Source organism: Streptomyces sp. NPDC056503, from assembly GCF_042794995.1.
Lineage (GTDB): Bacteria > Actinomycetota > Actinomycetes > Streptomycetales > Streptomycetaceae > Streptomyces.
On record NZ_JBHTST010000040.1, the window covers coordinates 1 to 55217 of the forward strand.

The following is a 55217-nucleotide window of genomic DNA, read 5'->3' on the forward strand; positions in this document are numbered from 1 at the left end:
GCTGCTCGGGGTCGAGCATCGTGTCGTTGTGGCCGTCGGAGGACTCCAGCTCGACCGACAGGCAGTGCGCGACGACCTCGTCGCCCGGGTTCCAGGCGTTGACGCCGGGGCCGGTGCGCAGCACGACGCCCGCGAGGTCGGAGCCGATGACGTGGTACGGCAGGTCATGGCGCCTGGTCAGCTCGGAGAGACGGCCGTAGCGCTCCAGGAAGCCGAAGGTCGAGACGGGCTCGAAGATCGAGGTCCAGACCGAGTTGTAGTTCACGGAGCTCGCCATGACGGCGACGAGCGCCTCGCCCGGGCCGAGCTCGGGGATCGGCACCTGGTCGAGGTGGAGCGACTTGCGGGGGTCCTTGTCGCGGCTGGCGACGCCGGCGAACATCTCCGCCTCGTCCTTGTGGACGGTGACGGCCCGGTACGACTCGGGGAGCTTGATGTTCGCGAAGTCGGCGGACGTGGCGTCCTGCGACTGGATCGCGTCCAGGATTTCCTTCACGGTGTGCCTCCGGCGGAGAGCGTCCGGGGAGCGGACGCCTGAGGGTTACGTCGGGGAGTGCTGCTGCTGTGGAGGTGTGCCGTCGGTTCGGCTCGGTACTGCTGTGGCGGCGCCGGGTGGGGCGCGAGGGTGCCTGTGACGCAGGCGTCCGGGCGCACGGCCGTAGGGCTGTGGGGACAGCCGGAACACGAGCTTTCTCGGTGCTCCGGCCACCCGGACAACATCAACGTATGGCACGCCGTGTCACGTGACAAGGCACTGCGTGCCAACAATTTCACTCAGATGAAAAAAGGTGTTCACGAATGAGCGATGATCGATCGAATGCCGCTCTGAGCTGGGGGAACACGACGAGGGCCGCCCCCGGGAAACCGGGGGCGGCCCTCGTGTCGGACCTTCGAAGGTGCGGGAGAAGCGGGCCTCAGCCCTTCGTGAGTGCCTGCTGGATGGTGCGCATGACCTCGTCCAGCGGAGCGTCGGTACGCGCCACGGCGACCACCACGTCACCCGAGGCGGAGACCTGCGCGACCGGCGCCTCCTGCGGGGTCGGGGCGGGCTGCTGAGAGGAGGAGGGGGCCGGACGACCCGCGCCTATGCCCGAGCCGAAGGTCTCCCGCACGATCGCGAAGGCGTGGTCGAGCTGGGACTCCACGTCCCCCTGGCCGCCGGCCCGCAGCCAGCGCCGCAGCACGTGGTTGTGGGCGGTGACCACCGCCGAGGCCGCCACCTCGGCGAGCAGCGGGTCGTCGTTGCCGTCGTGGTGGTCCCGCTCGTCGAAGTGGCCCAGCAGATAGCGGGTGAAGAGCCGCTCGTAGCGGGCCACCGAGGCGATCTCGCGCTCCCGCAGCGTCGGCACCTCGCGGGTCAGGCGGTAGCGGGCCACGGAGATCGCGGGGGAGCCCGCGTACATCTTCATGACCTCCTTGATGCCCCGGCACACCGTGTCGAGCGGGTGCTCGTGCGGCGGGGCCGCGTTCAGCACCGCCTCCGCGCGCACCAGCGTGTCGTCGTGGTCCGGGAAGATCGCCTCCTCCTTGGACCGGAAGTGGCGGAAGAAGGTCCGCCGGGCCACCCCGGCCGCGGCCGCGATCTCGTCGACCGTGGTGGCCTCGTACCCCTTCGTCGCGAAGAGCTCCATCGCGGCGGCCGCCAGCTCCCGCCGCATCTTGAGCCGCTGCGCGGCGGCACGGGTCCCCGCCGCGCTCTCCTGAGCGTCGGGCGAAGAGGTGGCACGGGGTGTCTTCACGGCCTTGGGCATGACCCGAACGTACTGCATCCGTGCAGGAAGACGCGCCTGCGGGGGCGGACCGCCGGAGGGCTCAAGGAGCCCGCCCCACCCCCGTCGCGGCTCGGTGGGCTCAGCGCCGGGCATATTCGCGGAAGCCGCGCCCCGTCTTACGGCCCAGGCAGCCGGCCGCCACCAGGTGCTCCAGGAGCGGCGCCGGGGCCAGGCCCGGGTCGCGGAACTCGCGGTGCAGCACCTTCTCGATCGCCAGCGACACGTCCAGGCCGACCACGTCGAGCAGCTCGAACGGACCCATCGGGTACCCGCCGCCCAGCTTCATCGCCGTGTCGATGTCGTCCAGCGTCGCGTAGTGCTCCTGGACCATCTTGACCGCGTTGTTCAGGTACGGGAAGAGCAGCGCGTTCACGATGAAGCCGGCCCGGTCGCCGCAGTCCACACCGTGCTTCCGGATCTTCGCGGTGACCTCGCGGACGGTGGTGTGCACGTCGTCGGCGGTCAGGACGGTGCGGACGATCTCGACCAGCTTCATGGCCGGCGCCGGGTTGAAGAAGTGCATGCCGATGACGTCCTGCGGGCGCGAGGTGGCGCGGGCGCAGGCCACGACCGGCAGCGAGGAGGTCGTGGTGGCGAGCACCGCGCCCGGCTTGCAGATCTTGTCCAGCCGGCCGAACAGCTCCTGCTTGATCGCCAGGTCCTCGGCGACCGCCTCGACCGCCAGGTCGACCTCGGCGAAGGCGTCGAGGGAACCGGCCGGAGCGATCCGGGCCAGCGTCTCCTCGCGGGCCTCGCCGGTCATCCGGCCCTTCTCCACCGAGCGGGCCAGCGACTTGGCGATGTACGCCTTGGCCGCGTCCGCCTTCTCCTGCGAGCGGGCGGCGAGGACGACGTCGTACCCGGCCTTGGCGAAGACCTCGGCGATGCCGGAGGCCATCGTGCCCGAGCCGGCCACGCCCACCGAGCGGACCTCGCGGCCCGCGCCGCCGGTGCCCGAGGCCGCCGGGGTCAGCGTGTCGGCGACCTTCTCGGCCGAGCCCGGCGCCGCGTACGTGTAGAAGCCGCGGCCCGCCTTGCGGCCGGTGAGGCCGGCCTCGGAGAGCTGCTTCAGGATCGGCGCGGGGGCGTGCAGCCGGTCGTGGGACGCCTGGTACATCGCGTCGAGGACGGTACGGGCGGTGTCGACGCCCACCAGGTCGAGCAGCTCCAGCGGGCCCATCGGCAGACCGCAGCCCAGCTTCATGGCGGCGTCGATGTCCTCGCGGGAGGCGTAGCGGGCCTCGTACATCGCGGCGGCCTGGTTGAGGTAGCCGAAGAGCAGCCCGTCCGCGATGAAACCGGCCCGGTCGCCGACGGCCACCGGCTCCTTGCCGAGGTCCTCGGCGAGCCGGGTGACCGCGTCCACCGCGCGGGGGTCGGTCAGCACCGAGGAGACCACCTCGACCAGCTTCATCGCCTGGACCGGCGCGAAGAAGTGCAGGCCGAGGACGCGCTCCGGGTGGGCGGAGTCGGCGGCGAGCCGGGTCACCGAGAGGGCGTTGGTGCCGGTGGCGAGGATGGCGTCCGGCCGGACGATCCCGTCGAGCGTCCGGAAGACCTCCTGCTTGGCCTCGTAGGTCTCCGGGACCACCTCGATGACGAGGTCGGCCGCGGCGGCGGCCTGGAGGTCCGAGTAGACGCGGAAGCGCGCCAGCGCGTCCTGCCGCTCGTCCTCGGTGATGCGCTCACGGGCCACGGCACGGGCGGTGGACGCCTCCAGGGCGGCGACTGCACGGGCGGCCGCGGACTCGCTGACGTCGATGCCGACGACCTCACGGCCGGCCCGGACGAGGACGTCGGCTATGCCGGTGCCCATGGTGCCGAGACCGACGACGGCGATGGTGGAGAGAGGGGTGTCCATCAGGGGACTCCTGAGAGGAAGAGTGACGACTGAAGGGCGGTGCGCGCGCGGAGGGAAAGGGCGCGGGAAATACCGGGAACGCGGCCGGCTGCACGGAGGCAGCGCCGCGGTGTACGGGGATGCGGCCCCGGTGCACACGGCGGCGAGGGCCTTGAGGAGAAAAAGGGAGGACGCGGGCTCTGTCCCTGAGCCACGTCGCGAACTGCCGAACCGACCAGCGCTCACCACGGCTGCGTCACCAGGCCGTGGCGAGAAGTGCGGGGGTTCCCCGCTCACTTGAGATTAACCGGCGAGTAACGAGCACGCCAGTCCTGGGAAGTCGGGAAAATGTGATGTGGATCGCGGATAGCCTCGGATTCATGGAAATCGCCGAGGACAACTCCGAGGTCGACTCGGAGGATCCCGAATTCTGCTCGATGATCGATCGATTGCGGGACGAGATCGAGAACGAAGAGGGAAGCCTTCCCGACGCATTCGGAGAACTCGCCCGCACCACCGACCCCGAGGAACTCCGGCGGCTGCTCACCGCACCGGGACAGCCGCTCTGGGCCCGGGAGATCGCCGCCTACCGGCTCGGCGTGGCCGGCGACCCGCGCGCCTTCGAGGCCCTCGTCCTCCTCCTCAACCACCGGGACCCCGAGCGGTGCGTCACCGCCGCCCACGCCCTCGTCCGGCTCGGCGACCCGCGCACCGCCCGGGCCGCCGCCGCCCTCGCCACCAACGAACTCCGGGCCGCCTACGCGCTGCTCCCGGTCCGGCTCCTCGCCGACCTGCGCGCCCCCGAGTCCGCCCCGGCCCTCGTCACCGTCCTGGAACGACGGCTGGCGGCCGGAGACCCCCACTGGCGGGTCGGCCTCGCCTGCGTCGAGGGCCTCGGCGCCCTCGGCGACCCGCTGGCCAGGGACGTCCTCGAAGCCGCCCTCCCGCACCCCCGCCTGGGCCGTGCCGCCGAACGCTCCCTGACCCTCCTCGGCGACCCGGCCGTCTGACCGGCCCGTCCCCCGGACGACGCGGCTGGACCGGGGGACGGGGGGACGGGGGCGCGGGTGTCGCGAGTGAGCGAGCGGGACCACGGATCAGCGCACGTGGCCGAGCAGCCCGTGGAGGGTGGTCCCGGCGGGTCGCACGGGGGCGGACGCCTTCCGGCCGGCGGCCTTCTCGCCGGCGCTCGCCTTCTTCGTGTCGCTCGCCTTCTCGCCGCCGGCCTCCGCCTTCGGCTTCGCGGCCGGTTCGGGCTCGGGCGCCGCCGCCGCGGCGCAGACCGCGTCGACCTCCGACGCGCCCTCGGCGCGGGGCACGGTGCCGGTGGCGAGGTAGGTGCTCAGGTGCTTGTCGAGGCAGTCGTTGCCGGCCAGGGTCACGCCGTGGTTCCCGCCGCCCTGCTCGACGACCAGGCTGGAGCCGCGCAGCATCCGGTGCAGGGCGAGCCCGCCCTCGTACGGGGTGGCGGCGTCGTCCGTGGCCTGGAGGACGAGGACCGGCGGCAGCTGGTCGTTGCCGACGTCCGGCGGGGTGAGCGGCTCCACCGGCCAGAAGGCGCACGGAGCGTTGTACCAGGCGTTGTTCCAGGTGGAGAAGGGCGCCTTGGCGTGGACCTCCCAGTTGTCCTTGCGCCAGACGTTCCAGTCCTTGGGCCAGGCGGCGTCCCGGCACTGGACGGCGGTGTAGACGGAGTAGCCGTTGTCGGCGGCGGAGTCGGCCTCGCCGTACCGCTCGTAGGCGGCCGTCAGCGGGGCCGGGTCCCGCTTGTTCACGTACGCGGAGAAGGCGCTCGCGAGCCTCGGCCAGTAGCCGTCGTAGTAGCCGCCGGGCAGGAAGGTGTCCTCCAGCTCGCCGGGGCCGACCTTGCCGCCGGCCGGCGAGTCGCCCAGCTCCTCGCGCATCCGGTACCAGGCGGCCTCGACGGCCGCCGGGTCGGTGCCCAGACCGTAGGCGGAGTCGTGCTTGGCCACCCAGGCCATGAAGTCCTTGTGGCGGGTGTCGAAGGCGTAGTCCTGCGCGATGTTGTCCTCGTACCAGACGCCGTTGGGGTTGACCACGGAGTCCAGCGCCATCCGCCGCACCCGCTCCGGATACAGCCGGGCGTAGACGGCGCCCAGGTAGGTGCCGTACGAGTAGCCGAGGTAGTTGATCCGCTCGGCGCCGAGCGCCCTGCGGATCAGGTCGAGGTCGCGGGCGGTGGAGACGGTGTCGATGTGCGGGAGCACGTCCGCGTACTTCTTGCCGCAGGCGGCGGCGAAGGCCTGCGCGCGCTCCAGGGCGGTCCGCTCGGCCTCGGCCCCGCGCGGCACCGAGTCGGGGCGCACCGGGTCGAAGTGGCCGGGCCGGCAGTCGAGCGCGGGCTCGCTCTTGCCGACGCCGCGCGGGTCGAAGCCGATGACGTCGTACTGGGCGGCGACCTTCGCGGGCAGCGAGGCGGCGACGTAGCCGGCCATGCCGCGGCCGCTGCCGCCCGGGCCGCCGGGGTTGACCAGGAGCGGGCCCTGGGAGGTCTTCGCGGTGTGCGGGATCCGGGTCAGCGCGAGCGAGATGTTCCGGCCGGCCGGGTCGTCGTGGTCGAGCGGCACCTTGAGGGTGGCGCACTGGAGCTCGGGGTACGCCGTGGTGGCGCAGTCGGTCCAGGCGAGCGGGGGGAGGGGGCGGGGGACCGGTTCACCGGTGCCCGCGGCGGACGCGGGCAGGACGGTGACCGTCCCGGCGACCAGCGCCCCAGCGGCGATCAGCATTCCTGCGCGGGTGGTCATGGAGCGTGAAGTGCCCCGCGGGGCGCGGGACACGACCTGTTGTGCCCGTGAACGACCCGAACGGAGGGGGCGTTGACGGCGTGTCAGGTGACTCTCCGGCGTGTCTGCGGGCTCGGGGGAGGCTGAGCTGCTCCGGGCCGCTGGCGGCAGTCGACGTCGGTGCCCAGGGCGATGGGGGCGCCCTGCCGGCGGCGGGAGGCGAGCCGACGGGTGGTGACCGCGTCCGTGCCGAAGAGGGCGGTGTCGGCGGGCCCGGAGGGGGTCTCGCCCGGAGGGCCCGGCGCAGGGACGCCCCCTCGATCGGTTTCGTTCGTGCGCTCGACTCCCGTGGCGACCGGAATAGAACACCTGTTCTCTTGGTCGTCGCAACCCGGATTTCGCGCCCCGCGAGGCTCGTGGTTCGCTTGGCCCACACCCCCCGAAGAACCATGAGCTGGAGGAAATGCGATGGCGCAGGTCGAGGCCACGACGGAACGGATCATCGCGGCGGACGCGGAGACCGTGTTCGACACGCTGGCCGACTACAGCGGCGCGCGCGCGAAGCTGCTGCCCGAGCACTTCAGCGAGTACGAGGTGCGCGAGGGCGGTGACGGCGAGGGCACGCTCGTCCACTGGAAGCTCCAGGCCACCAGCAAGCGCGTCCGCGACTGCCTCCTGGAGGTCAGCGAGCCCACCGACGGGCAGCTCGTCGAGAAGGACCGCAACTCCTCCATGGTCACCACCTGGACCGTGACCCCGGCCGGCGAGGGCAGCTCCCGCGCCGTCGTCACCTCCGTCTGGAACGGCGCCGGCGGCATCGGCGGCTTCTTCGAGCGGACCTTCGCCCCCAAGGGCCTCGCCCGGATCTACGACGCGGTCCTCGCCAACCTGGCGGCCGAGACCGAGAAGTAACGCCCGGGGCGTTCACCGGTTCGAGTGGATTCCCCGTCGCCCCCGTACCGGCGCCCGAAGCGCCGAGGGGGCGCGGGGAGTTCCGCAAACGCGCTGATGAGCGCCGCAAGTGCCCCCTCGCGCCCCGCCGTTCACGCCCGTCGACCCTCCGTCGGCCCACCTCCCGCCCGTCACGCCCGACTTGCTCCCGCTTCGCGCCCGATGCGAAGAATGGCCCGTCCCCGAGGGCGCCTCCGAGCCGAGGCCGCCTCCGCGCCGGGGCGACGCCATGACGAGGGGAGCCGTACGTGGGTGCGATCACGCTGGTGAAGGACGCCGGGGAAGCCGCCGCGCTCCCCGAGGACGGACCGCCCGGCGGGCCCCCGCCGCCGGCCCCGGACGAGACCCCGACCGACCCCCGGCGCGTCCGGCTCGTCTTCTTCGGCCTGATGCTCGCGCTGCTCCTCGCCGCGCTGGAGCAGATGATCGTCGCCACCGCGCTGCCGAAGATCGTCGGCGAACTCCAGGGCCTGGACCGGATGTCCTGGGCGATCACCGCCTATCTGCTGACCTCCACCATCGGCCTGCCCGTCTACGGAAAGCTCGGCGACCTCCTCGGCCGCAAGAGCGTCTTCCTCTTCGCCATCGTCGTCTTCGTCGTCGGCTCGGGACTCGCCGGCTGGTCCCGCAGCATGGACGAGCTCATCGCCTTCCGCGCCCTCCAGGGCGCCGGTGCCGGCGGCCTCATGATCGGCGTCCAGGCGATCATCGCCGACATCGTCCCGCCCCGCGAACGCGGCCGCTACATGGGCCTGATCGGCGCCGCCTTCGGCCTCGCCTCGGTCGCCGGACCGCTCCTCGGCGGCTTCTTCACCGACCACGTCTCCTGGCGCTGGTGCTTCTACTTCAACGTGCCCTTCGGGCTCGTCACCCTCGCCGTCGTCGCCACCGTCCTCAAGCTGCCCAAGCCGAAGGCCCGCGCCCGCTTCGACGTCCTCGGCACCCTGCTCCTCGCCGCCGCCTCCACCTGCCTGGTCCTGCTGACCAGTTGGGGCGGCACCGAGTACGACTGGGACGACCGGGTCATCATCGGCCTCGGCTGCGGCGCCGCCGGAACTGTCCTGCTCTTCCTCGTCGTCGAGCACTTCGCGCCCGAACCCCTCATCCCGCTGCGGCTGTTCCGCGACTCCGTCTTCACCGTCACCGCGCTCGTCGGCGCCGTCGTCGGCATCGCCCTCTTCGGCGCGGCCAGTTACCTGCCGAGCTTCCTCCAGATGGTCGAGGGCGCCACCGCCACCGAGTCCGGGCTCCTGATGCTCCCGCTCATGGGCGGGATCGTCGTCGCCTCCGTCGTCTCGGGCCAGCTCATCAGCCGCACCGGCCGCTACAAGGTCTACCCGGTGCTCGGCTCCGCCCTCGCCGTCCTCGGCATGGCGCTGCTCTCCCGGATGGACACCGGCACGCCCCGGCTCACCCACAGCCTCTGGCAGGCCGTCCTGGGCACCGGCATCGGCCTGATCATGCCGGTCCTCATCCTCGCCGTGCAGAACTCCGTCCGGCCCGCCGACCTCGGCACCGCCACCAGCGCCCACAACTACTTCCGCCAGATCGGCGGCAGCGTCGGCGCCGCGGTCTTCGGCACCGTCTTCGCCGCCCGCCTCGACTCCGCCCTCGCCGACCGGCTGCCCGCCGTCCAGGGCGCGGGCGGCCAGGGCGCGGGCGCCGCCCTGCCGCCCGCCGAGGCGATCACCCCGCAGACGGTGCACGCGCTGCCACCCGCCCTGCGTGACCTCTACGTCCAGGCGTACGCGGACGCCATGCCACGGATCTTCCTCTACCTCGTGCCGGTCCTCGTGCTCGGCCTCGTCCTCGCCTTCTTCCTCAAGGAGCAACCGCTGGTGTCCCACCACACCCCCGCCACCGAGGCCACCGACACCCCCTACGACACCGCCGCCCAGGCCGTGCCGCACGCCCGGCACGCGGCCCCCGCCCCGGCGCCCGCAGGCCCCCACCGCAGCGGGGTGCCGGTCTGCGGCACCGTCCAGCACCACGACGGCAGCCGCGTCCCGCGCGCCGCGCTCACCCTCATCGACGTCGGCGGGCGCCAGATCGGCCGCGGCGCCAGCGGCGAGGACGGCCGGTACGCGCTCAGCGTGCCGGGCGGCGGCTCGTACGTGCTGATCGCCGCCGCGGGCGGCCACCAGCCGCAGGCCGTCTCCGTGACCGTGGGCGACCGGCCGGTCGACCTCGACGTCGTCCTCGGCGGGGCCGGCCGCCTCGCCGGCAGCGTCGTCACCGCCGACGGAACCCCCGTCCGGGACGCCGCCGTCACCCTCACCGACGTACGCGGCGAGGTCGTCGCCTCCACCCGCAGCGGACGCGAGGGCGGGTACGTGATCACCGAGCTGGTCGCCGGCGAGTACACCCTCGCGGCCAGCGCCCCCGCCTTCCGGCCCGCCGCCGTCCCGGTCAGCGTCCAGTCCTCCCGCGAGACCCGCCAGGACATCGAGCTGGCGGGCGGCGCGGTGCTCCGGGGCACGGTCAGGGCCGGCGGCGGGAGGCCCGTCGAGGACGCCCGGGTGACCCTGCTCGACGCGGCCGGGAACGTCGTCGACACCCTCACCACCGGCCCCGACGGCACCTTCCGCTTCGTCGACCTGTCCTCCGGCGAGTACACGGTCATCGCCGCCGGATACCCGCCCGTCGCCACCGTCCTCCAGGTGGCCGGCGGAGGCCGCACCGAACGCGACCTCCAGCTCGGCCACGAGGACTGAGGCGGCCCCTCAGGGGGCGGTCGGCGCGGCCTTGCGCAGGGCGGCGATGCAGCTGCCGATCGCCTCCTGGAGGGCTTCGAGGCGCTGGAGCATGTCCTCCTCGTAGATCTCCTCCTCCATCACCTCGTCGAGGGTCAGCTCCTCGAAGACCTTCGTGGCCTTCTGGAGGGAGCTGTAGAAGCGGGTCCTGCGCTCCTGCACCCGCAGCGCCGGGTCCTCCTCGACCGCCCTCGCGACGAGCCCCCTCACCGACTCGTACGCCTCGCCGGCCCACTCGCCGGCCTCCTCCGAGTCGTCCAGCCCGTCGATCAGCGACAGATGCCGCTCGGCCTCCGCGCGCACCTCGGCGGGCGCCTCGACGGTCTGCCCGGCGGGGGTCCTGACCTGCCCGTTCTCGACGATCTGACGGACGTAGCCGATCCGGTCGGCGACCTTCGCCTCGCTCGCCACCGCCTTCTTCAGGTCGTCCGTGCGGGCGATGGCCCGCGCCATCTCCGTCTGGAGCGCCGGGTCCTCCTTCATCCGGTCGAGCAGCGCCCCGCGCGCCGCCTCGGCCGTCCCCGGGTCGGCGAGGATCGCGGCCCGCAGCGCCGTCGGGTTCTCCGCCACCTCCAGGGCCTTCGTCGGCCGGATGCCCTCCGCCTCCGCCGCCGCGCTGATCGCCTGGCCCCGCACGGAGGACGCGCTGTTGCGGGAGGTGTAGTACGACAGCCAGACGTCCGCGTCCGGCAGCTCGATGTCGGCGCCCGGCTCCAGGACCTCGAACTGCGGCACCAGACCGTCGTCCGCCGCCATGTCCCACGCCTTGTAGTGGCGCATCACGCGCTCCGCCGAGCACCCGGCGAGCGCCGCGAACGCGCGCGCCGACACCTTCCGCGCCGCCGTGCCCTCGGCCGGCTGCCCGCCGGGCCGCACGCTGCGGGCCACCTTCAGGGCGAAGGTCCAGCCGCCGGTCCTGGCGTAGACCCCGAAGTCCCGGGCGTCCCGGACGACGACCGGGTCGTGGTCGGCGGGGTCGGTGGAGACGGACGCGTCCTCCTCGACGTCCTCCTCCACGTCCTCCTCCACGGCCTCCCCTTCGGCGGTCCCCCCTGCGGGGATCTCCTCCTCGGCCTTCTCCCCGGAGGCCCCGGACCCGGGGGCGTCCTGGGGCTCCGCTGCCTGCGGGACCCAGAAGCCCTCCTCCGCCTCGGGAGCGGGAGAGGAGGCGGGGGTGGTGTCGGACGGATCGAGCGCGATGGTCACCGAGAACACTCCGGTCGGTCGGGCGGGACAACTGCGGCCGACAGCCTATACGTACCCCTTGGAGATGTTTGGGCCGATTCAGGAGTCGGATCGTCCGAGAACGGGACGGCGCCGGGGAAGGCCGCCGGGCGGGATGCTTCCATGATCCACGGAATCGGGCACCGCCCCGCCCGGTGAGCGCGCGGCCCGCGCCGCCGAGGCGCCGCGCCGCACGCCCGGGACCGACCCGCGGACCTTCGCCGAACCGCCCTGACGTGCCGGTACCTCCCTTCCGGCGACACCATTGGTCCACTCCAACGACGGTTATCCACAGGGGTGGTACGGCCGCCGGACGGCGCGTACGGTGCCAGTCATGAAGATCCTCATCAGCGCCGACATGGAGGGCGCCACCGGCGTCACCTGGCCCGCCGACGTGCTGCCCGGCACGCCCCAGTGGGAGCGCTGCCGGCCGATGTTCACCTCGGACGTGAACGCGGCGGCGCTCGGCTTCCTCGACGGCGGCGCCGACGAGGTGCTGGTGAACGAGGCGCACTGGACGATGCGGAACCTGCTCCTGGAGCAGCTCGACGACCGGGTCCAGATGCTCACCGGCCGCCACAAGTCGCTCTCCATGGTCGAGGGCGTCCAGCACGGGGACGTCGACGGGATCGCCTTCGTCGGCTATCACACCGGCGCCGGCGCCGAGGGCGTCCTCGCCCACACCTACCTCGCCAACTCGATCACCGGCGTCTGGCTGAACGGCCTGCGCGCGAGCGAGGGGGTGCTCAACGCGCACGTGGTCGCGGAGTACGGCGTCCCCGTCGTCCTCGTCACCGGCGACGACCTGACCTGCGAGGACGCCCTGGGCTACGCCCCCGAGGCGCTCAAGGTCGCCGTCAAGGACCACGTCTCGCGGTACGCGGCGGTGTGCCGGACGCCGGCCCGCACCGCCGCCGACATCCGGGCCGCCGCCCGCGAGGCGGCCGCCCTCGCCGTCCGCCACGAGCCGGTGAACGCCGGGCCGCACACCGTCCAGGTCGAGTTCGACGCCGAGCACCTGGGCGCCGCCGCCACGGTGGTTCCCGGCGTGGCGCGGAGCGGCGAGCGGCGCGTCGCGTACACCAGCGCGACGATGTACGAGGCGATCCGCACGTTCAAAGCGGTCACGACGATCGTCTCGGCCGCCGTGGAGGAGCAGTATGGCTAGCAGCACGCCCCGCGCAGGTACGCCCCGCGCAGGTATGTCCCGCACAGGCACGTCCCCCGAAGGCGCGGCCCCGGTGGGCCCGTCCCCCTCGGGACCGGACGGGAAGGCGCTCGACGAGGTCGTCGCCTTCACCTCCGACCTGATCCGCATCGACACCACCAACCGCGGCGGCGGTGACTGCCGCGAGCGCCCCGCCGCCGAGTACGTCGCCGAGCGGCTCGCCGACGCCGGGATCGAACCGACCCTGCTGGAGCGCACCCCCGGCCGGACCAACATGGTCGCCCGCATCCCCGGCACCGACCCCACCGCCCCCGCCCTCCTCGTCCACGGCCACCTCGACGTCGTCCCGGCCGACCCGGCCGAGTGGACCGTCCACCCCTTCTCCGGGGAGGTCCGCGACGACGTCGTCTGGGGCCGGGGCGCCGTCGACATGAAGAACATGGACGCGATGGTCCTCGCCGTCGCCCGCTCGTGGGCCCGCCAGGGCGTCCGCCCGCGCCGCGACATCGTCCTCGCCTACACCGCCGACGAGGAGGACAGCGCCGAGGACGGCTCCGGCTTCCTCGCCGACCGGCACGCCGCCCTCTTCGAGGGCTGCACCGAGGGCATCAGCGAGTCCGGCGCCTTCAGCTTCCACCCCCACCCCGGCATGACGCTCTACCCCATCGGGGCCGGCGAGCGGGGCACCGCCTGGCTCAAGCTCACCGCCCGCGGCCGGGCCGGCCACGGCTCCAAGGTCAACGAGGCCAACGCGGTCACCCGCCTCGCCGCGGCCGTCGCCCGCATCGGCGCCCACGGCTGGCCCGTCCGGCTCACCGCCACCGTCCGCGCCGCCCTCACCGAGCTCGCCGCGCTGCACGGCATCGACGTCGACACGGAGGACCCCGAGCTCGACGTGCCGCTCCTCCTCGACAAGCTCGGGCCGGCCGCCGCCCTCGTCGAGGCCACCGTCCGCAACAGCGCCAACCCGACGATGCTCCAGGCCGGGTACAAGTGCAACGTCATCCCCGGCCAGGCCGTCGCCTACGTCGACGGACGGATGCTGCCCGGCACCGAGGACGAGTTCGCGGCCACCATGGACCGGCTCACCGGACCGGACGTCGCCTGGGAGTTCCACCACCGCGAGGTGCCCCTCGAAGCACCCGTCGACTCCCCGACCTTCGCCAAGCTGAGGGCCGCCGTCGAACGCTTCGACCCGGACGGGCGGGCCGTGCCCTTCACCATGTCCGGCGGCACCGACGCCAAGCAGTTCTCCCGGCTCGGCATCACCGGCTACGGCTTCTCTCCGCTGAAGCTGCCCCCGGGCCTGGACTACGGCGCGCTCTTCCACGGCGTCGACGAACGCGTCCCCGTCGACGCCCTGCACTTCGGCGTGCGGGTGCTCGACCACTACCTGAAGACCGCGTAGGACCGAACAGGAACCCCGGGGGGATCGAGAATGCAGAACACGGCCGCCTACGGCAGCTGGCCGTCGCCCGTCACCGCCGCGCTCGCGGCGGCCAACGACGGACGGCCCGATCACCTGTCCACCGTCGGCGACGAGGTGTGGTGGACCGCTCCGCGCCCCACCGAAGGCGGCCGCCGGACGCTCGTCCGGCGGCGCGCCGACGGCACCGAGGAGACCCTGCTGCCCCCGCCGTGGAACGTCCGGAGCCGGGTCATCGAGTACGGCGGCCGCCCCTGGGCCGCCGCCGAACGGCCCTCCGGCGGACCCCTCGTCGTCTTCTGCCACTTCCCCGACCAGCGGCTGTACGCCTACGAGCCCGACGCCCGGCCCGGGGCCGAGCCCCGGCCGCTCACCCCCGTCTCCGGCGTCGGCGGCGGACTGCGCTGGTCCGACCCGGTGCTGAGGACCGGGCACGGCGAGGTCTGGTGCGTCCTGGAGGAATTCACCGGCCCGGCGCCCACCGACGTCCGCCGCGTCCTCGCCGCCGTCCCGCTCGACGGCTCCGCCGCCGACGACCGGGCCGCCGTCCGCGAACTCTCCGACGGGCGCCACCGGTTCGTCACCGGCCCCCGGATCTCGCCCGACGGGCGGCGGGCCGTCTGGCTCGGCTGGGACCACCCCCGGATGCCCTGGGACGGCACCGAGGCCGTCCTCGCCGAGATCACCGCCGACGGCACCCTCAAGGACGCCAGGACCGTCGCCGGCGGACCGGAGGAATCGGTGCCGCAGGCCGACTGGGACGCGGCCGGCCGCCTCCTCCTCAGCAGCGACCGCACCGGCTGGTGGAACCTCTACCGGGCCGAGGTCGCCGCCGACGGCACCCTCGGACCCGTCGCCGCGCTCTGCCCCCGCGAGGAGGAGTTCGCCGGACCCCTCTGGCAGACCGGACTCACCTGGTTCAAGGCCCTGGAGACCGGGCCGATCGCGGTCCTCCACGGCCGCGGCGACGCCGTCCTCGGCATCCTCGACCCCGACACCGGCGCCCTCGTCGACGTCCCCGGCCCCTGGACCGTCTGGAGCTCCACCCTCACCGTCCACGGCACCCGCGTCCTCGGCGTCGCCGCCGGACCCCACCGCCGCCACGAGATCGTCGAACTCGACACCCGCACCGGACGCACCCGGGTCGTCGGCTCCCCGCACACCGACCCCGTCGACCCCGCCCACTACCCCGAGCCCGCCGTCCGCACCTTCACCGGACCCGGCGGCCGTGACATCCACGCCCACGTCCACCCGCCCCGCAACCCGGCCGCCACCGGCCCCGCCGGGGAACTCCCGCCCTACGTCATCCGCGCCCACGGCGGCCCCACCGGCCACTCCGCCCTCGTCCTCGACCTGGAGATCGCCTACTTCACCTCCCGCGGCATCGGCGTCGCCGAGGTCAACTACGGCGGTTCCACCGGCTACGGCCGCGCCTACCGCGAGCGGCTCCGCGGCGAGTGGGGCGTCGTCGACGTCGAGGACTGCGCCGCCGTCGCCACCGCCCTCGCCGCCGAGGGCACCGCCGACCCCGCCCGCCTCGCCATCCGCGGCGGCAGCGCCGGCGGCTGGACCAGCGCCGCCTCCCTCGTCCGCACCGACGTCTACGCCTGCGGCACGATCATCTACCCCGTCCTCGACCTGAAGGGCTGGGCCACCGACGAGACCCACGACTTCGAGTCCCGCTACCTCGACGGCCTCATCGGCCCCCTCGACGAGGTGCCCGAGCGGTACGAGGAACGCTCGCCCATCGAGCACGTCGACCGGATCACCGCCCCCTTCCTCCTCCTCCAGGGCCTCGACGACGTCATCTGCCCGCCCGCCCAGGCCGAACGGCTCCTCGCCCGCGCCGCCGGCCGGGGCATCCCGCACGCCTACCTGGCCTTCCCCGGCGAAGGCCACGGCTTCCGGCACGCCGACACCATGATCCGCGCCCTGGAGGCCGAACTCGCCCTCTACGCCAGGGTCTTCGGCTTCGACCGGCCCGACGTCCCGGAGCTGGAGCTGCGCACGTGACCGCGCCCACCCCGGCCCCCGGCCCCGCCCCCGTACGCGAGCTGGCCCGCCCCGCCCGGCTGCGCCCCGGCGACCGCATCGCCGTCGTCGCCCCCAGCGGCCTGATCCCCGAGGAGCGGCTCCGGGCGGGGCTCGACCTGCTGCGCGGCTGGGACCTCGAACCGGTCGTCGCCCCGCACGTCCTCGACGCCCACCCGGTCCTCGGCCACCTCGCGGGCGCCGACCGCGCCCGGGCCCGCGACCTCACGGAGGCGTACACCGACCCCTCCGTAGCCGCCGTGATCTGCGCGCGCGGCGGCTACGGCGCGCAGCGCATGGTGGACCTGGTGGACTGGGTGGCGATCCGCGCGGCCGGCCCCAAGCCCTTCATCGGCTACAGCGACGTCACCGCCCTGCACGAGGCGTTCGCCGTCCGCGCCGGATTCGCCACCCTGCACGGCCCGATGATCACGACCGCCCCCTTCCTCGACGAGCCGCGCACCCGGGACTCCCTGCGGGCCACCCTCTTCGCGCCCGAGACGGTACGGACCCCGGCGACGGGGACCGCGCTGGTGCCGGGCCGCGCCGCCGGCGTCACCCTCGGCGGCTGCGCCAGCCTGCTCGCCTCCGACCTCGGCACCCCGTACGCCAGGCCCTCCGCCCGCGGCGGCCTGCTCCTGCTGGAGGAGGTGGGGGAGGAGCCGTACCGCCTCGACCGGATCCTCACCCAGCTGCTCCGCTCCGGCTGGCTCGACGGCGTCGCCGGGATCGCCCTGGGCTCATGGGAGGAGTGCGGGCCGTACGAGGAGGTCCGCGCGCTCCTCGCCGACCGGCTCGGCGACCTGGGCGTGCCGGTCGTGGAAGGGCTGGGCTTCGGCCACGACCCCACCGCGCCGACCGTGCCGCTCGGCGTGCCGGCCGTCCTCGACGCCGACGCGGGCACGCTCACCCTCGACGTACCGGCCCTGCTCTGACGGCGAGGGCGGGGCGGGGCCGGGGGTGAGGGCGGGGCGGGGCGCGGGAACCGGGGCACGCCCGAGCGGCGGGACGTCCTCACCGCCTCGCCCGAGGCCTCGGCCGTCCGGTGGACGAACCGCCGGACGGCGGCTACTCCGCGGCGATCCTCCGCTGGTGCTCCGTCGCCTTGCTCTGGCTGGTCTCCAGGTGGTGCAGCGCCAGTTCCTCGACGCCCTCCACGTCCCGCGCCTCGATCCGGCGGAACAGCTCCTCGTGCTCCTCGGCCACGACCGTGAAGTCGTCGTGCTGGCCGAGCAGCCAGCGCATCCGGCTCCGCAGCGTGCCCTCCAGCTCGGTCAGCAGGGCGTTGTCGGCGAGCTCGGTGACGGTCTCGTGGAAGTCGGCCGCCGCCCGCCGGGCCTCCGCCCCGTCGCCGCGCGCCGCCGCCGCCTGTTCGGCGTCGAGGTCGGCGCGCAGCTTGGCGAGACCGGCGCGGGTGCGGCGCTGGGCGGCGAGCCGGAAGGCCAGGATCTCCAGCGCCGACCGCACCTCGACGAGGTCGGCGATGTCCGAGGCGGTGAACTCCCGGACCACCGCCCAGGTGCGCGGCCGGGGCGTCACGAGCCCTTCGTTGACCAGGTCCCGCAGGGCGTCGCGGACCGGCAGCCGGCTCACGTCCAGCTCGGCCGCGATCTCCCGCTCCACCAGCCGGCTGCCGGGAGCCCGGGTCCCGTCGATGATCTGGTCGCGCAGGGTGCGCGTGATCCGCTCCGACTCGGGCCTGAACTCCTCAGCAGCTGTCATGGCCGCCATTCTTCCACCGGGGAGGGCGGTGACCGCAGCCCTCCCTTCTCTCCCGGGCCCGGGATCCGGGCCGGCGCGTCAGAGCGCCGCGTACCCGGGACGCACGAGCTCCTCGATCAGCCGCCGCCGCTCGGGCAGCGGCAGGAAGGCGGCCTCCAGGGCGGCGACCGTGAACTCCTCGAAGACCTCCGGGCCGTATCCGAAGGCGTCCGCCATGTGCTGGAACTCCTCGCTCATGGTGGTGCCGGAGACCAGGCGGTTGTCGGTGTTGAGGGTGATGCGGAAGCCCAGGCGGCGCAGCTCGTCGATCGGGTGCGAGCCGTAGTCCTTGGCCGCGCCGGTCTGGAGGTTGGAGGTCGGGCAGACCTCCAGGGCGATCCGGTTGTCGCGGACGTAGGAGGCGAGCCGGCCGAGGGTGCCGTCCTCGGCGATGTCGTCGGTGATCCGCACGCCGTGCCCGATCCGCTCGGTGCCGCAGACCTGCACCGCCTCGTGGATGGACTCGGCGCCGACGGCCTCGCCCGCGTGGATGGTGAAGTGGCAGTTCTCCCGCTTCAGGTGCCGGAAGGCGGGCAGGTGGCGGGCCGGCGGGTTGCCGATCTCGCCGCCGGCGATGTCGAAGCCGGCGACGCCGTTGTCGCGGTGGGCGACGGTCAGCTCCGCGATCTCCAGGGAGCGGTCGGTGTGCCGCATGCCGGTGAGCAGCGCGCGGACGGTGATCCGGCCGCCGGTCCGGCGCTCGCCCTCGCGGAAGCCGTCGTTGACGGCCTCGACGACCTCGTCGAGGGTCAGTCCGGCCTCCAGGTGCTGCTCGGGGGCGTACCGCACCTCGGCGTAGACGACCCCGTCCGCGGCCAGGTCCTCGGCGCACTCGGCCGCGATCCTGACCAGCGCCTCGCGGGTCTGCATCACCGCGCAGGTGTGGGCGAAGGTCTCCAGGTAGCGCTCCAGCGAGCCGGAGTCGGCGGCGTCCCGGAACCAGACCGCGAGCTCGGCCGGGTCCTCGGTCGGCAGCGCGGTGTAGCCGCACTCCCGGGCCAGCTCGACGATGGTGGTCGGGCGGAGCCCGCCGTCGAGGTGGTCGTGGAGGACGGCCTTCGGGGCGCGGCGGATCCAGTCGGAGACGGCGGCCCGGACAGGCGTGGCAGAGTTGTCAGACAAGTGCATGGCCGGGAAGTGTACGTCATGACCGGCCCGGTGGAAGCGGGGATACCGGAGGAGGGATTCCGTACGGCTCCGGGAGCGGGGGTCCGGCGCGCCGCGGTCGTCGGCCCGGGGCGCGGGGCGCCCGGGCTGGGGGCTCAGTGGGACTGGAGGACCGGCAGGGCGGGCGCGCCGGTCGGGAGCATGTGCTTGGCGGCCAGGACGGGGGTGTCCCCGACCCGGACGACCTGGGTGACCAGGACCGCCGGGGTGTCGCCGGGGCGGCCCAGCTGTTCGCCGCGGCGCCGCCCGAGGAGGGTGGCGGTGATCCCGCTGTGGGCGTGCAGGGCGACCTCCCGGGAGGCGCCGAGCAGGACCGAGAGCATCGACACGGCGGGGTCCGCCTCCGGTGCGGCCTCGCGCTCCCGGAGCGCGGCGGCGAAGGCGGGGTGGGTGCGGTCCAGGACCTCGTCCGCCGCCGCCCACTCGTGGCAGAGCGCCGCGGGCCCGGCCTCGCCGCCGAGCACCGACTCCCAGAACCGCAGTTCGGCGCGGGCCGGGGCCAGCAGGTGCTGGGTGGTGAAGTCGGTGGGCTCCTCCAGGGTGCGCAGCAGGGCCCGTACGCGGGGTCCCGTGCCGCCGCCGATCAGCTCCTCCAGCGGCTGGACCTGCTCGAAGCCCCGGCGCGGCGGTCGCGCGTTCACCGTCCGGCCGACGCCCCGGCGCACGGTCAGCAGTCCGTCCTCCTGGAGCAGCAGCAGGGCCTCGCGCAGGGCGGGCCGGCTGACGCCCAGCTCGGCGGCGAGCCTGGGCTCGGAGGGGAGGGTGGAGCCGGGCGGGTAGGTGCCGTCGTGGACGGCGTCCGCGATCCGCTCGTAGAGCGCCACCACAGGTCGCCGCCGGTGCCCGCTGGCCGCCAAGGCCCCTCCTCGTACCGTGTCGTCCCGCCGTCCGGCCCTCACCGTAGCGGTCCTGGTTGTCTGACAAGTCACCCGGACGGCGTCGTCCACCGCCCCGTCGGCGTGCCGGTCCCCCCATTCTGGTCCCACGGGTACGCCCGTGACGGACGACGGAGGAGAGGGCGGGCATGAGTCCCAAGGACACGGCGGGCACGCGGAGGGGCGACAGGTTCGGCGCCGTCACCCCCGGACGGATCGGGATGGCGGTCGTCGCGGTCCTCCTGCTCGTCTTCATCTTCGAGAACACCCGCGACGTCAAGATCCGGCTGCTGATCCCGGAGGTGACGATGCCGCTCTACCTCGCCCTCCTCGCGACCGCGCTGCTCGGCGGGGTCTGCGGGTGGTACGTGGCCCGGAGGGGCCCGAGGAGGGGGAAGTGAAGCGCGGCGCCCTGATCGGGGCGGGCGCGGCGCTGGCCCTCGCCGCCGTGGCGGCCGGCGCGGCCGGGGACGCGGACACCCGCCGGGCCCGGCGGACGGCGGCCGGCGCGTGGCCGCCGATGCCGGACTTCCGGGACGGCGGCCTGTGGCGGGTCTTCACCCGTCTGGACCACCGCATCCGGCTCGACGTCCACGACGCGAGCGGCCGGGACCGGCGGGTCCTGTGGCCCCCGCGCTGGCGGGTCTGCACCCAGTACCCGTCCGCCGGCACGGGCCTCGACCACCGCACCACGGTCGTCATCGGCGTCCTCCGCAAGGGCGAACCCTGCCCGGTCCGCGTGACGGCAGCCCGCCGCTGAGGGAGACGGCCTAGCCTGGAGTCATGCCCGACGATCCCGCACGGTTCCTCACGGCCGGGCCCCGCGTGGGCCTGCGGCCCTTCACGCTCGACGACGGCGAGGAGTTCACCGCCCGCGCGGAGGAGAGCGTGGAGCTGCACCGGCCGTGGCTGTTCCCGCCCCGGACGGCCGAGCACTACGCCGCCTACGCGGGCGCGCTGATCGAGGAGCCGGCCCGGGCCGGGTTCCTCGTCTGCGAGCGCGCGGAGGCCGGCCGTCTCGCCGGCTTCCTCACCGTCAACAACATCGTCCGCGGCGCCTTCCGCAGCGGCGCCCTCGGCTACGGCGCCTTCGCGCACGCCGCCGGGCGGGGGCTGATGGGGGAGGCCCTCGGCCTCCTCCTGGCGCACGCCTTCGGACCGATGGGGCTGCACCGCCTGGAGGCCAACATCCAGCCGGGCAACGCCCCTTCACGGGCCCTGGTCCGGCGGGCCGGCTTCCGCCAGGAGGGCTTCTCGCCCGCGATGCTGTTCATCGACGGGGCCTGGCGGGACCACGAGCGGTGGGCGATCACCGACCCTTGCGGTTGATCTTCATCGTGTCGAGGTCGGTCACCGTGGACTTCAGTCCCTTGTAGCCGTGGCCGAGCGCGGCCAGTGCCGCCTCCACCCGCTCCTCGGCGAGTGCTCCGGCCATCTCGTCGCCGTCCTCGGCGTCCGACTCGACGACCAGCCGGTACGAGAAGTGCTTCAGGGCCCGGTCGTAGGTGAGCGAGCCCTCCTCGGTGAACCGCATCGCCGCCAGCCCGTGCTCCTCCACCCCGGCGAGCAGCCGCTCCCGGCTCTCGGGCGACAGCCCGTCGAAGGTGCCCCGCACGATGACCCGGTAGGTGTGTGGCGTGCCCATGTCTCGTACTCCCGTGGTGCTCCCGGTGCCCGCCCCGGCGGCGGACGACCCTCCACCCTAGGCCGCGGACCGGACCGGGCGCGCGCCAATAAACCGCGGCCGGACCACGGCCGTAACCGCTGGTCACGCACTCTGTTCAGGGCGCGTCCCGGCGTGTTCCATGGGCGGATGACGACCGTACGACGTGCCGTGCTCACCCTCCCCGCGGCCCCGCTCGGCCCGGACAACCCGCTGCCCGCGCTCCGCGTCCCCGGCCCGGCGCACGCCCTCGGGGCGGACGAACTCGCCGCGCTGCCGCGCGAGATGGCGCGGGGCATCGGCCGGGCGCCGCTGCGCAGCCTGCTGCCCGCGCCGGTCCGCGACGGCTACGGCCGGGACCGCGCCGAGACCGCCCTCGACGCCCTCGTCCTGGAGAACGACCGGCTGCGGGTCACCGTCCTGCCCGGGCTCGGAGGCCGGATCCACTCCCTCCACTCCAAGGCCACCGGCCGCGAGCTCGTCTACCGCAACCCGGTGTTCCAGCCCGCCGCCTTCGCCCTCAACGGCGCCTGGTTCTCCGGCGGCATCGAGTGGAACACCGGTGCCACCGGCCACACCACCCTCTCCTGCGCCCCGGTGCACGCGGCGACCGTCCCCGCCCCCGACGGCACCCCGATGCTCCGGCTCTGGGAGTGGGAGCGGCTGCGCGACCTGCCCTTCCAGGTCGACCTGTGGCTGCCCGAGGGCTCCGACTTCCTCCTCGTCGGCGTCCGGATCCGCAATCCGCACGAGCGGCCCGCGCCCGTCTACTGGTGGTCCAACACCGCCGTCCCCGAGCGCCGCCGGATCCTCGCCCCGGCCGACACCGCCTGGCACCACGGCTACGAACGCGGCCTGCGCAGGGTCCCCGTACCGGCGGGGGAGGACGGCACCGACCGCTCCAGGCCCGGGCACAGCACCCACGCCGCCGACTGGTTCTACGACGTCCCGGACGGCCGGCGCCGCTGGATCGCCGCCCTCGACGAGGACGGCACCGGCCTCGTCCAGACCTCCACCGACCCGCTGCGCGGCCGCAAGCTCTTCGTCTGGGGCACCGGCCCCGGTGGCCGCCGCTGGCAGGAATGGCTCACCGAGCCGGGGACCGAGGGGTACGCCGAGATCCAGGCGGGGCTCGCCCGCACCCAGCTCGAACACCTCGAACTCGCCCCCGGGGCGGAACTGAGCTGGCTGGAGGCGTACGGACCGCTGGCCGCCGATCCGGCCACCGCGCTCGGCCCCGACTGGGCGGCCGCCGGCGCCGAGGCCGAGCGCGCCCTCGACCTGGCCCTGCCGCGTACCGCCGTCGACACCGCGCACGCGGCCTGGCGCGACCGGGCCGCCGACACGGACCCGGCCCCGGAAGCGGTCCTGGCGGCGGGTTCCGGCTGGGGCGCCCTGGAGGTCCTGCGGGCCGGCCACGCCCTTCCCGGCACCCCCTTCCCGGAGTCCACCCTCGGCGCCGGGCAGGAACCCTGGCTCGCCCTCCTGCGCACCGGCGTCCTGCCGGCGCCCGCCGAGGGCGGCGTGCCGTTCCCGCCGCAGACCGCCCCGGCCTGGCGGGACATGCTGGAGACCGCGCCCGCCGACCCGTCCACCGAGTACCACCTCGGCATCGCCCAGTGGCACGCGGGCGACCGGGCCCAGGCGGTACGCAGCTGGGAACGGGGGCTGGCCGGGGCGGCCGTGCGCTGGCCGCTGCTGTACTGCCTCGCCGTCGCCGACCGTGAGGACGGGCACCCGGAGCGGGCCGCCGACCGCTTCGCCGAGGCGTGCGCGGAGCTGGACGGGACGGTCGACGGGCCGGCCGCCGTGACGGCGGCGGCCGCACTGACCCGCGAGGCCGTCGACGCCCAGCTCGCGACGGGCCGGACCGACCGGGCCCGCGTCCTGTGGCGGGCGCTGCCCGGGGAGGTGCGCGCCCGGGGCGCCTTCCGTCTCCTGGAGGCCCGGCTGCTCCTCGCCGAGCGGCGGCCGGACGAGGCCCGGGCCGTCTTCGACGCGGGTTTCGAGGTCCCGGACCTCCGCGAGGGCGCCGAGATCCTCGGCTACCTGTGGGCCCGTCTCACCGACGAACCCCTCCCGGCCGCCTACGAGTTCCGCATGCGGCCGTAGACCGTCCCCCGGTCAGGGGACGCGGCAGAGGATCTCGCCGTGCGGCACGAAGAAGGAGGCGTCCTCCAGGGCGCCCCACTCGCGCCAGGCCGCGCCGATCTCCTCCAGCTCGGCCCTGGTGGCGTGGCCGCCCTCGACCGCCAGGTCCGCGTAGGAGGAGGAGGTCGTGCGGTCCGCCCACAGGCCGCTCCACCAGGCCCGCTCGTCGGGGGTGGCGAAGGTCCAGGCGGTCGTCGTGACGGTGACGCCGGTGAGACCGGCCCGCCGGGCCCAGGCGAACAGCCGCCGTCCGGCGTCGGGTTCGCCGCCGTTGGCGCGCGCCACCCGGTGGTACAGGTCCAGCCAGCCGTCCAGCGCGGGCCGTTCGGGATACCAGGTGAAGGCGCCGTAGTCGCTGTCGCGGGCCGCGACCACTCCGCCTGGCCGGCAGACGCGGCGCATCTCGCGCAGCGCCCCCACCGGGTCGCTCACGTGCTGGAGCACCTGGTGGGCGTGGACGACGTCGAAGGAGTCGTCGGGGAAGTCCAGGGCGTTGACGTCCGCCACCTTGAACTCCACGTTGTCCAGGCCCCGTTCGGCGGCTGTCGCGCGGGCCTTGGCCAGGACGTCCGCGGAGGTGTCCACGGCGGTCACCCGTCCCGGGGCGACCAGCGCGGCCAGGTCGGCCGTGATCGTGCCGGGTCCGCAGCCGACGTCCAGCACGTCGAGCCCGGGGCGCAGTTCGTCCAGCAGGTAGGCGGCCGAGTTGGCGGCGGTGCGCCAGGTGTGCGACCGGAGGACCGACTCGTGGTGGCCGTGGGTGTAGACGGCGGGCTGCTGCGTCATGGAACCGGCTCCCTTGGTGTGGGTGGGTGCCTCCACGGTACGGCCATCCGCCGGATGGCGAGACTGGCGTCTTGTTATGTGGACAACACGGAAGGGTGGTCCGAGGTGAACGGACGCCTTTCGGAGTGGAGTTGGGGGCGGGTCTTTCCGGACCGCTCCGGAAGGATCGAGATTGGAGTTGGTTTCTAGAAAGGACTTCTATATCTTTCCGGGTGGGGGGACGCGCACGGGGGCGCGTACCGCGCGGGGCGGCCCGGACCGTGGGGGAAACCGGGCCGCCGCCGCGCCCTTTTCGGCCTTTCCCGTGACAGCCTCGTGAACAGTGCCCCGGATCCCGCCCGGGCCGCCCCGCGCGCCCCTACGATCGGCCCGCCGCCGCCCGGCGGACCGACCCGTGACCGCGCCGAGGAGTCCCGTGCCGCACCCGTCCGCGCCCGCCCGCCGAACGCTCCTGAAGGCCCTCGCCGTCACCCCGGCCGCGGCCGCGCTCGGCGCCTCCGCCACCCCGGCCGCGGCCGCCACCGGCGGACCCGCCGTCCCGGCCGCCCCCACCGCCTCCGCCGCGCCCGGCATCGTCAAGCCGCTGTCCGACGCGTACTTCACCGTGCGCGGGACCAACGCCGAGGCCCGGTTCGACGCCTTCGGCGACACCGGCTTCCTCACGCCCGCCGACCGCTTCTTCGTCCGCAACCACACCTCCACGCCCGTCCTCGACGCCGCCGACTGGCGGCTCACCCTCTGGGGCGACGGACTCCACGGCCGCACCCCCGTCCACTTCACCTACGGACAGCTCCGCGACCTGCCCTCGGTCACCCGGACGGCCCTCGTCGAATGCGCCGGCAACGGGCGCAGCCTCTACACCACCCAGCAGGGGCAGCCCGTCTCCGGCACCGCCTGGACGCTCGGCGCCGTCGGCGCCGCCCGCTGGCGAGGCGTCCGGCTAGGCGAGGTGCTGCGCCGCGCCGGACTCGCCCACGACGCCGTCGACCTCCTGCCGCGCGGACTGGACGACCCGTACGTCTCCGGCTCCACCGACTACGGCCGGGTCCGCCGCCCGCTGCCCGTCGCCAAGGCGCTGGACGACGTGATCCTCGCGTACGAGATGAACGGCGAACCCCTCCCGTACGACCACGGGCACCCCGTCCGGCTCATCGTGCCGAACTGGGTCGGCATCGCCTCCATCAAGTGGCTCGGCGACATCGAGGTCGCCACCCGCCCGCTCACCAGCCCCTGGTCCACCGACTGGTACCGCCTCTTCGGCGAGGCCCACCCGGCCGGCGGCAGCGCCCCGATCGCGCGGCAGACCCTCAAGTCCGGCTACCAGCTGCCCTTCGGCGCCACCCTGGAGGCGGGCAGGGTCCACCGGCTCACCGGCCGCGCCTGGTCCGCCCACGCCCCCGTCCGCTCCGTCGACGTCTCCACCGACGGCGGCGCCGGCTGGCGCCCCGCCCGTCTCCACGACGGCCCCCGTCGCGGGGCCTGGGTCCGCTGGTCGCTGCCCTGGCGACCCGCGCGCACCGGGCCCGTCACCCTCCTCTCCCGCACCACCGACGCCGCCGGGAACGTCCAGCCCGACACCGCCGTCCACAACACCCAGGGCTACCTCTTCGGCGCCGTCGTCCGTCACCCGATCACCGTCGTCTGAACGGGCGGGAGGGGGCGAACCTCCGTATAAAGGGCACGGGGACGCCGTGCCCGGCGCCCCGCGCGCTCAGGAGGTACGGGACATGCGGGAGACGGCTCCGGAAGGCCGCGGCCCGGTGCGCTACGGCCCTCCCGCGCCCGAGAGCGGCCGTCCCGTCCCCCCGGGGCTCGCCGCCCTCCTCGCGGCCGCCGCCGGCCGGACCGACCCCGAACCGCCCGGCGGCGGACCCGTCCTGCGCGAGTCGGCCGCCGGCTACTGGTGGCGCCGCGGCCTGCGCTGCCACGCCGAGGACACCCTCGCCGCCCCCGGCGCCCCCGCCCTGCTCCTCGCCCTCCTCGCCGCCCACGGCGGCGACGTGCTGCTGCCCCGGCCCTGCCCCGCCTGGTGGACCCCGCAGATCCGGCTCCTCGACCGGCCCGCTTACCACGTGCCCACCACCGCCGAGGCCGGCGGCGTCCCCGATCCCTACGCCCTCCTGGAGACCGTCCGCCGGGTCCGCGCCGAGGGCGGCGACCCCCGCGTGCTGCTCCTCTCCGTCGCCGACGACCCCACGGCCACCGTCGCCCCGCCCGAACTCGTCCGCGAGAGCTGCGAGGCCGCCGTCGCCGAGGGCCTCCACGTCATCAGCGACGAGACCTGGCGCGACACCCTCCACCACCCCCGGGACACCGTCCTGATCAGCCCCGCGGAGATGTGCCCCGACGACGTCACCGTCCTCGCCGACCTCGCCGGCGGCGGACTCGTCCCCGCCTCCTGGCCCTGCGCGATCGCCCGCCTCCCTCCCACCGGCGCCGCCCGCGCCGACCGCTACGGCGACCCCCGCGCCCGCGCCCTCGACGTCCTCACCGCCCTCGGCGCCGTGCTGCCCGCCCCCGTCGCCCCCGCCGCCGCCCACGCCCTCGACGAACCCGAGGACGTCTCCGTACCGGCCCTGCGCGCCGCCGCCGTCCACGGCCGGCTCGCCGCCGCCGCGCACCGCGCCGTCCTCGCCGCCGGCGCCCTCGCCCGGCCCCCGCAGGCCGGCCGCCACCTCTACGCCGACCTCGGGCCGCTCCGCGCCGGACTCGCCGCCCGGGACGTCACCGACTCGACCGAGCTGGAGCAGTACCTCACCGCCCGCCTCGGCGGACCCGTCCCCGGCGGCCACCGCTTCGGCGACGAACCCGACGCCCTGCGCGTCCGCCTCGACACCGGCCCGCTGCTCGGCACCACCCCGCCCGAGCGCGCCGAGGCCCTCGCCGCCCGCGCACCCGAACAACTGCCCCAGGCGGTCAGGGCCCTGGCCGCCCTCGCCGCCGTCCTCGACGACCTGGCCGACCCCGCCGCGCAGAACGGAGCCCGCAGATGACCGAACGGACGGCCCGCCCCGCCCCGGCCACCGAGGCCCCGCACCCGGCCGCGCTCCCCACCTCCGTGCTCCAGCCGCTCGGCCGGCTCCGCGAGGACTGGCCCCGCACCTTCGCCGACCGGCTCACCGCGCCCCTGCCCGGCGTCCGCGCCCTCGCCCGGCTCGCCCGCGAAGGCGCCGTGCGCCCCCGCCCCGAAGGCCTCCGGGACGTCCCGCTCCTGCCCTTCGAACCCGGCCCGCTGCCCCCCGCCGGCCCCGGCACGGTCGCCGTCACCTGGGCCGGACACGCCAGCTGGATCCTCCGCGTCGGCGGCCTCACCGTCCTCACCGACCCCGTCTGGTCCCGCCGGATCCTCGGCACCCCCGCCCGCCTCACCCCGGTCGGCGTCCGCTGGGAGGACCTGCCGCCGGTCGACGCCGTGGTCATCAGCCACAACCACTTCGACCACCTCGACGCCCCCACCCTCCGGCGCCTCCCGCGCGCCACCCCGGTCCTCGTCCCCGCCGGCCTCGGCCGCTGGTTCGTCCGCCGCGACTTCACCCGGGTCACCGAGCTCGACTGGTGGGAGGCGGCCGAACTCGACGGCGTACGCTTCGACTTCGTCCCCGCCCACCACTGGTCCAAGCGCACCCTCCTGGACACCTGCCGCTCCCTGTGGGGCGGTTGGGTGCTCACCGACCCCGCCGGCCACCGCGTCCACTTCGCCGGGGACACCGGATACGGCCACTGGTTCGCCGAGATCGGCCGCCGCCACCCCGGCATCGACCTCGCGCTGCTCCCCATCGGCGCCTACGACCCGCGCTGGTGGCTCCGCGACGTCCACACCGACCCCGAGGAGGCCGTCCGCGCCCACCAGGACCTGGGCGCCCGCCGGATGGCCCCCATGCACTGGGCCACCTTCGCGCTCTCCTCCGAACCCGTCCTGGAACCCCTCACCCGGGTCCGCGCCGCCTGGGCCCGCGCCGGTCTGCCCCCCGAGGACCTGTGGACCCTCCCGATCGGCGGCTCACGCGTCCTCGTGCCGTAGCCCGCCGTGCCGGCCGCCGCCCCGCAGCCGCCGCCACACCGCCGGAACCGCGCTGATCAGGAGCGTCAGGGCGACCGCGGCGACGACGCCCTGCCAGGGCTCCGGGAAGAGGGAGCCGCCGAGGATGCCGATGAGCTGGTACGTCGCCGCCCAGGCGAGACAGGCCGCCGCGTCGCCCCGGGCGAAGCGGCGCAGCGGCATGTGGGCCAGGAGGCAGGCCAGCATCACCGGGATGCGGCCGGCCGGGATCAGCCGGGAGAGGACGAGGACCGACACCTGGTGGGTGTCCAGGCGGTCCTGGGCCTGGGCCAGCCGGTCCTGGGTGACCCGGCCGCGCAGGGCGGCCAGCCACCGGGAGCCGTTCTTCGACCGGACCCCGCGCTGCCCCAGCCAGTAGAGGGCCAGGTCGCCGAGGAAGGCGGCGGCGGAGGCCACCAGGAAGACGACGAGCAGGGAGAGGGGCGAGGACTGGTGGAAGGCGACCACCGCCGCCGAGCTGACGATCGCGCCCGTCGGCACCACCGGCACCAGGGCGCCCAGGGCCACCAGGAGGAACAGCGACGGGTACCCGACCGCCTGCTGCGTCGACTCCGGCGGCAGGTCCCGGACCGCGGCCAGCAGACCACCCGTCACCGGGCGACCTCCGGCCGCACCCGCTCGCCGTGCTCCAGCCGGTGCACCGCCACCTTCGGCGCCAGCCGGGCCGCGTGGCGGACGAACTCGTCGCCCGGAGCGTGGAACTCGTGCGGCCGGACCCCGTCCATGCCGATCGGCCAGTACGTGCCGTAGTGCACCGGCACCGCCGCGGCGGGCGACAGGGCGGCGAGCGCCTCGGCCGCCCGCGTCGCGTCCAGATGCCCCTGCCCCAGGTACGGCCCCCAGCCGCCGACCGGCAGCAGCGCCACGTCCACCGGCCCGACCGCCTCCGTCATGGCGTCGAACAGCCCGGTGTCCCCGGCGAAGTAGGTCCGGGCCTCGCCCTCGACGACGTACCCGAGGGCGGGGGAGCGGTGCGGACCGAACGGCAGCCGCCGCCCGTCGTGCCGTGCCGGCACGGCCCGCACGGTCACGCCCTCCACGGTCACCTCGTCGCCCGGCGCCACCTCCGTCAGCCGCAGCCCCGCCCCCGCCAGCCGCCGCAGACCCGGTACGGCGTCGGGCGCGCCCCGCGGCACCAGGACCCGGGTCCCCGGCGCGAGCCGGGCCAGTGACGGCAGGTGCAGGTGGTCGGAGTGGAGGTGCGAGACGAGGACCGCCTCGGCGACGGTCGCCTCCGGGGGAGGCGGGGTGCCCCGGCGCCGCCGCAGATGCGCGAGACGCCGGGCGAACAGCGGGTCGGTGAGGAACCGGACCCCGGAGTCCTCGACCGTGCAGGTCGCGTGCCCCCACCAGGTGACCTCCACCGGCATGCCGCCCTTCCTTCGCCCCGCGCGTTCGCCCCGCGCGTTCCCTCCTGTCGAGAGTAGAGGCCCGGCGGCCCTCCCGTGCGGTCGCGCCGGGCAGTAGGGTCTGCCCATGAACGACGTCCGGGTCGCGGCGATCGCCAGCCTCACCCCGCTCGAAGAGCTCGATTCCGACCCCTTCCTCGTCGACACGCGCGGCCAGCACGCGGTGTGCGCCCGCTGGGCGGTCGAACGCGGTTACGTCCTCGCGCGCGAGCTCCACTGCTACGGCGTCCGCCCCGACCACGGCGAGCTCTGGGCCGACGTCGACTCCGGCGAGGTCGACGTCTTCGTCGCGGCGAACGAGCGCGTGCTGGCGCGGGCGCTGACGTCGGTGCCGGCGTTCCGCGCGGAGTGCGCGCGGCGGGGCGTCCGCGTCGAGACGGCGGACGGGCCGCCGCCGCGGTACGACTCGGCGGCCAAGGCGGCCGTCCACCGCCGCCTCTCCATGCCCACGGCGGGCTACGACGGCACCTGACCCCCGGCCCCTGACACCCGACCCCCGGCCCCTGGCCCCCGTACGCCACCGCCCCCGTCCCGCGCGGGCCGCTCCCGCTCCCCTCACCGCCCCCGCCCGGGCCCGCGCGTGACCCGGGGCCGGTTCCCGGGGAGGTATGTCAGGGTGGAGGGACGTTTGGGCGGAAGGTCGGGTGGCGTGGGGTACGGGCGATGGCGTGGGGCGGGGCGGGCCGCCGTGCGGGTGGTGAGCGTGTGGGCGGTGTCCACCGTCACGCTGCTGGTGCTGGCCGGGCTGCTGCCCGACTTCCAGCTCCAGTCCCCCGACGGCGACAGCTTCACCCGTACGGCCCTCACCGCCGCCTGGGCCGCCGGCGCCTTCGGTCTGCTGACCGCGCTCGTCTGGCCGCTCGTCGTCCGCGCCCTGCTGCTCGTCCCCGCGCTCGTGCTCGGACTGCTCGTCTTCTTCCTCAACGGGTCGCTGCTGCTCGTCGCGCTCTGGCTGATCCCGGACGGCCGGGGCGCGGCGGACCCGGAGACGGCCGTCGCCGTCGCCGCCGTGATGTCCGCCGTGGCGTCCGCGACCTCCACCGGGCTCGCCGTGCGCGACGACGACGCGTACCGCCGGCGCCTCTACCGGCTGACGGGCCGGACCCGTCCCCGCGACCCCCGGTCCGTCCCCGTGCCCGCGCCCGGCACGGTCTTCCTCCAGCTCGACGGCGTCGGCCACGAGGTGCTGCGGCGGGCCGTCGCCGACGGGCTGATGCCGACGGTGGCGGAGTGGCTGGACGCGGGGCACCGGCTCACCCCGTGGCGGACGGACTGGTCGAGCCAGACGGGCGCCAGTCAGCTCGGCATCCTGCACGGCAGCAACGAGGACGTGCCGGCCTTCCGCTGGTACGAGAAGGACACCGGCCGCCTCATGGTGTCCAACCGGCCGGCGAGCGCCGTGGAGCTCCAGCGGCGGGCGGTGCGCCGCACCGGCGACGGGGGGCTGCTCAGCCTCGACGGCGCCTCCCGGGGCAACCTCTTCAGCGGCGGCGCCGACCAGGTGGCCCTGGTGCTGACGGTGGCCGCGCGCCGGGGCCGTCGCAACCGCTCGCGCGCCGGCTACTTCGCGTACTTCTCCGACCCGGCCAACGCGGTCCGAACCGCCGGGTCCCTCGTCAACGAGGTCGTGCGCGAGACGGCGCAGTCGACCCGGGCCCGGCTGCGCCGCGAGACGCCCCGGGTCCGGCGCGGCGGCACGTACCCCTTCGTCCGCGCCTTCGCGACCGTCGTCGAGCGGGACGTGGTGGTCGCGGCGGTGATGGGCGACATGCTCGCGGGCCGCACCGCCGTCTACGCGGACTTCGTCGCGTACGACGAGGTGGCGCACCACTCGGGGCCCCAGGGCCGTGACACCGACCAGGTGCTGCGCCGGCTCGACCGGTCGGTCGCGCTGATCGCCCGGGTCGCCGAGCACGCCCCGAGGCCGTACCGGATCGTGCTGCTCTCGGACCACGGGCAGAGCCCGGGGGAGACCTTCGAGGGCGCGTACGGGCTGACGCTGAAGGATCTCGTACGGGCGGGCTGCGGGCTGCCGGTGTCCCGCCGGGTCGGCCGGACCCGCAGCGGCGCGGAGGCCGGGGACGCCGCCCGGGACGCGCTGCGCAGCGCCCTCCACCGGCCGGTGGAGACCGGCGAGGAGACCGAGCGGGAGCTGCCCGCCCGGCCGTCCGAGCCGGTCGTCCTCGCCTCGGGCAACCTGGGCCTGGTCTCCTTCCCCGACGTGTCGCACCGGATGACGAAGGAGGAGATCGACCGGCGCCATCCGGCGCTGCTGCGGACCCTCGCCCAGCATCCGGGGATCGGCTTCCTGCTGGTGGCGAGCGCCGCGCACGGGTCGGTGGTGCTGGCCCGCGACGGCGTCGAGGTGCCGGTCGCCGAGCTGGCCGACGGCGGACCGCTGGCGGTCTTCGGCCGGGGCGCGGCCGACGCGGTCCGGCGCACCGACGGCTTCCCGCACGTCGCCGACGTGATGGTCAACTCCATGTACGACCCGGCGACGGGCACCGTGCACGCCTTCGAGGAGCAGATCGGCTCGCACGGGGGTCTGGGCGGAGAGCAGTCGCGTGCCTTCCTGCTCTCCCCGCCGGAGCTGTCGCCGCCGGTCGGCGAGGGGGAGGAGCTGGTGGGTGCCGAGCACGTGCACCGCGTGCTGCGGCGCTGGCTGCGCGAGGACGACGGGCCGCAGGTGCCGCTGCCCGTGGAGCGTCCGGCGGACGCTCCGGAGACGTCCCCACCGGAGAGAGAACCGGAATCGACTCTTCCGGTCGAGGGGCCGGTCGTGCCGGACGGCGACCACTGACGCGGACGGGTGTGCGCCCACCCGGCCGTGACGGCCCGGCCCCGGAGCGCCGGTTCCGGAGCGCCGACTCCGGCTGCGCCGCCGTCCGCCAGGGCGTCCCGGTCCTCCGCGCCGGCGTCCTCGGCCACGCCCGGACGGCCGCTCGCAGGCGCGCCGCCGACGCCCCGGTGGCCGGGGCGGAAGCGGCCGAGCCGGTGAATCCGGGCCCGGGGCCGTAGCCCAGGAGGGCGGATCTCCCGCCCGGACGGAGCGCGGCCCGGCCCGGCGGGGCAGTACGGATCACCGTGAGCCCCACACCCCGGCCGCACCGCGCTCCCGCCTCTCCGGCGGGACGTCCGGCGCGCGCCCGGCGGCTCCTCGCCCTGCTCTGCGGGGCGCTCCTCGTCCTCGCGGTCCTCGCCGCCCACGGCGGGGCGGCGACCCTCGCCGGTCCCGGCGCCGAACCCCGGCCGGCCGGCGCGCCCGCCGTTCCCGACCCGGCCGGCGAGACGTACGAGCCGGGCCCCGCCGAGGCGGGCCTCCCCGGCCGCACCCGGCACCGCCGCACCCGCGTCCGGCCCGTCCCGGCACGCCCGCGTCCGCGTCCGCGCCCCGCCCGCCGCGCCCCACGGGCCGGCGCCCCCGTCTCCGTACCCTCCCCGCGTCCGTCCTCGCACCGGCAGGTGGTGATGCGCTGCTGACGGGCCCCGCCTCCAGCAGCCCTCCCCACCCACCCCGCACCCGCGAGGAGCACCGCCATGCCCACCGACCCGTACGCCGTACTCCAGGCCCTGCTGCGCGCCGAGGCCGCCCGGGACCGCCGCGCCGCCGAGCACCGGCCGGAACCCTCCCCCGCGCCGGCCGCGGAACCCGCGCCCGCGTCCGCCGCCGCCCCCGTGCCGGCCGCCGATCCGGCCCGCCCGCGCCCGCACCGCGAGCCCCCGGTCGGCTGACCCGTCGGCCCCGGACCCCCTGGTCCGCCGACCCGTCGGTCGACGGACCAGGGGGTCCGGCCGTCCGGTGTCGTGCCCCGGAGGCCGGATCCCTCCGGTCATCGGAGAATCCGATGTGCGGCCGCCCGTGCGGGCGTACGAGGGTGACCGGATGACCTCGACCGACCGGCACGCCCGCCCCGATCGGTCCACCGGAACCCCCTCCGGCCCGGGCCCCGACGCCGAGCCCCGCACCCCCGCCCGCCGCGCCGCCGACCGGCGCGCACCCTGCACACGGCGCCCGGCCCCGCGCGGGTACTGTCCGCACTCCGGCATGACCTCCCGGGTAATCGACCCGCACCGGCCCCCGGCGGCAAGCTCTGAAGCACCGGAACCCGGGCGGCGCACTCCGCCCGGGAGCCGGGCCCCACGTGCCGACGACCCCTTCCGGAGGGTGATCCACCATGTCCCAGACCCTGCTCGCCGGTCTCGCCCGCACCACCCGGGCGGACTCCGCGCTCCGCCGCTTCCTCGCCCTCGACGCCGTCGTCACCGGCGCCAACGGACTCGCCTACGCCCTCGCCCCGGGCCCGCTCGGCGAACTCCTCGGTGTGGACTCCGCCCTGCTCCTCGGACTCGGGCTCTTCCTCACCGTCTACGCCGCCGGCGTCGCCTGGCTGGCGAGCCGCCCGCAGCCCCCGGCGCCCGGCGTGAAGCTGGTCGTGGACGCCAACCTGCTGTGGGCCGTCCTCAGCCTCGTCGCCCTCGCCGCCTGGCTGGAGCCCACCACCGCCGGGATCGTCTGGACGCCGGTGCAGGCCGCGACCGTCGCCGGCTTCGCCCTCCTCCAGTGGACCGCGCTGCGGGCCGCCACCCGCTGAAGGGCCGTCAGCCCTCCAGGGAGCGCAGGTACTCCACCGTCGCCGGGTCGGCCGGGAGCAGCGTCTCGATGGCCAGCTCGGCGACGGTCACGTCCATCGGCGTGTTGAAGGTCGAGATCGACGACACGAAGGACAGCACCCGGCCGTCGTGCTCGATCCGCAACGGCAGCGCGAAGTACGGGTGCGGGTACGGCTCCGGGTCCGGTACGTCCTCCGGGTGCGGCGCCGGCGGCGGGTACGCCGCCACCTCCTCGTACACCGCGCGCAGCGCGTCCGAGCGGGCGAAGGCGATCTGACGCTCCATCTGGGCCAGCAGATGCGCCCGCCACTCCCGCAGGTTGCGGATCCGGGGCGCCAGGCCCTCCGGGTGCAGGGTGATCCGCATGACGTTCATCGGAGGCGTCAGCAGGTGCTCCGGCAGCCCGCCGAGCAGCAGCTCGATCGCCCGGTTGGCCGCCACCACCGTGTACGAACCGTCCACCACCAGCGCCGGATACGGCTCGTACCCCCGGAGCAGCCGGGCGATGCCCTCCCGCAGCGTCTCCAGCTCCGGCGCGTCGAGCGTCGACTCCGCGTACCGGGGCGCGTAACCGGCCGCCAGCAGCAGTGCGTTGCGGTCCCGCACCGGCACGTCCAGGTGCTCGGCGAGCCTGAGGATCATCTCCTCGCTCGGCCGCGAGCGCCCCGTCTCGACGAACGAGATGTGCCGCGCCGAGGAGTCCGCGCGCAGCGCCAGCTCCAGCTGGCTGAGCCGCCGCCGCTCACGCCAGTCGCGCAGCAACGGCCCGACCCCCGTGTCGCTCACCACTGTTGTCATGCGCAGACGGTATCCCAGAGGGGTGACCCGGGTACGTTCCCCCGGGGAGCGACGTCCGCACCACGTACCCCACCCCACGCACCACCGACCGGAGGGAGCACCCCTGTGTCCACGCAGCCGCTGTCGCAGAAGGAGATCGAGGACCGACTGCGGGAGCTCCCCGGCTGGTCCGTCGAGGACGCCCGCCTGGTCCGGTCCTACCGTCTGCCCGACCACTTCGCGGCCACCGCGCTCGTCGTCCACGTCGCCCGGATCCAGCAGGAGCTGAACCACCACTCGGACCTGACGCTCGGCTACGACTCGGTCGGCCTCGCCGTCCACACCCACTCGGCCGGCGGGGCCGTCACGGAGAAGGACTTCGCCCTCGCCGAGCGCGTCGAGGCCATCGCCCCCGGTCACGGAGCCCACTGACCCTCCGTCACCCCGGGGCGCGCCGTACGATCGCCGCCATGGCGCACACCCTGCTCGACTACGAGACCGAGGCCGCCCACTACGACGAGACCCGGGGCGGCGTGCCCCGGGCGGAGGCGGCGGCCTCGGCCGTGCTGCGGCTGCTGCCGCCCGGGGCACGCACCCTCCTCGACCTGGCCTGCGGCACCGGGCTCGTCACCGAGCGGATCGCCCGGCCCGGGCTGCGGGTCCTCGGCGCCGACGCCGCCCACGCCATGCTCCGGGCCGCCGAACGGCGGCTCCCCGGCCGGGTCCTGCGCGCCGACGCCCGCCGGCTGCCGTTCGCCGACGCGAGCCTCGACGCGGTCTGCGCGGTGTGGCTGCTCCATCTGGTGCCCTTCACCGAGGAGATCGTCGCCGAGGCCGCGCGGGTCCTCCGCCCCGGCGGCGTCCTCGCCGTCACCGTCGACAAGGACGCCGCCCACGACGTCGGCAGCGACATCGACGCCCTGCTGCGCCCGCACCGAGCGCCCGCCGCCGCCCCCGACCGCGCCGGGCGCGTCGACGCCCTCGCCGCCGCCCACGGCCTCGCCCCCGCCGGTACGACCGCCTTCACCGGCCACGGCCAGGGCGCGACCCCGGAAGACACCGCCCGCAAGCTCCACGCCGGCTACTACGCCTCCTGGTTCCGCGGCGACCCGGCCACGACCGTCACCCTCGCCACCGCCCTCGCGGCCCTCCCGGACCAGGACCGCCCCCGCCCCGCCCCGGAGTACCGCCTGGCCGCGTACGCGAAGCCCTAGCCCGCCACCCGGCCCCCGGCCAGCTCCAGCCGGCGGCCGGCGAAGCGCTCGCGGAACTCCCGGTCGTGCGAGACCGCGACCACCGTCCCGGGGAACGCGGCGACCGCCTCCTCCAGCTCCTCCACCAGCGCGGGCGCCAGGTGGTTCGTCGGCTCGTCCAGGACCAGCAGGTCGGCGGGGCGGGAGACCAGCAGGGCCAGTTCCAGGCGCCGGCGCTGACCGGCGGAGAGGGCGGCCACGGGAACGGCCAGGTCCTCCTCGCGCAGCAGTCCGAGGGCCAGCAGCTCCGCGGCGTGCTCCTCCGGCGGTCCGGGCCTGCCCGCCGCCCAGACCGCGAGGGCGGTCCGGCGGGTGGGGGAGTGCGGCAGCTCCTGCGCGAGGTACCCGACCCGGCCGGTACGGCGCACCACCCCTTCCTCCGGGGCGAGTTCCCCGACGAGGAGCCGCAACAGCGTCGTCTTCCCTGCTCCGTTGGGGCCGGAGACCAGCACCCGCTCGCCGGACTCGATCCGCAGCCCGTCCACGGCGAGCCGCTCGCCGACGCGGACGCCCTCGAACTCCACCAGCACCTCGGCGAGGGGGCCGTCCCCGGTGAACCGCCCGCCGAACCGCAGGGGTTCGGGCGGCGCGGCCACCGGCTCCCGCAGCAGCTCCTCCAGCCGGCGGCGGGCCGTCCGCACCTGCCCGGAGAGCTTGTTCTCGCTGGAGCGGCGGTGCTTGCCGAAGCCCTGGCGGGGATCCTTCCCGGTCACGGCGAGCCGCTGCCCCGCCGCCGCGACCAGCTCCTCCGTGCGGGCCACCTCCTCCCGCCACTCCAGGTGCTCCTGGACCAGGCGGCGGCGCTCGGCCGCCTTCGCGGTCCGGTAGCCGGCCCAGCCGTCCCCGTACCGCAGCACGGTCCGGCGGTCCCGGTCGACCTCCAGGACGGTGGTGGCGAAGCCGGTGAGGAAGGCCCGGTCGTGGGTGACGACCAGCGCGGTGCCCCGGTGCGCGGCGAGCCGTCCGCGCAGCCAGTCGACGGCGTCGCGGTCGAGGTGGTTCGTCGGCTCGTCGAGCAGCAGCAGCTCGGCGCCGGAGGAGACCACGCAGGCGAGCGCGAGCCGGGCCTGCTCTCCGCCGGACAGGGAGGCGAGCCGCCGCTCGGCGGTGACGTGGCCGAGGCCGAGGGCCTGCAGCGCGGCGGCGACCTCGGCGTCGGCGCGGTAGCCGCCGCGCTCCTCGAAGCGGTCGAGGAGTTCGCCGTACGCGGCGAGCCCGTCGGGCCCCGCCGAGCCGAGGTCCGCCTCGGCGGCCCGCAACTCGGCTTCCATGGCCCGGAGTGCGGAGAGGGCGAGGTCGACGGCGTCCTGGACGGTGTCGTCCGGGCCGACGGGGTACGTCTCCGGCAGCGTCTGGGCGAGCCGGGCGACGGAGCCCGGGAACCGGACGAGGACCTCGCCCTCGTCGGGCGTCAGGCTTCCGTCCAGCAACCGGAGCAGGGTGGACTTGCCGGAGCCGTTCTCGCCGACGACCACGGCCTTCTCGCCGGGGCGGACGGTGAACGAGACCTGGTCGAGGACGCGACGGTCCCCGAAGGCGACGCCGACGTGACGAAGGGAGAGCTGGGCGCGCTCGCGCATGGGTGACTTCCTCTGGGGCGTTCGTGGAAAAGGGCACACGAAACCGGCCCACGGCCGCGAGGGCGACCGGGCCGGTGCCCGGAATCAGAGGAAGTGGTAGTAGGAGAACGCACCCATACGGCCAGGCTAACAGCCACCCCGCGCGAACTCCCGCGACTTTCTCCCCGCCCCGCCCGCCCGCGCCTTCCTTCGCCCCGCCCGCCCCCTCCCCGCTTCCACCGGACGACGACGCGTTTGCCGTACCGGCAACTTTTCTCGCGTTTCCGGCGGGGTCCGCGCAGGCTGGTGCCATGACCCAGCATCGCGAAACCCACCCGTCGCACGGCGGCGGCCACGCTCACGACCACGGACCGGGCCACGCCCACCACGGCCACTCCCACGGGCATGACACCGAGCTCGACTGGGGGCGGCTCGCGCCGCTTCTCGAGAGCCAGGCCGAGGTGGCCGGTGCCGCCTACCGGGAGGCGGCCGCCTGGCTCGGGACCCTCGTCCCCGCGAGCGGCGTCCGCCGGCTCCTCGACGTCGGCAGCGGGCCCGGCGTGATCACCGCCGTGCTCGCGGAGGCGTTTCCGTACGCCGAGGCCGTCGCCGTCGACGGCACCCCGGAGCTCCTGGAGCGGGCCCGGGCCCGCGCCGAGGCCCAGGGGCTCGGCGCCCGGGTCGCCACCCTGCGCGCCGAACTCCCGGAGGAGACCGGAAGCCTGGGCGAGGCCGACCTGCTGTGGGCCGGGAACTCGCTGCACCACATCGGCGACCAGGGCGCCGCGCTCGCCGACTTCGCGAAGCTGATCCGCCCGGGCGGCCTGGTCGCCCTCGTCGAGGGCGGGCTGGCCCCCCGTCACCTGCCCCGCGACATCGGCATCGGCCGCCCCGGCCTGGAGGCCCGGCTCGACGCGGAGCACGCCGACTGGTTCGCCCGGATGCGCGCCGAGCTGCCCGGCTCCACCCGCGAACCGGACGACTGGCGCGCCCTGTTCGTCGCCGCGGGCCTCACCCCGGCCGGCACCCGCACCTTCCTGGTGGACGTGCCCGCGCCGGTCCCGCAGGTCGTCCGCGAGCTCGCCGTCAGCCACTTCGAGCGGCTCCGCGAGGGACTCGGCGAGCACGTGGGCGCCGAGGACCGCGCCACTCTCGACCGGCTCCTCGACCCGGCCGACGAGCAGTCCCTGCACCACCGCACGGACCTCTTCCACCTGACGGCCCACACGGTCCACACCGCCCGCAAGGGCTGAACGCTCAGGAGGACGCCGGCTCCAGCCGCCACCACTGGAACGGCGAGTCGGTGTCCTCCCCCTGGCGTATGTCGGCGCCCTCGGCCGTCGAACCCGCCGCCACCTCCAGGAGCAGCCCGCTGACGAAGCTCACCAGCGTCACCGTCCCGGGCGACTGGAGGTCCTGCTCGATGATCCACTCCTGGGCGCCGAAGTTGTTCGCCCGCCACTGCTGGATGGGCGCGCCGGGCTCCGTGGAGGCGTTCACGACGTCGAGCCGCTTCCCGCTCCCCGCGTTGACCAGGTGGTAGAGCCCGCCGCCGTTCGGCACCGCGGACACCTGCCACCGCTGCCCGGGCGCGTCCGTCGCGGCGCCCTGCTGCACCTTCGCGCCGGCGCGCCGCGATCCCGCGTAGACCTCCAGGACCAGGCCGCTGCCCACGTTCCGCAGCCGGTACAGCCCGTCCGGCACGGGGGTGGGGCCCCCGTGCGCCCTCCCCTCCACCGCGGGCCTCAGGCGCCCGCGTTGAACTCGGCCGGGTTCGGCCCGAGGCGACGGCCCTCGTCGAGCGCGGCGATCGCGGCCATGTCCTCCGCGTCCAGCTCGAAGTCGAAGACGTCGATGTTCTCGCGGATGCGGGACGGGGTCACCGACTTCGGGATGACGACGTTGCCCACCTGGAGGTGCCAGCGGAGCACCACCTGGGCGGGAGTCCGGTCGTGCTTGTGGCCGACGGCGACGAGCGCCGGGACGTCGAGCAGCCCCCGGCCCTGGCCCAGCGGCGACCAGGCCTCCGTGGCGATGCCGAGCCGGGCGTGCAGCGCGCGGGACTCGGCCTGCGCCAGCTGCGGGTGCAGCTCGATCTGGTTCACCGCCGGCACCACGCCGGTCTCGGCGGTCAGCCGCTCCAGGTGCTCGGGGAGGAAGTTGGAGACGCCGATCGCCTTGGCGCGGCCCTCGCCGAGGATCTTCTCGAAGGCCCGGTAGGTGTCGACGTACGCGTCCTTGGCGGGCACCGGCCAGTGGATCAGGTACAGGTCGACGTAGTCGAGGCCGAGCCGCTCCAGGGAGGTGTCGAAGGCCCGCAGGGTGGAGTCGTGCCCCTGGTCGCCGTTCCACAGCTTGGTGGTGACGAAGAGCTCCTCGCGGGCGACCCCGGAGGCGGCCAGGGCCTTGCCGGTGCCCCGCTCGTTCTCGTAGATCGCCGCCGTGTCGATGGAGCGGTACCCCGCCTCCAGCGCGGTGGCCACCGCCTTCTCCGCCTCGCCGTCCGGCACCTGCCAGACGCCGAAGCCGAGCTGCGGCATCGCCACGCCGTTGTTCAGGATGACCGTCGGGACCTTGCTGTCCGTGCTCACGTGGGATGGATCCTTACGTCGTCGTGCGTGTTCGTGCCTCGTACCGGGACGGCCGCGTGGACGCCCGCCCCATGGCTCCAACGATCACCCGCCCCGCATCATTCCGGCCGCCGCGCCACGGCCGCGCGACGGCTCCGTCAGCCGTACAGCGCCGCGACCTCCGCCGCGTACGCCCGCTCGATCGCCTTCCGCTTCAGCTTCAGGGACGGGGTGAGCAGCCCGTGCTCCTCGCTGAACGGCTGGGCCAGGATGCGGAAGGTGCGGATCGACTCGGCCTGCGACACCAGCGTGTTCGCGGCCACCACTCCGCGCCGGATCTCCGTCTCCAGGTCCGGATCGCGGACCAGCTCGGCGGGGGAGAGCGGCGGCCGGCCCTGGATGGCGAGCCAGTGGTCCACCGCCTCCTGGTCCAGGGTGACCAGGGCCGCGATGTACGGGCGGTCGTTGCCGACGACCAGACACTGGGCGATCAGCGGGTGCGCCCGCACCCGCTCCTCCAGACCGGTCGGCGCCACGCTCTTGCCGCCGGAGGTCACCAGGATCTCCTTCTTCCGCCCGGTGATCGTCAGATAGCCCTCGGCGTCGAGCGCGCCCAGGTCGCCGGTGGCGAGCCAGCCGTCGTTCAGGACGGCCGAGGTGGCGGCCGGGTCGCCCAGGTAGCCGGCGAAGACCTGGCCGCCGTGGATCCACACCTCGCCGTCCTCCGCGATGTGCACGGTCGTGCCCGGCACCGGTCGGCCCACCGTGCCGTACCGGACCCGCCCGGGAGGGTTCGCGGTCGCCGCGGCCGTCGACTCCGTCAGGCCGTACCCCTCGAAGACGGTGACGCCGGCGCCCGCGAAGAAGAGCCCGGTCCGCCGGTCCATCGCCGAACCGCCCGACATCGCGTACCTGATCCGCCCGCCGAGCGCCTCGCGGACCCTGGCGTACACCGTCTTGTCGAAGAACTGGTGCTGCACCCGCAGCGCCGCCGACGGGCCGGGGCCGAGCCCGAAGGCCTTCTGCTCCAGCGCCTCCGCGTACTTCACGGCGGCGTCCACGGCCTTGTCGAACACGCCGGCGCGGCCGTCCGCCTCGGCCCTGCGGCGGGCCGCGTCGAAGATCTTCTCGAAGACGTACGGCACGGCCAGGACGAAGCTCGGCCGGAAGGAGACCAGGTCGGGCAGGAGCGCCGAGGCGGTCATCGACGGCTGGTGTCCCAGCTTCACCCCGCCCCGGACGGCCGCGACCTCCACCATCCGCCCGAAGACGTGGGCGAGCGGCAGGAAGAGCAGGGTGGACGCCTGGTCGCCGGGGCGCGAGCGGAAGACCGGCTCCCAGCCGGCGAGGAGGGCGTCGGTCTCGGCCATGAAGTGGCCGTGGTGGAGCACGCAGCCCTTGGGGCGGCCGGTGGTGCCCGAGGTGTAGATGACGGTCGCCACCGAATCGGGGGTCACCGCCCGCCGGTGCCGGTGCACCACGTCCGCCTCGATGCCCTCCCCGGCGGCGGTCAGCTCGGCGACCGCCCCCGGCCCCGCGTCCTCGCCGGGGTCGAGCTGCCAGAGCCGCTGGAGCCGGGGCAGCCGGTCCACGACGGACCCGATGGTCATGGCGTGGTCCTCGTGCTCGACCACACAGGCGGTGACCTCGGCGTCGTACAGCATCCAGTGGACCTGCTCGGCGGAGGAGGTCGGGTAGACCGGCACGGACTGGGCGCCGAGCGTCCACAGCGCGAAGTCGAAGAGCGTCCACTCGTAGCGGGTACGGGACATGACGGCGACCCGGTCGCCGAACCGGACCCCGTGCGCGACCAGCCCCTTCGCCAGGGCCAGCACCTCGTCCCGGAACCGCGCGCAGGTGACGTCCTCCCAGGCCCCGTCCGGCGTCACGCGCCCGAAGGCGATCGCGTCGGGGGTCTCGGCGGCGCGGGCGAAGACGGCGTCCGCGAGGCCGCCGCTGAGCGGGGGCGCCTCGACGGGCGGCACGGTGAACTCACGCACGGGGCCTGCTCCTCCCTCGACGGCTCGGTGGCTGAAAGGGGCCGCTGTGTGGGCTGCGGCGCCGTGACGGTACCCCACCCGGCGGGGCTGCGGCAGGACCTTCACCAAGCCGCGACATTCCCCGTTCCTACAGGTCAGGGCAGGTGAGGAGGCAAGTGACCGGCGGAAGGGGGTGGTTGCGTACCGTCCGGTAGGTCCGCGCGCCCCGAAGTCTCCACGGAATCTGTACCGCCCGCGCACGCCACCGTGACCGGCCGGTACCGGCCGGAGGCGGACACCCCCCGGCAGGCCGGTGCCGGAAGGAGGTGCTCGCCCCCGGCAGGCCGGTGCCGGAAGGGGGTGGTCACACCCCGGCAGGCCGGTGCCGGAAGGGGGTGCTCACCCCCCGGCGGCCCCCGCCGGAAGGAGGCGGTCACATTCCGGCCGCCGGCCGCTCGCCCGGGCGCCGCAGGCCGTCGCCGCCCTCCAGGATCGCCTCCGCCAGCGCGTCCGCGGCCTCCTGGGCCGCCCCGCCGCGCCGGCCGTGCCGCAGCACGAAGTCCACCTCGCCCAGCTCCGGCAGCCCCGACCTGGCCGGTACGGGGACGAGCCCGGGCGGCACCAGGCCGCGCGTGTGGGCCATCACGCCGAGCCCCGCGCGGGCCGCCGCCACGTTGGCGCTCAGGCTGGAACTCGTACAGGCGATCCGCCAGGCCCGGCCCTCCGCCTCCAGGGCGGCCAGCGCCCGGGCGCGGGTGATGCCCGGCGGCGGGTAGACGATCAGCGGCACCGGCCGCTCCGGGTCGAGCCGCAGCCCCGGCGCGCCGATCCACACCAGCGCGTCGCGCCAGACCAGGACCCCGCCCCCGGCGTCGCCGTCCGCCTCGGCGTCCCGCTTGGCCAGGATCAGATCGAGCCGGCCCGCCGCCAGCCGTGCCTGGAGGGTCCCCGACAGCTCGACGGTCAGTTCCAGATCCACCTCGGGGTGGGCGCGCCGGAAGGACTCCAGGATCTCCGGCAGCCGGGTCGCCACGAAGTCCTCCGAGGCGCCGAACCGGAGCCGGCCGCGCAGCCGCGTCCCGGCGAAGAAGGCCGCGGCCCGCTCGTTCGCCCGGAGGATCGTGCGGGCGAAGCCGAGCATCGTCTCCCCGTCCCCGGTCAGCTCCACGCTGTGGGTGTCCCGGACGAAGAGCGGCCGCCCGGCCGCCTCCTCCAGGCGCCGCACGTGCTGGCTGACGGTCGACTGGCGCAGCCCGAGGCGGTCGGCGGCCCGGGTGAAGGAGAGCGTCTGGGCGACGGCGAGGAAGGTGCGCAACTGGGCGGGCTCGTACACGGCCCGACGTTATCGCGGATCGTGATGACAGTCAGTGCGCTGTGCGGGATTCCCGATGACCGCCCCGTGGACCAGTATGGAAGCCACGCGGACCCCGCACCTTCCCCCTCGACCCGTCGCCAAGTGGAGCCATGAACCGACGCCCCCTCCTGCCTTCCTGGCTGCCCGTCGACGGCTACGTCCTCGCCTTGCTCGGCACCGTCGGCCTCGCCGCCCTGCTGCCCGCCTCCGGCGCGGCCGCCACCGTCGCGGAGTCCGCCGCCACGGCCGTCGTCGCGCTCCTCTTCTTCCTCTACGGCGCCCGGCTCTCCACCCGCGAGGCGCTCCACGGCCTGCGGCACTGGCGGCTCCACCTCACCGTCCTCGGCTGCACCTTCCTCGTCTTCCCGCTGCTCGGCCTCGCCGCGCGCGGCCTGGTGCCGGAGGTCCTCACCCCCCAGCTGTACAGCGGCTTCCTCTTCCTCTGCCTGGTCCCCTCGACCATCCAGTCCTCGATCGCCTTCACCTCGATGGCCAGGGGCAACGTCCCGGCCGCGATCTGCGCCGGCTCCTTCTCCTCGCTCGCCGGGATCGTGCTGACCCCGCTGCTCGCGGCCGCCCTGCTCGGCGGCGGCACCGGCGGTACCAGCGGCTTCTCCGCCGACTCCGTCCTCGGGATCGTCCTCCAGCTCCTGGTCCCCTTCCTCCTCGGACAGGCGCTGCGCCCCTGGGTGGGCGGCTTCCTCGTCCGCCACAGGCAGGTCCTCGGGTACGTCGACCGGGGATCGATCCTCCTCGTCGTCTACACCGCCTTCAGCCAGGGCGTGGTCGCCGGGATCTGGCACCTGGTGACCCCCGGCCGGCTCGCCCTCCTCCTCGCCGCCGAGGCCGTCCTCCTCGCCCTGATGCTGACGCTGACCTGGTACGGCGCGGGCCGCCTCGGCTTCGACCGGGCCGACCGGATCGCCATCCAGTTCGCCGGCTCCAAGAAGAGCCTCGCCGCGGGTCTGCCCATGGCGAGCGTCCTCTTCGGCGCGCACGCCTCGCTCGCCGTCCTCCCCCTGATGCTCTTCCACCAGATGCAGCTCATGGTCTGCGCGGCCCTCGCCAGGCGCCGGGCCCGGGCCCCGATCCCCGCCACGCCGTCCCCCGAGCCCTCCCTGCCCTGACCCCGGGATCCGGAGCCGGCGGCGGCCCGGGCCGGGTCAGAGGGCGATCCGGTGCTCGCCCGCGTAGACGTTCATGTCCGCCCCGCGCAGGAAGCCGACCAGCGTCAGCCCCGTCTCCGCCGCCAGGTCGACCGCGAGCGAGGACGGCGCGGAGACCGCCGCGAGCACCGGGATCCCCGCCATCACCGCCTTCTGCGCCAGCTCGAAGGAGGCCCGCCCCGACACCAGCAGCACCGCCCGGTCCAGCGGCAGCAGGTCCTCCCGCAGCGCCCGTCCGACCAGCTTGTCCACCGCGTTGTGCCGGCCCACGTCCTCCCGTACGTCGAGCAGCTCGCCGTCCTCCGAGAAGAGCGCCGCCGCGTGCAGCCCGCCCGTCGTGTCGAAGACCTTCTGCGCCGCCCGCAGCCGCTCCGGCAGCCGGGACAGGAACGCGGGGGAGACCCGTACCGGCGGGGTGTCGGCGATCGGGAAACGGGCGGTCGTGCGCACCGCGTCCAGGCTCGCCTTGCCGCACAGCCCGCACGACGAGGTCGTGTAGACGTTCCGCTCCAGCGTGATGTCGGGGACGACGACCTCGGGCGCCAGCCTCACGTCCACCACGTTGTACGTGTTGGTCCCGTCCTCCTTCGCCCCCGCGCAGTACACGATGGACCGCACGTCGGCGGCGGCGCCGAGCACCCCCTCGCTGACCAGGAAGCCCGCCGCCAGCGCGAAGTCGTCGCCCGGCGTCCGCATGGTGATCGCGAGCGGCTTGCCGTTCAGCCGGATCTCCAGCGGCTCCTCCGCCACCAGCGTGTCCGGCCGCGCGCTCACCGCACCGCCCCGGATCCGTGTGACCCGCCGTCGTTCGGTGACCCGTCCCATCCCCGCCGCCTTCGATTCTTCCGGTGATCCTGCCCCTGACCGTGTCATTCTCCGACACCCCCTACCACCCCGCCGGATCCGGTGCGCCGACTGCCCCCTTGTCACGGTCGGCCAAGCGACCCGGGGGAATCTTGGTGGTTTACGTCACCTGTTACCCATCAGTCGCTGGCAAGACTGGGTGGTTCCTGCCGCTGAACGAACCATCGAGGGGGTCCCGGGATGACGGGCACTCGCATCGCCGCGCTCGGGCACTACCAGCCCGCCAAGGTACTGACCAACCACGACCTGGCCGAGCTGGTCGACACGAGCGACGAGTGGATCCTCAGCCGGGTCGGCATCCGCACGCGGCACATGGCCGGCCCCGAGGAGCCGGTCGACGAGCTCGCCGCGCACGCCGCGGGCAAGGCCCTCGCCGCCGCCGGCCTCGCCCCCGGCGACATCGACTACGTCATCGTCGCCACCTCCACGGCGATCGACCGCTCGCCCAACACGGCCGCCCGGGTCGCCGCCCGCCTCGGCATGGGCTCGCCCGCGACCCTCGACCTCAACGTGGTCTGCGCCGGCTTCACCCACGCGCTCGCCACCGCCGACCACGCGGTCCGCGCCGGAGCCGCCCGCCGCGCCCTGGTCATCGGCGCCGACAAGATGACCGGCATCACCGACTGGACCGACCGCACCACCTGCGTGCTCACCGGCGACGGCGCCGGCGCCGTGATCGTCGAGGCCACCGAGACCGACACCGGCGCCATCGGCCCCGTCCTGTGGGGATCGGTCCCCGAGATGGGCCACGCCGTCCGCATCGAGGGCACCCCTCCGCGCTTCGCCCAGGAGGGCCAGAGCGTCTACCGCTGGGCCACCCAGAAGCTCCCGGCCCTCGCCCGCGAGGTCTGCGCCCGCTCCGGCATCGCCCCCGAGGACCTCGCCGGCGTCGTCCTCCACCAGGCGAACCTGCGGATCATCGAACCGCTCGCCGCGAAGATCGGCGCCGTCAACGCGATCGTCGCCCGGGACGTCGTCGACTCCGGCAACACCTCCGCCGCCTCCGTGCCGCTCGCCCTCGCCAAGCTGGTCGAGCGCGGCGAGCTCCCCTCCGGTGCCCCCGTCCTCCTCTTCGGCTTCGGAGGCAACCTCTCCTACGCCGGCCAGGTCGTCCGACTGCCCTGATCCGCCCCGTTCGGCGGAGCGCGAGGGGGAGCCCGGTGGCGGCGTCCCCCGGGCGCGCCTAGCTTCGATCGCGGTGGGGGCGTCCGTGCCCCCGCCGCGAACCGGAGGACCGCATGCGCGCGACACGTACCGCTTCCGCCGCCCTGCTCGTCACCGCGGCCGTGGCACTGTCCGCTCCGGCGGCCTCCGCCGGCGACGGCATCGACACCGGCCTCGACACCGGCATCGGCATCGATACCGGTGTCGGCCTCGACACCGACACCGACACCGGCCTCGGCCTCGGCCTCGACACCGGCATCACCTCGTTCGGCTTCTCCGTCACGCCCAGGACCGTAGCCCCCGGCGGCACCGTGACCCTGACCTCCGACGGCTGCGAGGCGCCGTCCGTGACCGTCACGTCGGGGATCTTCGACACCGTGACGCTCGCCGAGGGCCGGCCCGGCCGAGCGACCGTCGACCTCGACGCCCAGACCGGCGCCGAGTACGAGATCGCCTTCGACTGCAAGGGCGAGCGCGGGACCACCACCCTGACCGTGGCCCACGGCACCACACCCCCGCCGCCGCCCGCACCGGTCACCCCGGTGAAGCCGATGCCCCCGCATAAGGGCGTCAAGGCGGGCTTCGGCAGCTCCACCGGCTCCGACGCGCTCGGCGTCGCCGAACTGGCCACCGGCGCCGTCCTCATCGCCGCGGCCACGGGCGCCGCCATCGCCCTCACCCGCCGCCGCAGACGCGGCGGCCGCCCCTGAGACGGCCCCTCCGCCCCGGTGTGACGAGGTCCGGGGCGGAGGGGCGACCACACGACGCACCCGAGCGGAGGAGGCCCGAGGCGGTGGAGAACGCGTACGGCGGGCGCGGGGCCTGGGGCGTCGCCGCGATCCTCCTCCTCGTCGGCGTCCACCTCGTCCGCGGCGGTACGCAGCAGCTCACCGCCGCCGGCCCGCCCCGGCCCCTCGCGGCCGCCGCCCCGGCCCCGGCCGCGCCCCCGCCACCGGCCCGCGCGGGCCTCCCGGCCTCGGCCCCCCTCGCCGTCGCCATCCCCGCGCTCGGCGTCGACGCCCCGCTCACCCGGGTCGGCCTGGACGCGGACGGCTGGCTGGAGGCCCCGCCGCCGGAGCACCCCGACCGGGCCGGCTGGTACGCGGGCTCGGTCACCCCCGGCGAACCCGGCACCGCCGTCGTCGTCGGCCACGTCGACACCCCCGCCGGCCCGGCCGTCTTCCACTCCCTCGGCGCGCTCACCCGGGGCCGCACCGTCGAGATCCACCGCGCCGACGGCACCACGGCCGTCTTCACCGTCCACGCCGTCGAACTGCTCCCCAAGGACGGCTTCCCCGCCGAACGCGTCTACGCCTCCACCGGTGCCCCCGAACTCCGCGTGATCACCTGCGGCGGCACCTACACCCGCGCCACCGGCTACACCGGCAACGTCGTCGTCTCCGCCCGCCTCACCGCCCTCCGCGGACCCGACGCATGACCTGACGTATTCCGGACACGGGCTGGCCTGGACCAACCCCCCAGGGCCATCGTGGTCCCCGGAGCGGGCGTCGGGGGGCGCCAGGCTCCCGGCCGCCACGGCGGCATCCCCGGGGATGGGCGGTCCCCGTGCGCCCGGTCGTGACCGGGGGGTCCACCGGCGCACGGGACCGCCCCCTCCCACACCCACGACTGACCACGGAAAACGCCGGTGAAAGCCCCCGCGAACCCCTGGTAGAGTTGTCCATGTCGCCGCGGGGAACACCCGCGACAACGACACACACCCTGTCCGGGTGGCGGAATGGCAGACGCGCTAGCTTGAGGTGCTAGTGCCCTTTATCGGGCGTGGGGGTTCAAGTCCCCCCTCGGACACCAGAAGAAGTCCCGGTCGAGTTCACTCGGCCGGGACTTCGTCGTATGCGGGCGAGGGCGAGGCGGAGCGGTGCGGAGGAAGAGGGTGCCGGCGGCTCCGCTGCCGCAGCGGGACGGGATCGACGCCGTGCGGCTCCGGCTGCCGGACGATCCGGAGGGGGCCTGGCCGACCGTGGGCGCGTACCTGCTCGGGCGGTACGGGACGGCGGTCGGCGCGGAGCGGATCGGCGCGATGCTGGACGCGGGGCGGTTCGTCGGGGCCGACGGGCGGGCGGCGGCGGCCTCGGAGCCGTACGAGCCGGGGCGGTGGCTCTGGTTCCACCGGGATCTTCCCGCCGAGGAGCGGGTGCCGTTCGAGGTCGGTGTGGTGTACCGGGACGAGCGGATCCTGGTGGCGGACAAGCCGCACTTCCTGGCGACGACCCCGCGCGGGCGGCACGTGACCCAGACGGCGGTGGCGCGGCTGCGGGCGGAGCTGGAGCTGCCGCGGCTCCAGCCGGCGCACCGGCTGGACCGGCTGACGGCGGGTCTGGTGCTGTTCGTGGTGCGCCCGGAGGACCGGGGGGCGTACCAGCTGCTCTTCAAGGAGCGGCGGGTGCGCAAGGAGTACGAGGCGGTGGCGGCGTACGACCCCGGGGTGGAGCTGCCGGTGACGGTGCGGAGCCGGATCGAGAAGGAGCGGGGGGTGCTGGCCGCCCGGGAGGTGCCGGGCGAGCCGAACGCGGTGAGCCGGATCGAGCTGGTGGAGCGGCTCGGGGGGGTCGGGAGGTACCGGCTGCTGCCGGAGACCGGGAAGACGCACCAGCTGCGGGTCCACATGAACGCGCTGGGGCTGCCGATCCTGGACGATCCGCTCTATCCGGTGGTGCGTGAGGACGGGCCGGAGGACTACCGGCGGCCGCTGCGGCTGCTGGCGCGGGCGCTGGAGTTCGCCGACCCGTTCACGGGCGAGGAGAGGCGGTTCGTGAGCCGCCTCTCGCTCAGTGACCCCGAGTGATCCACTCCTGAAGGTGCGGGGCTTCCGCGCCGATCGTGGTGGAGTCGCCGTGGCCGGTGCGGACGACCGTCTCCGGCGGGAGGGTCAGCAGCTTCCCGCGGATCGACTCGACGATCGTGGGGAAGTCCGAGAAGGACCGCCCGGTGGCACCGGGGCCGCCCTGGAAGAGGGTGTCGCCGGTGAAGACGGTGCCCAGGTCGGGGGCGTGCAGGCAGATCGCTCCGGGAGCGTGGCCGGGGGTGTGGAGGACCTTCAGGTCGGTGCCGGCGATGGTGAGGACCTGTCCGTCGGCGAGTTCGCCGTCGGGGCTGTGGTCGGGGTGGGTGAGCTTCCACAGCGGCTGGTCGGCGGGGTGGAGCAGGATGCGGGCGCCGGTGGCGGCGGCGAGCGCGGGGGCCGCGCCGACGTGGTCGTCGTGGGCGTGGGTGCAGACGATGGCGCGCAGGGCGCGGCCGTCGAGGGCTTCGAGGATGGCGTCGGCGTCGTGGGCCGCGTCGATGACGATGGCCTCGGTGTCGTCGCCGACGATCCAGACGTTGTTGTCGACGTCCCAGGTGGAGCCGTCGAGGCTGAAGGTGCCGGAGGTGACCAGGTGGTCGATGCGGGCGCTCATCACAGCACCACCACCGAGCGGAGGACGTCGCCCTCGTGCATGCGCTCGAAGGCCTTCTCGACCTCGTCGAGGGCGATCGTCTCGGTGACGAAGGCGCCGAGGTCGATGCGGCCCTGCCGGTGCAGGTCGATGAGCATCGGGAAGTCGCGGGAGGGCAGGCAGTCGCCGTACCAGGAGGACTTGAGGGAGCCGCCGCGGCCGAAGACGTCGAGCAGGGGGAGTTCGAGCCGCATCTCGGGGGTGGGGACGCCGACCAGGACGACGGTGCCGGCGAGGTCGCGGGCGTAGAACGCCTGCTGGTACGTCTCGGGGCGGCCGACGGCCTCGATGACCACGTCGGCGCCGAAGCCGCCGGTGAGCTCGCGGATCGCCTCGACGGGGTCGGCGGTGCGGGAGTCGACGGTGTCGGTGGCTCCCATCTCCTTCGCCTTGGCCAGTTTTCGCTCGTCGACGTCGACGGCGATGATCTTCGAGGCGCCGGCGAGGCGGGAACCGACGATGGCGGCGTCGCCGACGCCGCCGCAGCCGATGACGGCGACGGTGTCGCCGCGGGAGACGTTGCCGGTGTTGATCGCGGCGCCGATGCCGGCCATCACGCCGCAGCCGAGGAGGCCGGCGATCTCGGGGGCGACGGCCCGGTCGACCTTGGTGCACTGGCCCGCGGCGACGAGGGTCTTCTCGGCGAAGGCTCCGATGCCGAGGGCCGGGGAGAGCTCGGTGCCGTCGAGGAGCGTCATCCTCTGCTTGGCGTTGTGGGTGTCGAAGCAGTACCAGGGGCGGCCGCGGAGGCAGGCGCGGCACTGGCCGCAGACGGCCCGCCAGTTGAGGATCACGTAGTCGCCGGGGGCGACGTCGGTGACGCCCTCGCCGACCGACTCCACGGTGCCCGCGGCCTCGTGGCCGAGGAGGAAGGGGAAGTCGTCGTTGATCCCGCCCTGCTTGTAGTGCAGATCGGTGTGGCAGACACCGCAGGCCTCGACGCGGACGACGGCCTCGCCGGGGCCCGGGTCGGGGACGACGACGGTCTCGATCCGCACCGGCTCGTTGCGGCCGGGGGCGATGACGCCCCGTACGTGCTGTGGCATCGCTGACTTCCCTTCAGAGGATCTTGTAAGCCTCCTGCGTACCACTATCTCCCGATAAAAGGCGAGACCCCCGCAGGCCGTGCCTGCGGGGGTCCGCCGCTCCCGTGGGGGGAGTCCTGGGGGATGCGGCTCAGTCCTGCCGCGCCGTGGTCTCCCTGACCCGGCCGCGGACCAGGAACCAGCCGCCGACGAGCGCCGCGGCGATCAGCGGCAGGCAGTTCACGGTGGTGCGGCTGATGCCGCCGTCCATCCACATGAGGACGAGGACGGAGCCGAGGAAGACCAGGGTCACGATCTGGGTGTACGGGGCCCAGGGCAGCCGGTAGGCGGGCCGGACGAGGCGGCCCTGCTCGGCGCGGCGGACGAAGAGCAGCGAGCAGACCATGATCATGGCCCAGGTGCCGATGATGCCGATGGAGGCGAAGTTGAGGACCAGCTCGAAGGCGTCCTCGGGCATCCTGGCGTTGAGGGCGACGCCGACGACGCCGAAGCCCGCGGTGAGCAGGATGCCGCCGTAGGGCACGCCGCCCTTGTTCATGACGCCGGTGAACTTCGGGGCGGAGCCGGCCAGCGACATGGAGCGCAGGATGCGGCCGGTGGAGTACAGGCCGGAGTTGAGGCTGGAGAGGGCGGCGGTGAGCACCACGAGGTTCATCACGCCGGCGGCGCCGGGGATGCCCAGCTTGTCGAAGACGGTGACGAAGGGGCTCTGGTCGCCGGAGTAGGCGGTGTACGGGAGGATCAGCGCGAGCAGGACGACCGAGCCGACGTAGAAGAGGCCGACGCGCCACATGATCGAGTTGATCGCCTTCGGCATGATCTTCTCGGGGTTCTCGGTCTCGCCGGCGGCGACGCCGCAGAGCTCGACGGAGGCGTAGGCGAAGACGACGCCCTGGATGAGCAGGAGCATCGGCATCATGCCGTTGGGGAAGATGCCGCCGTTGTCGGTGATGTTGGCGAGGCCCGGGGTGGAGCCGCCGACGTCGTGCGAGGTCACGATGAGGAAGATGCCGACGAGCATGAAGGCGACGAGCGCGGCGACCTTGACGATCGCGAACCAGAACTCCATCTCGCCGAAGTACCTCACCGAGATGAGGTTGGCGGCGAGGACGACCGCGAGGGCGACCAGGGCGAGGAGCCACTGGGGGACGTCGCTGAACATCGACCAGAAGTGGGCGTAGGTGGCCGCGGCGGTGATGTCGGCGACGGCGGTGGTCGACCAGTTGAGGAAGTAGAGCCAGCCGGCCGTGTAGGCGCCCTTCTCGCCCATGAACTCACGGGCGTAGGAGACGAAGGCGCCGGAGGACGGACGGTAGAGCACCAGCTCGCCCAGGGCCCGGACCACGAAGAAGGCGAAGACGCCGCAGACCGCGTACGCGATGAAGAGCGAGGGGCCGGCGCTGGCCATCCGGCCGCCGGCGCCGAGGAAGAGCCCGGTACCGATGGCGCCGCCGATGGCGATCATGTTGATGTGCCGGGACTTGAGGTCCTTGCGGTATCCGGCGTCGCCGGCGTCGACGTGGGGGGAGGCGGGCGTGTTCGCCGGTGCGGCGGACAGCGGCTCGGCCGCGGTGACGCGGTCACTCATGGAGTTGTTCGCCTTCGTGAGGGGGTGGGGGCTGTGCGGTACCCGGCCGTGCCCCGGGGTCCCTTCGTGGGGGCCACCCCTGCACGGCCAGCCGACATCCTCACGGCAAGGCCCGCTCACTGACTGTGAGCGAATTCACTGAACGCCCGGATTTGAGCTAGTTCAGAGCTTACGCAGCGCTGTACGCCGTACGGCGGACGGGCGCCGTCAGGGGGCCAGGACGTCCAGCTCCTTGAGCGCGCCGACGGCGATCTCGCGAGTCAGCGCCTCCGCGCGGGCCGCGTCCCGCTCCCTCACCGCCTCGGCGACCTGGACGTGGAGGGTGACGGCGGCCGGGTCGGGGTCCTCGAACATCACGTGGTGGTGGGTGCGGCCGGTGAGGACCTCGGCGACGACGTCCCCGAGGCGGGCGAACATCTCGTTCCCCGAGGCGTCGAGGACGATCCGGTGGAAGGCGACGTCGTGGACGAGGTACCCCTCCAGCTGCCGGCCGCGCGAGGTGGCGACCATGCCGAGCGCCTGCTCGGTGAGCTCGCGGCACTGGGCCGGGGTGGCGTTCAGGGCGGCGAGGCCGGCCGCGACGGGCTCGACGGCGGAGCGCAGCACGGTGAGGGAGCGGAGCTGGCGGGGGCGGTCGGCGCCGGCGAGGCGCCAGCGGATGACCTGGGGGTCGTAGACGTTCCAGCTCTCGGTGGGCAGGACCGTGACGCCGACCCGGCGGCGCGACTCCACCAGGTGCATCGACTCCAGGACGCGGACGACCTCGCGGACGACGGTCCGGGAGACGTCGAAGCCCTGGGCGAGCTCGTCGGTGCGCAGCACCGTGCCGGGCGGGTGCTCCCCCGCGGTGATGGCCAGGCCCAGGGTGGCGAGCACGTGCGAGTGAAGCCCCTGGGCCGATGTCGTCATGGGGCTCAGCCTATGCGCGGCCGGGCCGGTGATCACACCGGCGAGCGGGCCGGGACGCGGCGGGGACGCCCTGGGGAATTAAAAGTACGACTTTTATGTCACAGACTCTTGAATACGTCGTACTCAATGGGTTTCATGAGCGCGACGGATCGATGTCGCGAAGACAGCACCGATGTCGAAGAAGACAGCGAGGCACCCCCCATGAGCTCCACCCCCCACCCCGCCGCTCCCCCGGTCGTCGTCGTCATGGGCGTCGCCGGGACGGGCAAGACCACGATCGGCCCGCTGGTGGCGGCCGCCCTCGGCCTGCCGTACGCGGAGGGCGACGACTTCCACCCGGCCGCCAACGTGGCCAAGATGTCGGCCGGCGTCCCGCTGGACGACGCCGACCGGGAGCCGTGGCTCGACGCCATCGGCGCCTGGGCGCACGACCGGGCCGGGCTCGGCGGGGTCGTCAGCAGCTCCGCGCTGAAGCGGGTCTACCGGGACCGGCTGCGCGCCGCCGCCCCCGGGATCGTCTTCCTCCATCTCACCGGCGACCGGGAGCTGATCGAGGGCCGGATGGCGGCGCGCAAGGGGCACTTCATGCCCACCGCGCTGCTCGACTCCCAGTTCGCCACCCTCCAGCCGCTGGAGGAGGACGAGGCCGGCGTCGCCGTCGACGTCTCCGGGACGCCGGAGGAGATCACCGCCCGGGCGGTGGCCGCGCTGCGGGCCTTCGACCGGCCCGTGCCGCTCTTCTGATCCGTTCCCGCGCTCCCCCCTTTCCGTTCCCCCTCCTCCCCTCCCCTCGTCTCCCCCTCTTCCTGCCTCTCCCCCGACCCCCAAGGGACCCACCGTGACCAGTCTCAGCGTCGAGATGCTGGCAGCGGACGCCGCCGAACCGATCACCTCGGCGGGCAACGCACAGCTGGGCATCGCCGTTCTCGCCGGCATCGCCGTCATCGTCCTGCTCATCACCAAGTTCAAGCTGCACGCGTTCCTGGCGCTGACCATCGGCTCGCTCGCCCTCGGCGCGTTCGCCGGAGCGCCGCTCGCGGACACCATCAAGTCCTTCAGCACCGGGCTCGGCAACACCGTCGCCGGCGTGGGCGTGCTGATCGCGCTCGGCGCGATCCTCGGCAAGCTGCTCGCCGAC

52 protein-coding genes and 1 tRNA gene (1 of these 53 running past the window's edge) are annotated in these 55217 nt (G+C 74.7%); 30 read left to right on the plus strand and 23 right to left on the minus strand.

Going from position 1 to position 55217, the window contains the following annotated elements; translation table 11 throughout:
* The 3 genes from ACFQ8C_RS14750 to ACFQ8C_RS14760 all read right to left on the minus strand — a co-directional run.
* Positions 1 to 496, minus strand: a 496-nt coding sequence (locus ACFQ8C_RS14750; RefSeq protein WP_383456582.1) for an alcohol dehydrogenase catalytic domain-containing protein, incomplete at its 3' end; no start/stop codon positions are given.
* Positions 497 to 914: 418 nt separating this feature from the next.
* Positions 915 to 1751, minus strand: a complete 837-nt coding sequence (locus ACFQ8C_RS14755; RefSeq protein ID WP_383456585.1) for a TetR family transcriptional regulator — start codon at positions 1749 to 1751, stop codon at positions 915 to 917.
* A gap of 100 nt (positions 1752 to 1851) precedes the next feature.
* Positions 1852 to 3633 carry a 3-hydroxyacyl-CoA dehydrogenase family protein gene (locus ACFQ8C_RS14760; protein WP_383456587.1) on the minus strand — a complete coding sequence of 594 codons (1782 nt, stop codon included), beginning with the start codon at positions 3631 to 3633 and terminating at the stop codon, positions 1852 to 1854.
* 359 nt (positions 3634 to 3992) lie between these two features.
* Here ACFQ8C_RS14760 and ACFQ8C_RS14765 point away from each other — a divergent pair, with 359 nt between their 5' ends.
* Positions 3993 to 4622 (plus strand): HEAT repeat domain-containing protein, encoded by a 630-nt coding sequence (locus ACFQ8C_RS14765; protein WP_383456589.1) that lies wholly within the window; start codon positions 3993 to 3995, stop codon positions 4620 to 4622.
* A gap of 87 nt (positions 4623 to 4709) precedes the next feature.
* On the opposite strand, the gene ACFQ8C_RS14770 is transcribed toward ACFQ8C_RS14765, so the two are convergent.
* Positions 4710 to 6377: an alpha/beta fold hydrolase gene (locus ACFQ8C_RS14770; protein WP_383456592.1), complete on the minus strand. Its 1668-nt coding sequence runs from the start codon at positions 6375 to 6377 to the stop codon at positions 4710 to 4712.
* 447 nt (positions 6378 to 6824) lie between these two features.
* Here ACFQ8C_RS14770 and ACFQ8C_RS14775 point away from each other — a divergent pair, with 447 nt between their 5' ends.
* Both ACFQ8C_RS14775 and ACFQ8C_RS14780 read left to right on the plus strand, forming a co-directional pair.
* Positions 6825 to 7268, plus strand: coding sequence for an SRPBCC family protein (locus ACFQ8C_RS14775; RefSeq protein WP_383456594.1), 444 nt, complete (start codon positions 6825 to 6827; stop codon positions 7266 to 7268).
* Positions 7269 to 7555: 287 nt separating this feature from the next.
* Complete coding sequence (locus ACFQ8C_RS14780; protein ID WP_383456596.1) at positions 7556 to 10021, plus strand: MFS transporter; 2466 nt, start codon at positions 7556 to 7558, stop codon at positions 10019 to 10021.
* A gap of 9 nt (positions 10022 to 10030) precedes the next feature.
* Here ACFQ8C_RS14780 and ACFQ8C_RS14785 read toward each other — a convergent pair whose 3' ends face one another.
* Positions 10031 to 11266 (minus strand): hypothetical protein, encoded by a 1236-nt coding sequence (locus ACFQ8C_RS14785; protein ID WP_383456598.1) that lies wholly within the window; start codon positions 11264 to 11266, stop codon positions 10031 to 10033.
* Positions 11267 to 11618: 352 nt separating this feature from the next.
* Here ACFQ8C_RS14785 and ACFQ8C_RS14790 point away from each other — a divergent pair, with 352 nt between their 5' ends.
* Genes ACFQ8C_RS14790 through ACFQ8C_RS14805 form a run of 4 tightly spaced genes read left to right on the plus strand, consistent with a single transcriptional unit; the run spans position 11619 to position 16844 of the window.
* A complete protein-coding gene (locus ACFQ8C_RS14790) occupies positions 11619 to 12452 on the plus strand; it encodes a M55 family metallopeptidase (RefSeq protein ID WP_383456599.1) in 834 nt (277 codons plus the stop codon).
* A 34-nt stretch (positions 12453 to 12486) separates the two neighbouring features.
* Complete coding sequence (locus ACFQ8C_RS14795; protein ID WP_383456601.1) at positions 12487 to 13860, plus strand: M20/M25/M40 family metallo-hydrolase; 1374 nt, start codon at positions 12487 to 12489, stop codon at positions 13858 to 13860.
* Between the two features lie 30 nt (positions 13861 to 13890).
* Entirely contained in the window at positions 13891 to 15891 is a 2001-nt protein-coding gene (locus ACFQ8C_RS14800; protein WP_383456603.1) for a S9 family peptidase, read from the plus strand.
* Complete coding sequence (locus tag ACFQ8C_RS14805; protein ID WP_383456605.1) at positions 15888 to 16844, plus strand: LD-carboxypeptidase; 957 nt, start codon at positions 15888 to 15890, stop codon at positions 16842 to 16844. Before ACFQ8C_RS14800 ends, ACFQ8C_RS14805 begins: the two co-directional genes overlap by 4 nt.
* A 133-nt stretch (positions 16845 to 16977) precedes the next feature.
* Here ACFQ8C_RS14805 and ACFQ8C_RS14810 read toward each other — a convergent pair whose 3' ends face one another.
* The 3 genes from ACFQ8C_RS14810 to ACFQ8C_RS14820 all read right to left on the minus strand — a co-directional run bounded on the left by ACFQ8C_RS14810 (position 16978) and on the right by ACFQ8C_RS14820 (position 19694).
* A complete protein-coding gene (locus ACFQ8C_RS14810) occupies positions 16978 to 17631 on the minus strand; it encodes a GntR family transcriptional regulator (protein WP_383456607.1) in 654 nt (217 codons plus the stop codon).
* Positions 17632 to 17709: 78 nt separating this feature from the next.
* A complete protein-coding gene (locus ACFQ8C_RS14815; protein WP_383456609.1) occupies positions 17710 to 18798 on the minus strand; it encodes an adenosine deaminase in 1089 nt (362 codons plus the stop codon).
* A gap of 134 nt (positions 18799 to 18932) precedes the next feature.
* On the minus strand, positions 18933 to 19694 hold the full coding sequence (locus tag ACFQ8C_RS14820) for a GntR family transcriptional regulator (protein ID WP_383456612.1): 762 nt from the start codon (positions 19692 to 19694) through the stop codon (positions 18933 to 18935).
* A 167-nt stretch (positions 19695 to 19861) separates the two neighbouring features.
* Between ACFQ8C_RS14820 and ACFQ8C_RS14825 the strand changes: the two genes are divergently transcribed.
* The 3 genes from ACFQ8C_RS14825 to ACFQ8C_RS14835 are packed head-to-tail and all read left to right on the plus strand — an operon-like array spanning position 19862 to position 21041.
* A complete protein-coding gene (locus tag ACFQ8C_RS14825; RefSeq protein WP_383456614.1) occupies positions 19862 to 20113 on the plus strand; it encodes a DUF1049 domain-containing protein in 252 nt (83 codons plus the stop codon).
* Positions 20110 to 20472 carry a hypothetical protein gene (locus tag ACFQ8C_RS14830; protein WP_383456616.1) on the plus strand — a complete coding sequence of 121 codons (363 nt, stop codon included), beginning with the start codon at positions 20110 to 20112 and terminating at the stop codon, positions 20470 to 20472. The genes ACFQ8C_RS14825 and ACFQ8C_RS14830 overlap by 4 nt, the downstream gene beginning before the upstream one ends.
* 23 nt (positions 20473 to 20495) lie before the next feature.
* Positions 20496 to 21041 (plus strand): GNAT family N-acetyltransferase, encoded by a 546-nt coding sequence (locus tag ACFQ8C_RS14835; protein WP_383456618.1) that lies wholly within the window; start codon positions 20496 to 20498, stop codon positions 21039 to 21041.
* Here ACFQ8C_RS14835 and ACFQ8C_RS14840 read toward each other — a convergent pair.
* Complete coding sequence (locus ACFQ8C_RS14840) at positions 21022 to 21357, minus strand: DUF6204 family protein (protein WP_383456619.1); 336 nt, start codon at positions 21355 to 21357, stop codon at positions 21022 to 21024. The genes ACFQ8C_RS14835 and ACFQ8C_RS14840 overlap by 20 nt on opposite strands.
* A gap of 168 nt (positions 21358 to 21525) precedes the next feature.
* Between ACFQ8C_RS14840 and ACFQ8C_RS14845 the strand changes: the two genes are divergently transcribed.
* Positions 21526 to 23487, plus strand: a complete 1962-nt coding sequence (locus tag ACFQ8C_RS14845; RefSeq protein WP_383456622.1) for a DUF5107 domain-containing protein — start codon at positions 21526 to 21528, stop codon at positions 23485 to 23487.
* Positions 23488 to 23499: 12 nt separating this feature from the next.
* Here ACFQ8C_RS14845 and ACFQ8C_RS14850 read toward each other — a convergent pair whose 3' ends face one another.
* Positions 23500 to 24312, minus strand: coding sequence for a methyltransferase domain-containing protein (locus ACFQ8C_RS14850; protein WP_383456625.1), 813 nt, complete (start codon positions 24310 to 24312; stop codon positions 23500 to 23502).
* Between the two features lie 415 nt (positions 24313 to 24727).
* Here ACFQ8C_RS14850 and ACFQ8C_RS14855 point away from each other — a divergent pair, with 415 nt between their 5' ends.
* From ACFQ8C_RS14855 to ACFQ8C_RS14865, 3 genes are all read left to right on the plus strand, one after another.
* The gene (locus ACFQ8C_RS14855) at positions 24728 to 25957 is read left to right on the plus strand and encodes a sulfite oxidase (RefSeq protein WP_383456627.1); all 1230 of its coding nucleotides are present in this window, start codon (positions 24728 to 24730) and stop codon (positions 25955 to 25957) included.
* An 82-nt stretch (positions 25958 to 26039) separates the two neighbouring features.
* Entirely contained in the window at positions 26040 to 27305 is a 1266-nt protein-coding gene (locus ACFQ8C_RS14860) for an aminotransferase class I/II-fold pyridoxal phosphate-dependent enzyme (RefSeq protein WP_383456629.1), read from the plus strand.
* Positions 27302 to 28333, plus strand: a complete 1032-nt coding sequence (locus tag ACFQ8C_RS14865; protein ID WP_383456632.1) for an MBL fold metallo-hydrolase — start codon at positions 27302 to 27304, stop codon at positions 28331 to 28333. Before ACFQ8C_RS14860 ends, ACFQ8C_RS14865 begins: the two co-directional genes overlap by 4 nt.
* Here the strand turns inward: ACFQ8C_RS14865 and ACFQ8C_RS14870 are convergent.
* Entirely contained in the window at positions 28313 to 28966 is a 654-nt protein-coding gene (locus ACFQ8C_RS14870; RefSeq protein ID WP_383456634.1) for a DedA family protein, read from the minus strand. The two genes, ACFQ8C_RS14865 and ACFQ8C_RS14870, sit on opposite strands and share 21 nt — an antisense overlap.
* The gene (locus tag ACFQ8C_RS14875; protein ID WP_383456636.1) at positions 28963 to 29742 is read right to left on the minus strand and encodes an MBL fold metallo-hydrolase; all 780 of its coding nucleotides are present in this window, start codon (positions 29740 to 29742) and stop codon (positions 28963 to 28965) included. Before ACFQ8C_RS14875 ends, ACFQ8C_RS14870 begins: the two co-directional genes overlap by 4 nt.
* Before the next feature lie 106 nt (positions 29743 to 29848).
* Here ACFQ8C_RS14875 and ACFQ8C_RS14880 point away from each other — a divergent pair, with 106 nt between their 5' ends.
* The 5 genes from ACFQ8C_RS14880 to ACFQ8C_RS14900 all read left to right on the plus strand — a co-directional run bounded on the left by ACFQ8C_RS14880 (position 29849) and on the right by ACFQ8C_RS14900 (position 34373).
* Positions 29849 to 30253 carry a hypothetical protein gene (locus ACFQ8C_RS14880; RefSeq protein WP_383456639.1) on the plus strand — a complete coding sequence of 135 codons (405 nt, stop codon included), beginning with the start codon at positions 29849 to 29851 and terminating at the stop codon, positions 30251 to 30253.
* Between the two features lie 177 nt (positions 30254 to 30430).
* A complete protein-coding gene (locus ACFQ8C_RS14885) occupies positions 30431 to 32581 on the plus strand; it encodes a phage holin family protein (protein ID WP_383456642.1) in 2151 nt (716 codons plus the stop codon).
* 284 nt (positions 32582 to 32865) lie between these two features.
* Positions 32866 to 33261 (plus strand): hypothetical protein, encoded by a 396-nt coding sequence (locus tag ACFQ8C_RS14890; RefSeq protein ID WP_383456644.1) that lies wholly within the window; start codon positions 32866 to 32868, stop codon positions 33259 to 33261.
* Positions 33262 to 33318: 57 nt separating this feature from the next.
* The gene (locus ACFQ8C_RS14895) at positions 33319 to 33513 is read left to right on the plus strand and encodes a hypothetical protein (protein WP_383456647.1); all 195 of its coding nucleotides are present in this window, start codon (positions 33319 to 33321) and stop codon (positions 33511 to 33513) included.
* 443 nt (positions 33514 to 33956) lie between these two features.
* Positions 33957 to 34373, plus strand: a complete 417-nt coding sequence (locus ACFQ8C_RS14900) for a hypothetical protein (RefSeq protein ID WP_383456650.1) — start codon at positions 33957 to 33959, stop codon at positions 34371 to 34373.
* A gap of 7 nt (positions 34374 to 34380) precedes the next feature.
* Here the strand turns inward: ACFQ8C_RS14900 and ACFQ8C_RS14905 are convergent, their stop codons facing one another.
* Entirely contained in the window at positions 34381 to 35190 is an 810-nt protein-coding gene (locus tag ACFQ8C_RS14905; RefSeq protein ID WP_383456652.1) for a helix-turn-helix domain-containing protein, read from the minus strand.
* A 105-nt stretch (positions 35191 to 35295) separates the two neighbouring features.
* Here ACFQ8C_RS14905 and ACFQ8C_RS14910 point away from each other — a divergent pair, with 105 nt between their 5' ends.
* Positions 35296 to 35601, plus strand: a complete 306-nt coding sequence (locus tag ACFQ8C_RS14910; RefSeq protein WP_383456655.1) for a 4a-hydroxytetrahydrobiopterin dehydratase — start codon at positions 35296 to 35298, stop codon at positions 35599 to 35601.
* Positions 35602 to 35651: 50 nt separating this feature from the next.
* Complete coding sequence (locus ACFQ8C_RS14915) at positions 35652 to 36383, plus strand: class I SAM-dependent methyltransferase (RefSeq protein WP_383456701.1); 732 nt, start codon at positions 35652 to 35654, stop codon at positions 36381 to 36383.
* On the opposite strand, the gene ACFQ8C_RS14920 is transcribed toward ACFQ8C_RS14915, so the two are convergent.
* Positions 36380 to 38002 (minus strand): ABC-F family ATP-binding cassette domain-containing protein, encoded by a 1623-nt coding sequence (locus ACFQ8C_RS14920; protein ID WP_383456658.1) that lies wholly within the window; start codon positions 38000 to 38002, stop codon positions 36380 to 36382. The genes ACFQ8C_RS14915 and ACFQ8C_RS14920 overlap by 4 nt on opposite strands.
* A 290-nt stretch (positions 38003 to 38292) precedes the next feature.
* On the opposite strand from ACFQ8C_RS14920, the gene ACFQ8C_RS14925 reads away from it, so the two are divergent.
* Positions 38293 to 39234: a class I SAM-dependent methyltransferase gene (locus ACFQ8C_RS14925; protein WP_383456660.1), complete on the plus strand. Its 942-nt coding sequence runs from the start codon at positions 38293 to 38295 to the stop codon at positions 39232 to 39234.
* 4 nt (positions 39235 to 39238) lie between these two features.
* Here the strand turns inward: ACFQ8C_RS14925 and ACFQ8C_RS14930 are convergent, their stop codons facing one another.
* From ACFQ8C_RS14930 to ACFQ8C_RS14945, 4 genes are all read right to left on the minus strand, one after another.
* Complete coding sequence (locus tag ACFQ8C_RS14930) at positions 39239 to 39685, minus strand: RICIN domain-containing protein (RefSeq protein WP_383456663.1); 447 nt, start codon at positions 39683 to 39685, stop codon at positions 39239 to 39241.
* 41 nt (positions 39686 to 39726) lie between these two features.
* Positions 39727 to 40521 carry an aldo/keto reductase gene (locus ACFQ8C_RS14935; RefSeq protein WP_383456704.1) on the minus strand — a complete coding sequence of 265 codons (795 nt, stop codon included), beginning with the start codon at positions 40519 to 40521 and terminating at the stop codon, positions 39727 to 39729.
* Positions 40522 to 40709: 188 nt separating this feature from the next.
* Positions 40710 to 42551, minus strand: a complete 1842-nt coding sequence (locus ACFQ8C_RS14940) for an AMP-dependent synthetase/ligase (protein WP_383456665.1) — start codon at positions 42549 to 42551, stop codon at positions 40710 to 40712.
* A 412-nt stretch (positions 42552 to 42963) separates the two neighbouring features.
* The gene (locus tag ACFQ8C_RS14945; protein ID WP_383456668.1) at positions 42964 to 43863 is read right to left on the minus strand and encodes a LysR family transcriptional regulator; all 900 of its coding nucleotides are present in this window, start codon (positions 43861 to 43863) and stop codon (positions 42964 to 42966) included.
* A 131-nt stretch (positions 43864 to 43994) separates the two neighbouring features.
* On the opposite strand from ACFQ8C_RS14945, the gene ACFQ8C_RS14950 reads away from it, so the two are divergent.
* On the plus strand, positions 43995 to 45011 hold the full coding sequence (locus tag ACFQ8C_RS14950; RefSeq protein ID WP_383456670.1) for a bile acid:sodium symporter family protein: 1017 nt from the start codon (positions 43995 to 43997) through the stop codon (positions 45009 to 45011).
* Between the two features lie 36 nt (positions 45012 to 45047).
* Here ACFQ8C_RS14950 and fdhD read toward each other — a convergent pair whose 3' ends face one another.
* The gene (gene fdhD, locus ACFQ8C_RS14955) at positions 45048 to 45875 is read right to left on the minus strand and encodes a formate dehydrogenase accessory sulfurtransferase FdhD (protein WP_383456672.1); all 828 of its coding nucleotides are present in this window, start codon (positions 45873 to 45875) and stop codon (positions 45048 to 45050) included.
* 219 nt (positions 45876 to 46094) lie between these two features.
* On the opposite strand from fdhD, the gene ACFQ8C_RS14960 reads away from it, so the two are divergent.
* The 5 genes from ACFQ8C_RS14960 to ACFQ8C_RS14980 all read left to right on the plus strand — a co-directional run bounded on the left by ACFQ8C_RS14960 (position 46095) and on the right by ACFQ8C_RS14980 (position 49884).
* A complete protein-coding gene (locus ACFQ8C_RS14960; RefSeq protein ID WP_383456675.1) occupies positions 46095 to 47039 on the plus strand; it encodes a beta-ketoacyl-ACP synthase III in 945 nt (314 codons plus the stop codon).
* 113 nt (positions 47040 to 47152) lie between these two features.
* Positions 47153 to 47788, plus strand: coding sequence for a hypothetical protein (locus ACFQ8C_RS14965; protein ID WP_383456678.1), 636 nt, complete (start codon positions 47153 to 47155; stop codon positions 47786 to 47788).
* A gap of 83 nt (positions 47789 to 47871) precedes the next feature.
* Positions 47872 to 48516, plus strand: coding sequence for a class F sortase (locus ACFQ8C_RS14970; protein ID WP_383456680.1), 645 nt, complete (start codon positions 47872 to 47874; stop codon positions 48514 to 48516).
* A gap of 286 nt (positions 48517 to 48802) precedes the next feature.
* Positions 48803 to 48890, plus strand: a tRNA-Leu gene (locus ACFQ8C_RS14975).
* A gap of 82 nt (positions 48891 to 48972) precedes the next feature.
* Positions 48973 to 49884, plus strand: coding sequence for an RluA family pseudouridine synthase (locus tag ACFQ8C_RS14980; protein WP_383456683.1), 912 nt, complete (start codon positions 48973 to 48975; stop codon positions 49882 to 49884).
* Here ACFQ8C_RS14980 and ACFQ8C_RS14985 read toward each other — a convergent pair.
* From ACFQ8C_RS14985 to ACFQ8C_RS15000, 4 genes are all read right to left on the minus strand, one after another.
* Positions 49868 to 50497, minus strand: a complete 630-nt coding sequence (locus tag ACFQ8C_RS14985) for an MBL fold metallo-hydrolase (protein ID WP_383456685.1) — start codon at positions 50495 to 50497, stop codon at positions 49868 to 49870. The two genes, ACFQ8C_RS14980 and ACFQ8C_RS14985, sit on opposite strands and share 17 nt — an antisense overlap.
* On the minus strand, positions 50497 to 51582 hold the full coding sequence (locus ACFQ8C_RS14990) for an S-(hydroxymethyl)mycothiol dehydrogenase (protein WP_383456688.1): 1086 nt from the start codon (positions 51580 to 51582) through the stop codon (positions 50497 to 50499). Before ACFQ8C_RS14990 ends, ACFQ8C_RS14985 begins: the two co-directional genes overlap by 1 nt.
* Before the next feature lie 130 nt (positions 51583 to 51712).
* Positions 51713 to 53170 carry an amino acid permease gene (locus ACFQ8C_RS14995; RefSeq protein WP_383456691.1) on the minus strand — a complete coding sequence of 486 codons (1458 nt, stop codon included), beginning with the start codon at positions 53168 to 53170 and terminating at the stop codon, positions 51713 to 51715.
* 207 nt (positions 53171 to 53377) lie between these two features.
* Positions 53378 to 54079: a FadR/GntR family transcriptional regulator gene (locus ACFQ8C_RS15000; RefSeq protein ID WP_383456693.1), complete on the minus strand. Its 702-nt coding sequence runs from the start codon at positions 54077 to 54079 to the stop codon at positions 53378 to 53380.
* Between the two features lie 201 nt (positions 54080 to 54280).
* Between ACFQ8C_RS15000 and ACFQ8C_RS15005 the strand changes: the two genes are divergently transcribed.
* Entirely contained in the window at positions 54281 to 54823 is a 543-nt protein-coding gene (locus ACFQ8C_RS15005; protein WP_383456695.1) for a gluconokinase, read from the plus strand.
* A gap of 94 nt (positions 54824 to 54917) precedes the next feature.
* Positions 54918 to 55217, plus strand: the 5' end (the start) of a protein-coding gene (locus tag ACFQ8C_RS15010; RefSeq protein ID WP_383456698.1) for a gluconate:H+ symporter. The gene runs 1098 nt beyond the window's last position; 300 of the gene's 1398 nt are visible here — the first part of the coding sequence; the start codon lies at positions 54918 to 54920; its stop codon lies beyond the right edge, outside the window.

Excerpts from the sequence above, each read along its gene's own strand:
- ACFQ8C_RS14935 (WP_383456704.1), bottom strand. The coding sequence starts at position 40,521 with ATGCCGCAGCTCGGCTTCGGCGTCTGGCAGGTGCCGGACGGCGAGGCG.
- ACFQ8C_RS14865 (WP_383456632.1), top strand. The coding sequence starts at position 27,302 with ATGACCGAACGGACGGCCCGCCCCGCCCCGGCCACCGAGGCCCCGCAC.
- ACFQ8C_RS14815 (WP_383456609.1), bottom strand. The coding sequence starts at position 18,798 with ATGCACTTGTCTGACAACTCTGCCACGCCTGTCCGGGCCGCCGTCTCC.
- ACFQ8C_RS14760 (WP_383456587.1), bottom strand. The coding sequence starts at position 3,633 with ATGGACACCCCTCTCTCCACCATCGCCGTCGTCGGTCTCGGCACCATG.
- ACFQ8C_RS14965 (WP_383456678.1), top strand. The coding sequence starts at position 47,153 with ATGCGCGCGACACGTACCGCTTCCGCCGCCCTGCTCGTCACCGCGGCC.
- ACFQ8C_RS14765 (WP_383456589.1), top strand. The coding sequence starts at position 3,993 with ATGGAAATCGCCGAGGACAACTCCGAGGTCGACTCGGAGGATCCCGAA.
- ACFQ8C_RS15005 (WP_383456695.1), top strand. The coding sequence starts at position 54,281 with ATGAGCTCCACCCCCCACCCCGCCGCTCCCCCGGTCGTCGTCGTCATG.
- ACFQ8C_RS14770 (WP_383456592.1), bottom strand. The coding sequence starts at position 6,377 with ATGACCACCCGCGCAGGAATGCTGATCGCCGCTGGGGCGCTGGTCGCC.
- ACFQ8C_RS14795 (WP_383456601.1), top strand. The coding sequence starts at position 12,487 with ATGTCCCGCACAGGCACGTCCCCCGAAGGCGCGGCCCCGGTGGGCCCG.
- ACFQ8C_RS14875 (WP_383456636.1), bottom strand. The coding sequence starts at position 29,742 with ATGCCGGTGGAGGTCACCTGGTGGGGGCACGCGACCTGCACGGTCGAG.
- ACFQ8C_RS14800 (WP_383456603.1), top strand. The coding sequence starts at position 13,891 with ATGCAGAACACGGCCGCCTACGGCAGCTGGCCGTCGCCCGTCACCGCC.
- ACFQ8C_RS14850 (WP_383456625.1), bottom strand. The coding sequence starts at position 24,312 with ATGACGCAGCAGCCCGCCGTCTACACCCACGGCCACCACGAGTCGGTC.
- ACFQ8C_RS14990 (WP_383456688.1), bottom strand. The coding sequence starts at position 51,582 with ATGCCACAGCACGTACGGGGCGTCATCGCCCCCGGCCGCAACGAGCCG.
- ACFQ8C_RS14810 (WP_383456607.1), bottom strand. The coding sequence starts at position 17,631 with ATGACAGCTGCTGAGGAGTTCAGGCCCGAGTCGGAGCGGATCACGCGC.
- ACFQ8C_RS14925 (WP_383456660.1), top strand. The coding sequence starts at position 38,293 with ATGACCCAGCATCGCGAAACCCACCCGTCGCACGGCGGCGGCCACGCT.
- ACFQ8C_RS14985 (WP_383456685.1), bottom strand. The coding sequence starts at position 50,497 with ATGAGCGCCCGCATCGACCACCTGGTCACCTCCGGCACCTTCAGCCTC.
- ACFQ8C_RS14840 (WP_383456619.1), bottom strand. The coding sequence starts at position 21,357 with ATGGGCACGCCACACACCTACCGGGTCATCGTGCGGGGCACCTTCGAC.
- ACFQ8C_RS15000 (WP_383456693.1), bottom strand. The coding sequence starts at position 54,079 with ATGACGACATCGGCCCAGGGGCTTCACTCGCACGTGCTCGCCACCCTG.
- ACFQ8C_RS14900 (WP_383456650.1), top strand. The coding sequence starts at position 33,957 with ATGTCCCAGACCCTGCTCGCCGGTCTCGCCCGCACCACCCGGGCGGAC.
- ACFQ8C_RS14950 (WP_383456670.1), top strand. The coding sequence starts at position 43,995 with ATGAACCGACGCCCCCTCCTGCCTTCCTGGCTGCCCGTCGACGGCTAC.
- ACFQ8C_RS14755 (WP_383456585.1), bottom strand. The coding sequence starts at position 1,751 with ATGCCCAAGGCCGTGAAGACACCCCGTGCCACCTCTTCGCCCGACGCT.
- ACFQ8C_RS14920 (WP_383456658.1), bottom strand. The coding sequence starts at position 38,002 with ATGCGCGAGCGCGCCCAGCTCTCCCTTCGTCACGTCGGCGTCGCCTTC.
- ACFQ8C_RS14775 (WP_383456594.1), top strand. The coding sequence starts at position 6,825 with ATGGCGCAGGTCGAGGCCACGACGGAACGGATCATCGCGGCGGACGCG.
- ACFQ8C_RS14880 (WP_383456639.1), top strand. The coding sequence starts at position 29,849 with ATGAACGACGTCCGGGTCGCGGCGATCGCCAGCCTCACCCCGCTCGAA.
- ACFQ8C_RS14895 (WP_383456647.1), top strand. The coding sequence starts at position 33,319 with ATGCCCACCGACCCGTACGCCGTACTCCAGGCCCTGCTGCGCGCCGAG.
- ACFQ8C_RS14825 (WP_383456614.1), top strand. The coding sequence starts at position 19,862 with ATGAGTCCCAAGGACACGGCGGGCACGCGGAGGGGCGACAGGTTCGGC.
- ACFQ8C_RS14835 (WP_383456618.1), top strand. The coding sequence starts at position 20,496 with ATGCCCGACGATCCCGCACGGTTCCTCACGGCCGGGCCCCGCGTGGGC.
- ACFQ8C_RS14790 (WP_383456599.1), top strand. The coding sequence starts at position 11,619 with ATGAAGATCCTCATCAGCGCCGACATGGAGGGCGCCACCGGCGTCACC.
- ACFQ8C_RS14860 (WP_383456629.1), top strand. The coding sequence starts at position 26,040 with ATGCGGGAGACGGCTCCGGAAGGCCGCGGCCCGGTGCGCTACGGCCCT.
- ACFQ8C_RS14995 (WP_383456691.1), bottom strand. The coding sequence starts at position 53,170 with ATGAGTGACCGCGTCACCGCGGCCGAGCCGCTGTCCGCCGCACCGGCG.
- ACFQ8C_RS14905 (WP_383456652.1), bottom strand. The coding sequence starts at position 35,190 with ATGACAACAGTGGTGAGCGACACGGGGGTCGGGCCGTTGCTGCGCGAC.
- ACFQ8C_RS14960 (WP_383456675.1), top strand. The coding sequence starts at position 46,095 with ATGACGGGCACTCGCATCGCCGCGCTCGGGCACTACCAGCCCGCCAAG.
- fdhD (WP_383456672.1), bottom strand. The coding sequence starts at position 45,875 with ATGGGACGGGTCACCGAACGACGGCGGGTCACACGGATCCGGGGCGGT.
- ACFQ8C_RS14845 (WP_383456622.1), top strand. The coding sequence starts at position 21,526 with ATGACGACCGTACGACGTGCCGTGCTCACCCTCCCCGCGGCCCCGCTC.